This is a genomic window from Clostridium drakei, assembly GCF_000633595.2.
Lineage (GTDB): Bacteria > Bacillota > Clostridia > Clostridiales > Clostridiaceae > Clostridium_AM > Clostridium_AM drakei.
On record NZ_JIBU02000039.1, the window covers coordinates 57672 to 109008 of the forward strand.

Sequence of the window (51337 nt, forward strand, 5' to 3'; positions counted from 1 at the left end):
TACCTCTGTAAGCTTCCACCTCTACTATTTTACCTGATACTTTCTTTCCATCAATTTTATGTACTAAAACTTTTCCCAAAAGTTCCTTTGCAACTAACAGAGTATCTCTATTATAAAAATCTCTATCTAATTTTTTCATTTTATATCACCCTAACACTCAAATTAAAATTTTATTTGATAGTTATATTATATATTAAATTAGTTTTTTTATTTAGTAATATTTTATTGTAAAAAAAGAGTCCATAATTTCAACATTATGGACTTCTTTACTTATTTTGTTAATAATTTAACCTTATTCTGCAACAGGTTTTGCTTTCATTGCAGATTTAAACATTAGAACTGATGTATAAAGAATAACTACTATTACTAACCATTTTAAAACATTTAGCGGAAGTGTTTTAACTATATACGCTGCTATAAAAACTCCTACAGATCCAAATATAGTTATTGCCATAGATGCTTTTCTATCATATGCATCTTCCTTAATAAATTTAGCTGCTGCAGCTGGCATTAAGAATGCACAAGATCCCATCATTATTGGGAATGCTATCTTAGGACTCATTCCAAGTGCAAATACTAGTGCCATACATGGAGCATAAAGTCCTATTCCTAATGTCATAAGGGCTCCTAATATAAAATTAGCAACTACTGCTATCACAAGTTTTATGCCTGTAAGTCCAATAGCTTCTCCGCCTGAAGGCATTAAATTTAATTGCTGTGCAAGCATTATTATTACAACTACAATTAATGCTGTACCCATTGCAAGTTGAATTTTCTTTTCATCAAGTTTTGATACAATTCCAGCTCCTACTACTGCACCTATAGTTGCTGCAGCTAACATGGAGAAAAGTGTTATTGGTTCTACTTGTATAACTGTTATAAAAATAAGTGCTTCTATTCCTACAGGAATAGTACACGCTACATTAAGCGTTCCTGGCATAGTTCTATCCTTTGAAAGTTTAAATCCTTTCAATAGTGCAGTTGTTGGTGAAAAGCTTCCTATACCTAACGTATCAAAAAAGTTTGTAATAAATCCTACTACTCCAAGTGCTAAGAAATTTGTTTTTTCAATTCTTCCTTCTTTTGCAGCCTTAGCATAGTCTGTAAAAAATACGAATGCAAAGTATAATATTAAAAGTATTAATATACCAAATACTATTTTTACCATTTCACAGCCTCCTCATTTTTATTAAATATTTTATAGTTGAATTATAACGTACCTAATTAATATACCAGTGTATTGTGATTCTTTCAATATAACTTTATACTTTCTAGGTTTTATTTCAAAATGAATCCATGTTTAACTGGATCTTCTGGATCTATGAAAAATTGATTGTGTCCTGTTATGAATGCACTTCCTGTAATTTCAGGAATTATAGCATCAAAATCTCCAACTTTAGTTTCTTCTAATACTCTTCCTCTAAATTTTGTCTCTAAGATACTTTCATATATAAAATCTTCATTTATTTTTAGTTCACCTTTTGCATAAAGTGTTGCTAATTTAGCACTAGTTCCAGTTCCACATGGTGATCTATCAAGCTGTCCCTGTCCAAATACAACTGCATTTTGTAAAGTTGCATCAGCACTCTTAGCAGGTCCATATATTTCACATAAATCTACAGTTTTTATATGTGGAAGTGTTGGATGCTGTATTTCAACTTGTTCATTAACAGCTTTTATAACTTTCATTCCTATTTCTATTATTTTTTGTGCATTTGATGGACATATGTCTATTCCTAAGTTTTCAGCTTTAACTATAGCAAAGAAACTTCCGCCAAAAGATATATCCATTTCTACTTTACCTATTTCAGGTACATCTACTTCTACAGCTCTTTTATAAAGGAATGCTGGTACATTAACTATAGAAACTTCTTTTGCTTTTCCGTTTTCTACTTTAACATTTGCTTTAACTAATCCTGCTGGAGCTTCTAAAGTAATTTTTGTTACTGGTTCTTTTACTTCGACCATACCTTCTTCTACAGCTACAGTTGCAGCTCCTATAGAACCATGTCCACACATATTTAAATATCCGCCGCCATCCATGAATATTATTCCAAGATCAGCTTCTTCAGTTGTTGGCTGTGTTATTATTGAACCAAACATATCATTATGTCCTCTTGGTTCAAGCATTATAGCTGTTCTTACATAATCTAAATTTTCTTCAAGATAAGCTTTCTTTTCTGGCATTGTTTTTCCAGGGATATTGGGTACTCCACCTACCACTATTCTTGTTGGTTCTCCCATAGTATGTGAGTCTATTGCAAATATTGTTTTTGTTGTTTTCATTTTTGTGCCTCCTTATTTTTCATTTTTAATTTTAAAAATGCTAAAGCTTTTTTAGCATCAAGCTCTACTACATTGTTTTCCCCCACAACTTCTGTTTCGATTCCATCTTTTGATTTATTGAAATCTACTATAGTATCCATATATTGATTAGTAACTACAAATTGTGCCTGAGTTCCTACAAAGCTCATCCCAACTACTGGAATATCCCTTTTTCCTATCTCCTCTAAGGCAGTAGCAAAATCAATATTACTGTTCCCCCAACCATCAATAGATACTATGACTCCATCTGCCCTCATAGCCTCAACCCAAGATGCTGCTCTTTGTGCAACAAACACCTTATCTTCATTTTCTTGTGGTGTTCCTGCTACTATAATTCCTAAAAGATCCACATCATCATCATTTGAAACTATATTAAGCAATGGATCTCTAAAATGATGTAATGTTGTTTCTTTTGTAGATGGTCCTATTCCCATAGTAAATATCCTCCTATTTCATTTAGTTCATGGCTCTTAATGCACCATCTCTGTATTCATTAGGACTTAATACTATAGGCATATTACCCATATCTATAATAGATCTGCATCCTACAAATCCACCTGGTTCTTTACTTAAAAGTCCCGTATCATACATAGCGCCTTGGCCAGCAACTTGCTTTATAATAACTACTTTCTTCTTTCCAGGCTTTATCTTATCAAAATATTCATACTTTTCGTCGCACACTCTTCCACTTAATTGCTTTAATCTACTTCTTATTTCACTAATTATCTTATCCGAAACTTCATGTGCTGACATAGGGCCTGGTCTGCTTGTTCCTTTACCAGCCTTCAGAATAACATTTATATGAATTAATATGTCATTCTTAGCTGGAGTACCAGCTCTTTCAAATACAACTTGCTCATTTAGTATACCTTCAGAAGAACCAAATTCTGCAACTTGTATTCCCTCTTCATCTACCCCTGTAAGCATCACATTTACTCCTGTAAGTATATGAGTTATACCTTCTCCTATTTTTCCTAATACCTTTACAGCTATTGGAGAAAAGTCCATTATTGAATTCACAAATATATTGTGTTCATCAGGATTTATGATTTTAACTTCTACATGTTTTATAAGTTTTTCATCTACTGATATTCCATTTTGTATATCACTTTTTAAATACAATACATCATTTTCTATATAAGTTCTTTCAGCAAACTTCACTTTTGTTATGTGAAAAGTCTTTATAACTAATCTTCTGATTTCTATTTGCTTCTCCATATATATCACCACGTTTATTTTAATAAAAAATATTAATATATAGGAACTAGAAACTAGTTTTTAGTTCCTAGTTCCTATATTATAGTTACTATTTTCTAACTTCTGATTAAACTTTTGCTATATATTCATATGGAAGTGGAACTATTGTTCCTGCAGTAGTTATCTTAGTTAATTCTACTAGTGAATCTTTAACTATAGCTGTTTGCATATCAATATCATGTGGTGCTCCTGCATTAGCTCCCATTGGTACTCTTGGAGCAACTGCTCTTGGAGTTCCTGTTTGTTTAACTACTGGTGGTAAAGCAGCGATACATATTGTAGGTATTCCTGCTTCTTCGATTGCTCTCTGCACCAAAACTGCAGAGCGGTGGCAAGTTCCTCATCCAGCTGTCATTAGAACTGCATCTACGCCTTCTTCTTTAAGGATTCTAGCGATTTCTGGACCAGTTTCATTCTTGAATTTTTCCTGGTTTCCACCACCACCCATGAATCCTATGTGAGTTGGTGCTATTTCTTTTATAAATCCTTCTTCTGCAAGCTCTTTTAATCTATCAATTGGGAACATGCAGTTGATGTCTTTATTAACATCTCCGTTATCATATCCACCATGTGATACCATAAGTTCGCTTGATGGCGCATCTCCTGGTATTTTTCTAAATGTAAAATCTCCTGCTAAATTAAATCTCTTATCAGATTTTAAATGTACTCCAGCAGCTGTAGCTATAGCTACTTTCATATCTTTAAGCTCTTTTGTTACAGGAGCCCAAACTGGTGGTGGAGTTATAGGAACAAATATTTCTGATTGTAATCCTTTAACCATTGTTAAATCCATTATAATTTTCCTTCCTTTCTATTTCTTATATCTATATTGCTAACATATTTTTCATTAGCTTCCTCTGATAAAACTTCTATAAAACTCATCTTAAAGCCAACTTCTTGACCTATCTTTAAAGGATAGTCTGTTATAAGCATTCTCATTGGTATTTTTAAATATCCCAGTCTTCCTTTAAGATCTACTGCAATACATCCATCATGTATTTCTACAATTATGCCTTGCATTTCAATGATTTTATCACCATATTTTAAATCCATATTAAGCGCCTACTTTGTTGAATATTTTTCAAGTCTCTTTTGGCTTACTGGAACAGCAGTTTCATTTTCAACTCTTGTTATTGAACTTCCTGTAGTCTTTTCAACTAATTCTAAATTGTTTTCTTTAACATTTGCATTCCATTTTCTTTCTGAAGCTTTAACTTCTTCTCCGCCCATAGCTGATTTAAGCATTGATATTCCTCTTATAGCATCTTCTTGGCATAATGTATTACAGCTTAAAACTTCATTTTCAATTCCAGCTTCTGACTTGTTATTATCAACCATGTACTTCATATACTTGTTACCAACAACTAAAGCTCCTTGTACTGCGCAGAATGAGAATCCTACACATGGAATATTTCTCATACCAATTTGTTCAATATGGCTTGCAAAGTCAATGTGATTGTTTCCAAATCCTTCTGTTGTAACAAAAGCTCCATCAACATCTAAAGCTTCTACTATCATTCCCATTCTTTCTGATACATAGAATTTTTCATTATTGATTTGTGGACTTCCTACAAATAATACTCCGCAAAGATCTAATTCTGGATCATTTAAAGCTTCATGAACAAGTGGTTCTCTCCAATAATGTCTTGAACATTCCTTTGATGCAGGTCCTATACAAGTTAATGCATGAATTCCTCCATCAGCAACTTCAAGTGGTGATAACATTACAGGAACATTTCCTAAATCAACATTTGGTTTTGCTCCAAGTACTCCTACTGGTTCAACTGGTAATATTAGGTTATCATGCATAGCACCTTGACCCATTATTTCTTTAACAATAATAACTTTTTTCTTTCCTGGTCTTCTCTTTTGCTCAAATACTTCTGTATTTGTTACTAAAGATTCGTCAATTTTCTTTAATGCATCTCTGATTTCTTGTGTTATAAAATCTGTAGCTGTGTGAGCAGCTAGAGGACCTGGTCTTTCCATGTTAGTTCCTGCAGCTATTGTTACTTGAGTTTTTATGAAGATTTCTCCCTTATCAGGTGCTCCTGGTCTTCCAAATTGGATGTTTTCTTCAAGTATACCTTCTGATGAACCAAATTCTCCTATTTGAACTCCATTTTCATCTGTTCCAGTAACCATCACTATAACACCATCAATTACTCTAGTTACACCTGAACCTAACTTGTTATCTCCTTCTTTAGTAGCTATTGGTTGAACGTCCATTATTGTTTCACTATAAGTGTTATACTTATCTGGAGTTATTATATCAACTTTTATTTCTTTAACTAATTTGTTTATTTTTACAGCATCATCACAAACATTTTCTCTGATGTAAAGAGTTGTTCCTTCAATTTTTGTTTCTGGTCCAAACTCTACTTTATCAATTTTAAAATGTTTTCTTGTAAGAGTTCTTATAACCTTTTCTTCAAGTTTAACTTCCTGAGTTGCTACAGTTTTTTCTTCTTTAGCAATACTTTGATTTTTTACTGCTACTGGTGCTTTTGCCACTGGAGCTGCCATTGAACCTACACCTAAAGGTACTTCAATGTCAATTCCTTTTCCTTCTGCTATTTTGATCTTTAAAACTCCACCAGCTACAGATGCTACTGGCTGTGGTGCTTCTACTACTACTTCTTCTTCAAATCCTTCTAGCATACTAGCTGTTACAGCAGTTAATGCTGGTGCTTCTACTTTTAAAGTCTTTCCAATTACTTCTTCTCTTGATAAAACTTTTTCATCAAGTTTTAATAATAATGAATCTTCAAGTTTTTCAAAATTAATTGGGTTTTCAAAATCTTCAGCTGATATAATGTCCCCTGCTTTTTTGTTATACTTCAAAACAGCCTTTACATCTCCTTGAGTTAATTCAGCTGCTTTTTTCTCTTCCTTTGCTTCTGAAACCATTGTCTTAGCTCCTTCTAATAAATCAGGAGTTAATGGAGTAAGTGAATCTATAGTTTTTAGTAATTTAGCTCCTATAGCTTCACCTATTTTAAAGCTATTTTCTGGTATAGTTAAAAGTCCTGAATCCACCATATCAGGGAATATAGCTGGATCCTCTAGATTGCTTGCTGAAATTATTGTTCCTTCTTCTGTTCTACAACATACAACAGCAACTTCATTTTTTAGCTGTTCTGCGTGTTCTGCACTCATTGACATTTATCGTATCCTCCTCTTTTTTATTTATCAATTGAAAGTCTTCTAGTTAATTTATAATCAACTGTTCTAAACACATGATCTGTATGATGATATACTCCTAGTCCAGTCTTTGGAGCACAACACATTACAGTGTTTGAACAATCGCTGCAATTGGAAATTAGTACTCTTTTTGCACCAAGTCTCTTTAAATACATAATACCAGCCACTTGTCCAGGACAAGTACCTGGAGTTTTGCATTTGTTCGCACCTTTTATTTCTTCCACATTTTTGCACTTTGTGACACCAACTACTTCTGATTTCATTTTAGATGCTATATCTCTAAGTCTTTCTTCATTAGCACCACAGGCACAAACAAGAAGTCCTAATTTATCTTTATATTCTGGGAATGGAATAGTAACAATAGCTCCACCTGAAATCTTAGTAACTTCAGCTTTTTCCAAATCTTGTGCTTTTCCTGTGTATGGTCCTCCTATTAGGATTTCACCATATTCTCCATCTATACCACCACATTTTTCTATGAGGCTTTTTATTGAAGTTCCAACAGGTACTTGGGAAAATACATTTGATTCTTTTCCACTGTTTAATTTACCAGCTATTGTAATATCTTTGTCTATGACAGGCTTTCTATCATCTACTGCTCTAGTTATATTAGCCAAAGTTTCTGTATTTAAAACAACACATTTTGCTTCTAATGGAAGTTGTGTTGGTTCAAGCCATTTGTCAAATATAGCATGGATAAGGGCTCTTTCTTCTCCCATAGGATAGATATCTTTAAGTTCCTTAACTTCTATATTACTTTCACCCTTTAGTGCTGCTTTTACAGAAGATATAGCTTTTGTGTTTTTAGCTTTTATTCCCATATATGCTTTTGGAGCTCCTGTAGCTTCCATTGCATATTTTATACCCTTAATTACAATTTCAGGGTTTTGTTCTAATAAAGTTATATTATGATTCAATACTGGTTCACACTCAACACAATTAGCAATGATATATCCATCTGGAATTTCAGCTTTTAATTTTATGTGAGTTGGGAAGCCAGCTCCACCAGCTCCAACTATTCCTGCTTCATATACTGTATCGATTATGCTATCAGTTTCTTTGATTTTTACATAATCTTCTGTTTGAGCATCATTTGCTTCAACGATTATTTCAGTATCTGTAACCTTAACTACTTTTCCTGAAACACTTGTGTGTATTTTCGCTCCCAATCCATTGGGTTCTGCAATACATTCGCCTCTTTTTACTTCCTTACCTTCCTTTACTACTGGAACATCAGGCGCACCAACGTGCATTTTAAGAGGAAAATTAAATAAATTCACCATAACGTACTGTCGTCTTAAATCTACTACACTTAGTTTAGCAGAATGCAACATTCCCTCCTTTCAACATTTTATTAATTTATATAATGTTTGCTATTATATAAATTAATAGTATATATTGTACTAAATAAGTTTTTCTTATACACAATAATACTCAAGCAATTTCCATGCCAATGATTTATTTTGCGCTACTTTGTTATAAAATATGCAAATACAACGATTTTTTTATATTATATTTTTTTATGTTAAAGGTTTTCTTATGGCAAAGTGTATTATTTTCTGACAAATAGTGTATTGTTTTTTGACACCATTCGTTAATTTTTAGTTAAAGTCATACAATATGCGAAAATATATATAAATTCAGTGTCAATAATTTGACACTGGAAATTAAAATAAAAATAGCCATATACAAGAGAATCTATCTTGTATATGGCTATTTATTAAATAATTACGCTTGTGCTCCTAAATCCTTTGATTTACTAGCAGATCTAAACATAGCTATAGATGTATATATGATAACACATATTACCAGCCAAGTTAAAACATTCAAAGGAAGACTCTTAACTATATAAGCTGCTATTAGAACTCCAACTGATCCAAATAAAGTTATTGCCATAGAAGCTTTTCTATCATAAGCTCCTTCTTTAACAAATTTAGCTGATGCTACTGGCATCAAGAATGCACAAGAACCCATCATTATAGGAAATGCTACCTTGGGACTCATTCCAAGTGCAAATACTAATGCCATACAAGGTGCATATAAACCTATTCCAAGTGTCATAAGAGCTCCTAGTATAAAGTTAGCAATTACAGCTATAATAAGTTTTATTCCTGTAAGTCCTATAGCGTCTCCACCTACAGGCATTAATTTTAATTGTGATGCTAACATTACTAGTGCAACTATAAGTAATGCTATTCCCATTCCAAGTTGAACTTTTTTTTCATCAAGTTTTGAAACTATACCAGCTCCTATAAAAGCACCTATAGTAGCAGAAATAAGCATTGCGAATAAAGTTATAGGTTCAACTTTTATAACTGTTATAAATATTAGAGCTTCTACTGTTACTGGAATCGTACAAGATGCATTAAGTGTTCCTGGTATTGTTCTATCAGGTGTGAGTTTAAAAAATTTTAATAATGCTGTAAGAGGAGCAAAACTTCCTATACCCAGTGTGTCAAAAAAGTTTGTTATAAATCCAACACCACCTAATGCCAAAAAGTTTGAACTTTCTAAGTTACCCTCTTTAGATGCTTTAAGATAATCTCTTAAAAATACTATTGTAAAATAACCTGTTAAGAGTATGAGTAAACTGGACACTACTTTAACTAACATAATACCTTCCCCCTCTTTCTATTATATTTTTTAATATTACATGTATATTGTAATATATATTATGGCCTCACTGCAATAATTTTCTTAATATTTTTTATATTTTTATTTTTGAATTTTTTGCATATTTTTACTTTAATATAAAACCATGTTTAACTGGATCATCTGGATCTACTAAATACTGGCTAAACCCTGTAACATATGCACTTCCTGTTATTTCTGGGATTATACCATCAAATTCTCCTACTTTAGCTTTACTTAAAATTTTTCCTATGAATTTAGTACAAATTATACTTTCATTTACTATTTGTCCACCAACTTCTATTTCTCCTCTAGCATATAAATCAGCTAACTTGGCACTTGTTCCAGTTCCACATGGAGATCTATCAACCTGCCCTTGACCAAATACTACTACATTTTGAACATCTGCATCTTCACTTTTTGCAGGAGCATAGAATTCGCAAAGATCAACTGTTTTAATATGCTTTAATATAGGATGTTGGATCTCTACCTGTTCATTAACTGCATGAATAATTTTCATTCCAAGATCATTAAGTTGTTGTGCATTTTTAGGAATTAAATCAATTCCTACATCTGAAGCTTTTACCATTGCAAAGAAACTTCCTCCAAAAGAAATATCTAAAGTTAGCTTTCCAAAGTCAGGTACATTTACTTCTATATCTTTCTTATAAAGAAATGCTGCTACATTAACTATTGAGACTTCTTTTGCTTTACCATTTTCAACTTTTACTCTAGCTTTAATAATTCCAGCTGGAGCTTCTAAAACTATATCTGTATATGGCTCTGTAACTGGTACCATTCCCATCTCAACAGCGCAAGTTGCTGATCCAATAGATCCATGACCACACATATTTAAATATCCACCGCCATCCATGAATATAACCCCAATATCTGCTTCATCTACACATGGTTCAGTAAAAATAGCACCAAACATGTCATTATGACCTCTCTGTTCAAGCATTAACATAGTTCTTAAATAATCCATGTTCTTTTCCATATATTCCATTTTCTCAGCCATAGTTTTTCCTGGAATCTTAGGCACTCCACCTGTTACAATTCTAGTTGGTTCACCCATAGTATGAGATTCTACTGTATTAATAACTTTTGTTGCTTTCATTTTCTATTCCTCCCTATTTTTCATTTTTAATTTTAAGAACGCTAAAGCTTTTTTAGCATCTAATTCCACAATATTGTTTTCACCCACAACTTCTGTTTCTATCCCCTCTGTGGATTTATTAAAATCAACTATAGTATCCATGTATTTGTTTGTAACTACAAACTGTGCTTGAGTTCCAACAAAGCTCATTCCTACAACTGGAATTCCCCTTTTACCTATTTCCTCCACAGCAGTAGCAAAATCGATATTGCTGTTCCCCCATCCATCTATAGACACAATAACACCATCTGCTCTCATAGCTTCAACCCAAGCTGCTGCTCTCTGAGCAACAAATACCTTATCTTCATTTTCCTGAGGCGTTCCTGCTACTATAATTCCAAGAAGATCCACATCTCCATCATTATCTACAATTTCTACCAATGGATCTCTAAAATGATGTAATGTAGTCTCTTTAGTAGATGGTCCAATTCCCATAGTATCACCTCAATTCATGGCTCTTAAAGCACCATCTCTATATTCATTAGGACTTAATACCATTGGCATATTTCCCATATCTATAATAGATCTACATCCAATAAATCCTCCAGGCTCTTTACCTAAGACACCTGTATCATACATACAGCCTTGTCCTGCAACTTGTTTTATGATAACTACTTTTTTCTTATTAGGTTTTATCTTGTCAAAATACTCATATTTTTCATCACAGAATCTTCCATTCATCTTTTTTAGATACTCTCTTATCTCCATGATTATCTTATCGCATACTCTGTGCGCAGCCATAGGTCCTGGCCTATTTGTACCTTGTCCATCTTTCAATGTTACATCTATATTTATTATTATATCATCCTCTGAAGGAGTTCCTCTTCTACCAAACTTAACTTGTTCTTTTAATATACCCTCTGAAGAACCAAATTCTGCAACTTGTATTCCTTTTTCATCTACTCCTGTAAGCATAACAGTTATTCCTGTTAAAACATGAGTTATTCCTTCTCCTAAATTACCTAAAACCTTAGTTGCTATAGGAGAAAAATCCATTATAGAATTCACAAAAATATCATGTTCATTACTTTGTATAATTTTTAACTTTAAACTATGCACTAACTCTTCATTGTCTATTACATCAGCTTCTATATTGTTTCTTATATATAAAACTCCATCTTTTACATATGTTTTTTCTGCAAATTCTACCTTTTGTATATGAAAAGTTTTTATAACAAGCCTTCTAATTTCTCTCTCCAAATTAACACACCCTTATCTTAATTAACAGGTTATTATAAACCAGAAACTAAAAAATAGTTTCTGGTTTATGATTACTATTTAAACTTTTGCTGTATATTCATAAGGTAATGGTACTATCTTACCAGCTGATTGAAGAACTTCAAGCTGAGCTAATGTATCCTTAACTATACCTGTCTGCATTTCAATATTATGTGGTTGACCTGCATTAGCTCCCATTGGAACTCTTGGAGCAACTGCTCTTGGAGTTCCTGTCTGTTTAACTACTGGAGGCAATGCTGCTATAATTATAGTAGGAATTCCAGCCTCTTCGATTGCTCTCTGCACCAAAACTGCAGAGCGGTGACAAGTTCCTCATCCAGCGGTCATTAGAACTGCATCCACACCTTCATCTTTTAAAATTTTAGCAATTTCTGGACCTGTTTCTTCTGTGAAAACTTTTACGTTTCCACCACCACCCATAAATCCGATATGAGTTGGTGCAACTCCCTTAACATAACCTTCCTCGGCTAACTCTCTTAATCTATCAATAGGAAACATACAGTTTATATCTTTATTAACATCAGAGTTATCATATCCACCATGTGATACCATTAAATCATCGGAATTAACGTCTCCTGGTATTCTTCTAAATCCTGTATCTCCTGCTAAATTAAATCTTTTATCGGTTTTAACATGAACTCCAGCTGCTGTTGCAAGTGCAATAACCATATCTTTTAATGGTTTTTCTACAGGTGCCCAAACTGGTTTTGGTGTTATAGGAACAAATACTTCTGATTGTAAGCCTTTAACAACAGATTTACTCATTGCTATTACCTTCCTTTCTCTTTTCTATATTACTTATATACTTCTCATTAACTTTATCAGAAAGAACTTCTACATAAGTCATGTATAATCCCACTTCTTGTCCTACTTTCATAGGATAGTCTGATATTATCATTCTATTAGGTATTTTTAAATAACCAAGTCTACCCTTGAAGTCTATTGCAACAGAACCATCAGTTACTTCTACAATGACTCCCTGCATTTCTCTTACCTGATCACCGTACTTTAAGTCCATATATCTTACCTACTTTTATGAATATTTTTCTTTTCTTTTTTCACTCATTGGTAATGCTTGTTCATTAAGCGCTCTCTCTATTTTTATTCCTTTTTCCTTTTCAACTAATTCTAGATTGCTCTCAAGAACATTTCTATTATACTTTCTTTCTGCAACTTTTACTTCTTCTCCAGCCATAGCAGCTTTAAGCATTTCAGCTCCTCTGATTGCATCTTCTGGACATAATGTGTTGCATCCAAGAATTTCATTTTCTATTCCAGCTTCTGATTTATTATTGTCTATAATATATTTCATATATTTGTTTCCAACAACTAATTGACCTTGAACTGCACAGAATGAGAATGCTACACAAGGTATTCCTCTCATACCTATTTGTTCAACATGACTAGCAAAGTCTATATGATTGTTTCCAAATCCTTCTGTAGTAACAAAAGCGCCATCAACATCTAATGCTTCTACTATCATACCCATTCTTTCAGATACATAGAATTTTTCAGTATTAATTTGAGGACTTCCTACAAATAATACACCACATAAATCCAAATCTGGGTCAGCTAATACCTGATGAACTAATGGTTCTCTCCAGTAATGTCTTGAACATTCTTTTGATGCTGGTCCTATACAAGTTAATGCATGTATTCCACCATCAGCAACTTCAAGTGGTGATAACATTACAGGAACATTACCAAGATCAACGTTTGGTTTTCCACCAAGGAATCCAACTGGTTCAACTGGTAGAATTAAGTTATCATGCATTGCTCCTTGTCCCATTATTTCTTTAACTATTATAACTTTTTTCTTTCCAGGTCTTCTTACATGTTTAAATTCTTCTACATTAACTACTAAAGAATCATCATCAATTTTCTTTATAGCTTCTCTTATTTCTTGAGTAATTACATCTGCTGCCTTATGAGCTGCTATAGGTCCTCTTCTTTCCATGTTTGTCTTAGCTTGAATTGTAATTTGTGCTTTTATGAATATTTCTCCCTTATCAGGACAGCTTGGTCTACCCCATTGAATATTTTCATCAAGGTAACCTTCTGATGAGCCAAATTCACCTATTTGAACACCATTTTCATCTGTACCAGTAAGCATCATTATAACACCGTCAAGTACTCTAGTTACGCCAGAACCAAGTTTTGAATCTCCTTCTTTTGTAGCTATTGGCTGAACATCCATTATTGTTTCACTGTATGTGTGATACTTATCTGGTGTAATAATATCAAATTTTACAGCTTTAACAAGATCTCCAGTTGCTTCTGCATCTTTACATACGTCTTCTCTAATATATAAAGTTGTACCTTCAATTTTAGTTTCTTTGCCTAATTTTACTTCATTTATTTTGTAATGTTTTCTTGTAAGAGTTCTTAGTACTTTTTCTTCAAGTACTACTTCCTTTTTGTCTTCAGCTTTTGCTGCTACAACTGCTTTTTCAGCCTTTACTACTGGCACATTTCCGGATTTTACTGAACTAGTACTTATACCATTCAATGGCACTTCGATGTCAACGCCTTTGCCTTCGGCAATTTTAATTCTTAGGACTCCACCGGATACACTTGATGTTACTTTTGGCGATTCTCCCATATCAACTTCCTCCTTAAATCCTTCTAACATTTCAGGTGTTATAGGAGTTAAAGCTGGTACATCAGACACTAATTTCTGTCCAACAACTTTTTCTCTTGTAAGAACCCTTTCATCTAATTTGAATAGTAATGAGTCTTCAAGTTTTTCAAAATGCATAGGATTCTCCAAATCTTTAGCCCCTATTACATCACCTGTTTTTTTGTTATATTTTAAGACTGCCTTTTCATTTCCTTCAGTTAGCTCCTCTTGAACTTTTTCTTCAGAAGCCATTTCTTTAACGCCTTCTAAAAGATCTGGAGTTAATGGAGTTAGTGAATCAACAGTTTTAATCAATTTTGCTCCAATTACTTGTGCTACTTTCAAGCAATTGTCTGGAATAGTCAATAAACCAGCATCTACCATGTCAGGAAATATTGCTGGATCTTCTAAATTGGAAGCTTGAATTATTGTTCCTGCTTCTGTTCTACAACATACAATCCCAAGTTCATTTTTAACTTCTTCTGCATGTTCTGCACTCATTGACATAACATTAATCCCTCCTTTTCGTTATTTCATCACAAATTTTATATATTAAAATGGTAACTCTATATCGATTCCTTTTCCTTCTTCTATTCTAATTTTTAAAACTCTACCTTCAACACTATCAACTGTTTCTTCTGATACTACTTGTTCTTCTACAACTTCTTCCACTTGTTCTTCAACTTTTGAATCATTTTCTACCTTATCTTCTACTTCCTTAACACCCTCTAAAATATCTGGAGTTAATGGAGTTAGTGAATCAATAGTTTTAAGTAATTTTGTACCTATAACTTGACCTACTTTTAAACAATCTTTTGGTATAGTAAGCAATCCTGAATCAACCATGTCTGGAAATATATCTGGATCTTCAAGATTTGATGCTTGTATAATAGTTCCTTCTTCAGTTCTACAGCATACAACAGCAACTTCATTTTTAAGTGCTTCTGCATGTTCAACACTCATTGACATTATTTAACCCCTCCTCTTATTACTTTTGTTCTTCCATAGGAAGTCTTCTAGTTAATGGATAATCCACTGTTCTAAATACATGATCTGTATGATGATATACAGGTAATCCTACTTTAGGTGCACAGCACATTACAGTATTAGAACAATCACTACAATTTGATATTAAAATTCTCTTAGCACCTTGTTTCTTCAAATACATAATACCAGCAGCTTGCCCTGGGCAATCTCCTGGAGTTTTGCACTTATTAGATCCTTTAATTTCTTCTACATTTTTACATTTAGTAACTGCTACAACTTCTGATTTCATTTTAGAGGCTACATCTCTAAGTCTTTCCTCATTTGCTCCACAAGCACAAACAAGAAGTCCTATTGGCCCTTTGTACTCTGGTAAAGGAATTGTTACTATAGCACCACCTGAAATTTTTGTAATAGAAGCTTTCTCTAAATCTTCAGCTTTTCCTGTATAAGGCCCTCCTATAATAATTTCACCATATTCTCCATCTATGCCACCACATTTTTCTATAAGGCTCTTTATTGAAGTTCCTACAGGTACTTGTGAAAATACATTAGGTTCCTTTCCTGATTTAAGCTTACCTATAACAGTTATATCCTTATCAATAACTGGTTTTCTGTCTTCTACAGCTCTTGTTATATTCGCTAAAGTTTCTGCATTTAAAACCACACATTTAGCTTCTAATGGAAGTTGTGTAGGCTCAAGCCATGTTCCAAATATTTCATGAATTACAGCTCTTTCTTCACCCATTGGATACATATCTTTTAGCTTCTTTATTTCTATATCATTAGATCCATTTAAACATTTTTCTAAAGATTGTATTGCTTCTGGATGTTTTGCTTTTATAGCTATATAAGCTTTCTTAGCTCCTGTTGCTTTCATAGCATATCTCATACCATTTACAACTAATTCAGGTTTTTCTTCTATCATTTTTATATTGTGATGAAGTACAGGTTCACACTCAACACAATTCGCAATTATGTATCCATCTGGAATTTCTGCTTTTAATTTAACATTGGTTGGAAATCCTGCTCCACCTGAACCAACTATACCTGCTTCATATACAGTATCAATTATGCTTTCGCACTCTTTAATTTTTACATAGTGCTCTGTTTGTATCTCATCTGCTAATATAACTATATTGTTATCAGTAATTTTAGATACTTCTCCTGACACACTAGTATGGATTCTTGCTCCAAGGCCTTTTGGTTCTGCTATACATTCTCCTCTTTTTACCTTTTGACCTTCTTTAACAGCAGGAACATCTGGCGCCCCTACATGCATTTTTAGAGGAAAACTATATAATTCTTTCATATCATCCCTCCTAATTTTCATAGTCATGAATATATTGCAGCATTTATTGTGCCAAATATTTGATTATTTAATATATTTTTTACCATTTACCTATAATTGTTGCAAATACTACTTTGTGGACGTATAACCTTTTTTTATAGCAATTATAACTTTTATTGATGAGTTCATTTTTTTGACACATAATATTTTGAAAATTTTGACAAACACTTATATGGTTAGGGTTACACGCAAAAAACATCTATGTCAATAATTAGACATAGATGTCAGTAATCTGAACTTATATATTGTACTTTCCTAATTTGTAATATAATGTACTTCTCTTTATATTTAATACTTTGGCTGCATGCTGCTTATTTCCTTTTACCATTTTCATAACTTCTTTTATAGTTCTTTTTTCAACATTCTCTACTATTCTTTCTAAATCAAATTCATTTTCTCCTAAATCTTCCTCTGGAGATACACTCTCCAAAATGTATTCAGGAATAGAATCTGTATTTATTTTACCATTATTAGATAGAACGACCATCCTTTGAACTACATTTTTTAGTTCCCTTATATTACCATCCCACTTATAATTAGTCAATATCTTATATACTTTATCTTCAATATCAGTTATTTTTATGCCTTCCTGGTGAGAAACCTGTTCAAAAAATAGATTTGCTAAATCTTTTACATCTTCCTTTCTATCTTTAAGCGGTGGCAGCTGTATCTGAACTACTGCTAACCTATAAAACAAATCTTCCCTAAATTTATCTTCAAGTATTAATTTCTTTAAATCTTTATTGGTAGCTGCAATAATCCTAGCATCAGTATTTATAGCCTTCTCGCTGCCAAGCCTATGTATTACTCCATCTTGAAGTACCCTTAACATCTTAACCTGCATCTCTAATGGCATATCCCCTATTTCATCTAAAAATAATGTACCTCCATTGGCAAATTCAAACTTACCTATCTTTCCCTTTTTTATAGCTCCTGTAAATGCACCTTCTACATATCCAAACAATTCACTTTCTAGTAAATTTCCTGGTATAGCACTACAATTTATAGCTACAAAATTTCCAGTTCTTCCACTAGCTTCATGTATAGCTTTAGCAAAGACCTCTTTACCTGTTCCACTTTTTCCTGTTACAAGGACACTAGTAGATGTATGTGCTACTTTTTGTGCTATAGCTATAGCATCTATTATTTTTTTATTTTTTCCCACTATGGATGAAAAGTTATATTTTGAAGATATCTCATTTTTATATGCTTTTTCTAAAAATTCAACTTTCTTTTTCTCATATTCCAACTGTTTTGTTAAATTCATAGCATCAGTAATATCCCTATCTGTTGATACAGATGCAATTATACGTCCTTTTGAATTATAAATTGGTACAGCACTTAATATTACCAACTTTCCTTCTACAGGTTCATGGAATACATTATCTATTCTCTTTCCAGTATTTAATACTTTTAAATTTAAAGCCTTAGGAAAAAATTCTCCTAAGTACCTATTCATTATTTTTTCTGCAGATACATTATATAACTTTTCCGAACTCCTATTCCAATACTTTACTATTCCCTTCTCATCACATATACACACACCTTCATGTAAATTGTCAAATACATTATTTAGAAGATTGAACATTTCATCCATCTTTAAATAAAAAGTATCCCTTATATTATTACTAGTAACTATACCTATAACTTTTCCATCTTCTAATACAGGCAACCTTCCTATACGATTATCAATCATTATGTCTCTCGCCAATCTTGCTGAGTCATTAGATCCTATAGTATGTAAATTAGTGTTACCAAACTCTATAATAGGCGCATCAAAGGACACACCTCTCTTTTTTATTTTTGCAACATCATTCATGGTAAATATTGCTTTTAATTCTCCATTTTTGTCCTCAATTAAAACTTCATCTCTATATGACTCTATCATTCTATTGAGAGCATTTCTTATAGTCTCGTCTTCTCTTACTTTTATAAAATCCTTTAACATTATGTCTCTTACTTTATATATAATTTCAGATATACTCATTAATTTCACCTACCATTTATACTCTACTTTAATTATAGGAATATATTCTACTCATTACAATGAAAACTTTTATTGTAATTTTTTATATAAAAATAACACTTACCTTAATTGTAAATTTAGTAAGTGTTATTTTTAAAATTTGTTATACTACTCTAAGAGTTTCTTTAGATTTTTTTTCTCTATTATAATTTTCTACACCTATTTTCTTCAACCTACTCCATAGCTTTTCCATAGTTTTTTCTGGATTATAGTAAAACTCACTTCCCCTTATTCTCAGAAAGTACCAACCTATTCTTTCTAAGTTTAATCGTGCTTCCATATTCTTTTTTACATCATCTCCATTATCTATTATTCCCTCATCACAAATAATAGCAGCCCTATTCCTGTTACCTTCTATTATAAAATCTACTTTATAACCTCCCACTTTGATTTGGGGAATTATGTCATAACCTTTATCTTTTATCATGTTATATACATCCTTTTGAAATTTAGATTGAAAAACATATTCGAAATTTATATATTTCTTATTATATTTTTCATAATTCAAACAATAATTAATAAGAGAATATCTTACACATGACTTATTTAAATCTTTTAATTCTACAGAATAAAATAGCCACATTTGATTTCTTGCTCTACTTGCTGCCACATTGAACCTTCTTATATCTGATTCCCTAGTCAATGGTGCAAACTTAACATTATTTGCAATAACCATTGACAGGAACATTACATCTCTTTCGTCTCCTTGAAAAGAATAAGCATCCCCACATATAATTTTTCTTCTTATCATCTCCTCTTCTCCTATTTTTTCCCTTATCATATTTTCAATTGCCTCACTTTGAACATCACCTAATAAAGATATAACCCCCATAGTCGCATCTTTATATTTTTTATCTTTACAGCAGTCAACTAATTTACTTACTAAAAGCTCTGCTTCTGGAATATTTACAGCTTTATTCTGTTCTCTATATCCATCTTCCGCTTTTACAGCTACAACAGGTGGATATAATATTTCTGAAAACTTAGGATATCTCAATGGTTTTATCTCATTTGAGTAACAAAGCATATTACTAAATCCAATAATTTCTGGTACACACCTAAAATGTTCTTTAAGAATTAATCTATTTGGGAAAACTCTAAGTGCAGTATCATAAAGGCTAGTCTGTAAATCAAACCATTCATTTTGAGGAATATCCTTCAAATATTTGTTTATCAAACCTTGTATAACACCCTGATCAACTCCTACAACTTCTGGGCTTATCTGTTTATCGTCACCAACTATAACCGCCTTCTTAGCTCTCATTAAAGCACATATAGAAAATATATCACTTTGGCTGCTTTCATCATAAATAATAACATCAAATAACTTTCTTGATAACTTTATATTTTCAATCACTCTATTCAATGGCATAATCCAAACAGGTATAGTATCCTTACATTTCTCCATTTCGTCTTGAGCTATTTTTCTATACTCTGATACCATTTTTCCTGTACCTTTTCCTATTCTTTTAATAGCCTGCATCCAAGCAAAAAGGCTTCTTTTTTCAGATTCAGTAGTTTTAAGTATTTGATTATGCCAAGTTTTTTTAGCTACTATATCTTTTATAATTATTTTTTCTTTCTTTTTATTCTGCTCTATTGATTCTTCTATGAATTCTAAATTTAGCTTATAGATATCCTTAAGTAAACTATTCCACTGGCACCATTTCCACGCACTACAAAAGTCTTCAAAGTTTCTTGTGCTATTTCTCCAACTCTCAATTAATTTTTTTCCTGTAGTCGGACATACTTTTGATATTTTATTTATAAGTTCATCTAACTTAATTAAATCATTCTTTATTACTTTAAAATGTTCTATCTTCTTCAACTGCTCTTTTGCTTTTTCTACATCAAGAAACTCTATTGCATTATACAATTCATCTAACTTATCTGTAGATAAAATCAATTTTTTCATCACTTCAATATAAGCTTTTAGCTCATTATACTCATTTACTTTTTTGATAGCTTGTACGCATTTTATTAGATATCTATAAGTTTCAGATCTATGCCATTCTATACTTTGCGGTATAGAAATTCTACCTAATAATGATATTATTTTACTTTTATACTTTACATCCCAATCAATTATATTATTTAATTTTTTTACACTTTGTTCTATTTCTATTATGTCTATTTCATCTTCTCTATTACAATTATCTGATAAATTACCATACTTTTTTACCATACTACTCCATAAAGACTTTAATTCCTTAATTATTTTTTCCTGTTGGATGTAAAGCTTTAATGCTGATGCTTGTCCAAAATTTTCTACTTCAAGGAAATCAACTTTGCATCCTTTAAAAATGTAATTATATTCTGAATGAATAATTTTAAAGGTTTTGCTCAATCTTCCTCTTGAATTAAACTTGCTATATACAATATCAAAGTCTCTACTTAATTTATCTATATTTATATTATTGGGAATTTCTATATTGTAATTTTTTAATTTGCTTTTTAACCTATCAAGCATCAAAAAACAATTATTACATCTAAACGCTACATTCATAAACAAATCATGTGCTATTTTACTGCTATAATAAAGCCCTAGTATATTTTTAAAGCTACTATTTTCTATAAATTCCATTTCAGTTTTACATTTATTCAACATACTTAAAAGAGCTTCATAATCACATCTATTATTATCTGGTATACGCCAGTTACTTAATAAATTTTTATTAACTTCAATATCTTCTTTTAATTTTTTAAACCTATACATCTTATCACAAATTTCAATATCCATAGGTATTTTATCTATCAAATTTTTTATACTATCAAAATTGTACTTTTCTTTTTTATCTATAGTTTTTAATAATTTTAATAACCTTAAAAATTCATCTTTATTTAAAGGCATAGATTGTTCATATTTAATGTTATCCTCTATCCATGAATGTTGTTTTCTATTTTCCCTTACCCATTTTGCAACATCTGCAATTTTATAATACTGTCCTCCATATTCTATACTCTTATTTTCAGTATTTTGAATTTCCGCTAATCTATTATACAAGTGTTCTTGTTTTTTTCTGCAATTTTTTAACTCTTCTCTTAATAATTTAATCTCTTTTCCTAATGCTTCAGGATCTACAGACAAGTTATCTGTTATTTTTCTTACAGCTTCATTAAGTTCTTTTAGCGAACCAGAATCATTTCCAATAACGCTCATACACAATGGTCTGATATGTTCTGGTATCATGTCCACCAATACTTTTAAAGCTTTATCTGTTTGACTTGTCACAAGAACACTTTTACCATGTGCAAGAAGATGACATATTAAATTAACTATTGTATGACTTTTACCTGTTCCCGGTGGCCCTTGTACTACAACTCCATAGTTTTCACATAACCTTTTCACAACTTGCTTTTGCTCAAAGTTCGTATCTAGCGGGAAGAGTATGTCCTCTCCAACTTCCTGCCATTCTTTCATATCTTCCTCACTTTGTTCTACTTTCTTATCTCGTACCAAAGCCTTTATTGTTTCTGGTATGACATAACCATTATCTATTTGATTATTTATATTAATAATCTCTTTTTGCCATAATCGCATATTGTTTTTTCTTATTAAAATTACAGGACTATCACAAATAAAAGGATTTTTAGTTGGTTTTATTTTATCCATACCAACTGTACAGTTTATTATTTCACCATTAGATCCTAAATAAGAAACTATATCTTTTAGTATATTCTCAATATTACCTATATTTCTAGGATCTATATTAGCACTATTTATTTCATTTTCTATTTGAACTATACTATGTAAATTTGCTATATCCAATTCTTCAAATATTCCCATTTCTAAGCATGTACTACTTATTGGCGTCAAATGAAATATACCCTTTTTAACATCAAAATTTAGTTTCATTCTGGTTGTAACAACAGGATGAATTATTTTTTCATTACCAACTTTCCAAACAAGAAGACCATGTCCCCATACTATTTCTATTCCCTCTGATCTTTTCTGTATTTCCAAAAATAGCTTAAACAATTGATCATATATACATTTACACTTTTTTGTTACCTCTAACCACCATTCAACTTCTGGAATCTTATTTACACTACAACCATCCATAGACATCAGGTCATTTTCCCAATATGATTTTTCATATTCTGAAACATTTCTTATTATTTTTTCATTTAAATTTTTTACGCTTAGCAAATATGAAAATATTTTTTTGACCTTATTCCTATAATCCATTTTTTCACCCCACAACGTACTTATAAATATATTTACTTTTATGTTAAATTATACCATTTTATTTTTTATTGTCCATTTGTTTCGTTAAACATATTTCGTAATAAAAATAGTTATTTGTTCAACTTTCGCACATACAAAATTTTTATTTAATATAAGCAAATTGTGGGGTTAGCTATCTAAAATTTGAAAAACTTGAAATAAGCAGTCTATTGTAACAATGAATAAATAATATGTTCATATAATTCTGGCACTACATTTAAAGTATAAGGAACATTTAATCTTTCGCTATATTTATGAAAATCCTTTCCTTCACCACCAAATACTATTGCAGGAATATTTAGTTTGCTTAAAGTTTCTAATGGCAAATTATAACTTATACCATATCCAACAATATTCGAAGATAAACCAGATATATTTTTATTATTCTCCATCCCAGTATAACTTAAATCAGAAATTCCCATAAAAAAGTCTTCTTTAATAATTTTTTCGTTAAACTTTTCATACGCATACTCTATTGTTTTATCTATAGCATTTATAAATTTTTTGTCATTAGCCGTTTCACCTCTCAAATATTTATGAGGATAATACGGAGGAATAAAAGAAACTATTATCATAGGTTTCTTATTATCATATTTTTCATAAGTTTCTTTAACTATATTTATAGCTATAGTTTGGTTGTCTTTATTTTCTTTTTTCCAAAGTTCAACTTTTTGTTTCATATAATCTTCAAAATTTTCATTCTTACTTTTGACTTGCAAAAGTAATTCTTCATAAGTCATAACACATGGCTGTACTTTAATATATTCAAATTTTTTACCACTCTTTTTTATAAATCTTTCTCTTTTACATTTAATATCTTCCAAAACATTATTAAATGCCTTAAATGCTAAGTCTTTTAAATTACCCATCAGCTTTTCTTCAGACATACTAAGAGTAAGTAAATTATAATATGCTGCTGCATATAAAGGACTTTGTACAGAATATAACTCTTTTAAATCCATTTGTTTTAGACACATAGGTGGTGGAGTTATGACGTTATTAAATTGATCAGAAAAGTCAGGATTATTTTCTAAAATTCTATTTATTTCTGAAACTAATGCATTGGGATTTAGTCCTTTTAATGGTTCTCCTACATGAGTTTCTTTACCTACACATAAAAACAATGGCATTATTTTTCCTACACTTCCCATATATAATCTTTTAAATTCTTCATCTACATTTTGAGGTATACTGCATTCCGATATTATTGCCCCACAATAATTATATTTCATTTTATCTTGAAGCTTTAAAAGAAAAGGTGCTGCAGCCACCATACCTTCTGAATTACTTTCTTCACCCGGCACTGCTAAGAACAACAAATTCCCCTTGAAATTTTGATCTTCACTAAACTTTCTAATTAATTCTATATCTATTGCAATGCCACATTTCATATCTGCTGTTCCTCTTCCAAAAATCCACTTACCTGATTTAAGGTCTTTTAAAGCATCTTCATCTAAATTCAACTCACTAATCCGTTTTGTACATTCTTCCATATCAAAAGCAACAGATTTTAAATGTCCAAATTCTTCTACTCCCACTACATCAAAATGTCCTGTTAAAATCAAAGTATCATTTGATTTTTCTTTTCCATTTACTACTGCCCATACAAATTTTCTTTCTAAGTTATCCCCTTCTACTGCTTCCATACCAAAGTTATTTTTATTTTTCTTAAAATAAGTCATACCTGACAGCATATTATATATCTTTTCAGATGCAATACTTTCATCTTTTGTACCTGAGACACTTGGAAGAGAAACTAATTCATCTAATGTTTCATAAATCTTATCACTCAAATTCATTTTTCTTTTCCTCTTTTCTTATTTATTACTTTTAAATATATGACACATCATAACTTTAAACTTTATATACATTATAATTAATTAACAATTTTTAAATCAAGAATTTTATTTAACTTTCTTTCATAAAATGTAACTTTACATAAAAAAATAAAGGAGCATTTTTACATACTCCTTTACTATTGCAACAAGTTTCAAATACTATTTAATTTTATTCTGACTAAGTAAATCTCCATATTGAATAGAATTTTGACTATTTACTTCTGGAAATTTTATCTCTACATTTTTATTTATATTAAAAGTATTTGTATTAAAATCAATGCCTAATTTATATACGCCTGTAATTTTTACTGTATCGCTATTTTTTGTATTACTTAAGCTTTGGACTGCTGATATAAATTTTGGTGCATCAAATACTAAATCTATATTACCTCTTTCTCCAACAACATATCCATTACTATCTACTGCAAAGTCAATTACAATTCCTTTGTCTCCAACAAGAGTTACTCCATCAAAAGCATCTAATACTTTATTCATGCTAGTTGTAAACTGTGGTAATCCTTTTTCAAAATCCGAAAATGCTTTATCTATTTCTGCTTGAGTAACTGATGCTTTTTGTTTGTCTGAAGAAACTTTTAAAACTGTAGTTAAATAATTCTTTAAGAAATCTCTAGCATCTTTATTGTTTACTACACTGTTTGAAGTGTATTTTATTAAATCTTTGAAGTTTTTATCATTTAATTTAACTTCATAAACATGAACATTTCTTGCTCCATCTGTAAGATCCCAATATTGAGTTCCTTCATCTGTAATAAGTTTAAATTTTGGATCAAAGCTTGTCATATTTTTTGCTACCATTTGTGAAAACTGTTTTTGCATATCCTGACTAACTTTTGTAATATCAGCATTCATTGCTCCATTTTCAGTCATATTCGAACTATCTAGCACAATATATTGTTTTCCATTCATTTTTGATGACTGTATATCTGGAACTTTTAAAATTTCTTTAAAATTAACTTTATCATTCGATGTATTTGCATCTACCCAAATTCCCATATTCATTGGCATATTTCCTACTTGCAATAGCATATCTGCTTGCATTTTTGCATTTTTACCATCATTACTTTGGTTCATCTTCCCATTTAAAGTCAATTTTGAACCATTTATCATAGGAATAACTTTTCCCATTTCCTGTTGTTCTTCAGCTGAAAGATTTTCTCCACTGAATCGTAAGCCAATTTGTGTTTTAAATTCTGAACTAGTAACTTTTTGTGTTTTTGAATAAGCATCAGAAAGTGACTTACCTTCATAGCTACAACCTGTAAAAATAGAAGAAACCATTGTCATAGAAATTGCCAATACAACCAATTTTTTTAAATTTTTCATTATTGAGCCCCCCCATCTAAATTATGTATTAATTATATCATTGTACACAATACTGGTCAATAAGTTTTTTTATACCTTTTAATAATGTTTTTTGAAATTAATATCTTTATATTATAATTTACTTTCACTTCTCTACTATTTCCTCTATTTTCTTAAATTTTCCTATACCATATTTTATTTGTTCTATTTCTCATATATTCTTATATTCTTAAATTACCAAATAAAAAAAGCTTACCTGAAAATAACACTACTTTTTATATAAAGTGTTTATTTTCAGGTAAGTTACTTATTAATTTTCTAAATTCACCTTTTTGCGTCTTACTACTAATCTATATATTACAAATCCAACTATGCAAACTACTACAGCTATATCAGCTATATGAAACCAAGAACGAATCATGATCCAATTTTCACCCATTTTATATCCAATATAACCTAGCAAAACACTCCATATTAACGATCCCAAAAAAGTATATATGGTAAATTTTTTAAATTCCATTTTGCTTATGCCTGCTGGAAGCGATATGAATGTCCTTATTATAGGTAAAAGCCTTGAGAAAAAAACTATTTTTTCTCCATACTTATTAAAATATTCATCACTTTTTTCTATTTTACTTTTAGAAATTTTTAGTTTATCCGCATACTTTTCCACTAAGGGCCTTCCTCCAAGCTTACCCAAATAGTAAGCTCCTATTGAACCCACAGTTCCACCAATAGTTCCAATTAGTATCATAGCTATCAAATTTAATCTTCCTGTAAAACTTAAATAACCTCCAAAAGGTAATATTGCCTCACTAGGAATAGGTATACATGCACTTTCTAATGCCATTCCAAAAAAAATCCCTACATATCCGAGTTTATCCAGCACAAAAATAACTGCATTTATTAAACTTTCTATCATAAAATTTTCCTTTCTTCAATTAACACATCATATACTTAATAAGTTTTTACACCTCTCCTCAATTATAAGGCATTTAACAAAACTTTTTGTTAACTTTATATTAAAAAAATGTGCACAATTTGTGTATACCTTGTCACTTTTTATCTTTTACAAGAATCTCTCTCTATTAACTCATGATCAAGAACATAATTCTCTTTATCTACTTCTTTTTTATTTATGATTTTTATAAGCATTCTCATTCCTACAGATCCCATATCATACATAGGTAATCCTATAGTTGTAAGCTTTGGATAAAATACAGAAGCAGAATAAATATTATCAAATCCTATTACGTCTACCTGCTCAGGAACCTTTATGTTACTGTCTCTCAATGCATTTATAGCACCCATAGCAATTTCGTCACTGGAGCAAAATACTGAATCAATACTTTCTTTCTCCAAAATAGCATTTATTCCATTATAGCCATCTGATACTTTTAATCCTCCAAAATGTACAATTTTTTCATCTAATTTTATTTTGTTTTGTTTTAATGCAGTTTTATACCCTGTATACCTCAATGCACTGGCATTCGCTGCATCCTCATGTGTCCCAATGTAAGCTATTTTTTTATTGCCCTTCTTAATTAAATAATTTACAGCATCAAAAGCCGCTTGTTCATTGTCTATAGTTACACTTGGTATATTTCCGTCTTTACTAGTAGTTTCTACTAAAACCATAGGAATCTGTAATTGTTTTATAAGATTTACTATGCTGTCTTCTAAAGAATTGCTCATGTAGAGAACTCCATCTACCATTTTTTCTTTTAATACTTTTAGATATTCCATTTCCTTTTCAGTATCTAAGTCTGTATTACATAACATTATATTGTAATTATATATATTAGCTACATCTTCAGCTCCTCTTACTATTTCCGGATAAAACTGACTTGATATATCCGGTATTATTATTCCTATTGTACTTGTTTTCTGTGTTTTTAAACTTCTTGCTACTATATTAGGTCTATATCCTAACTTATTTATTGCTTCTAAAACTTTCTTTTTTGTTTCTTCATTTACAACGTCTACATCATTTAATACCCTAGAAACTGTAGCTATAGAAACTCCTGCTTCCTTTGCTACATCTTTTATTGATGCTGCCATTTTATCAACTCCCGTTATATTTTCTTTTAATAATTATACTTATAAAACCCTTTTATTACAAGTTCCTTTGCAATATTTCTTTAATTTACACTGTTAAAAGTAAAAATGTGTATAAGACTTTTGGGTTATCTTATACACATTTAAATTCAAAACATGTAGATACTTATTTTACAACTTCTACAAACATATCAAAATCTTCACCATTGATTTTACATCTGTTGTACTCTTTATTTGCATTATATACAACTTCAACTGATAATGTTTCTTTCTTTATTTCTTCTTCAAATTTCTTAACTATTGCTTCAAGCATTGAATTTGATGAAACATAAAGTTTTATTTTATCAGCTACTTCAAATCCACTTTCTTTTCTCATATTCTGTACTTTACTCAAAATTTCTCTAAGATTTCCAGCTTCTCTTAATTCTTCAGTAATATTTGTATCTAATACTACTCCTATGGTACCTTCCCCTGCAAATGCAAAACCTTCAAGTCCCTGCATTGTAACAAGTAAGTTTTCTTCATTTAATTCTATCTCATTGTCATCAATATAGATTATTACAGTTTTTCCTTCTCTCATTTTCTGTGCAAGTTCCATTTGGTTAATTGCTGAAATTTCTTTTCTTATTTGAGGTATTAATTTTCCATATTTCTTTCCTATTACAGGTAAGTTTGGTTTTATGTCAAAATTAACATATTTAGATAAATCAGCACCAAATATTACTTCATTTACATTTAGCTCATCCTTTATAATATCTCCATAATATTCTGGAAGAGATTTTGAGCTTATAAGCATTTCTGAAAGAGGCTGTCTGTTCTTAATATTAGCTGAGTTTCTAGCACTTCTTCCTAATCTAACTACCTTATACGCTTCTTCCATATCTTCTTCTAACTTTTTATCTACAAAGTTTTCATTATACTCAGGCCACTTGCATAAATGTAAACTCTCTACTGCATTTTTATCAATATTAACTACAAGATTTTGATATATTTCTTCTGTCATAAATGGTACAAATGGAGCTGCTATCTTTATCAATGTAGTGATAACTTTATATAAAGTTACATATGCTCCTATTTTATCATCAACTAAGCTTTCACTCCAAAATCTTGCTCTATTTCTTCTAACATACCAATTAGAAAGTTCATCTACAAAGTCTCCAATATTAGTAGCTGCTTGAGTAATTCTATAGTTATCAAGGTGATCTTCTGTTTCCTTAATCAAGGAATTTAATCTTGATATAACCCATTTATCCATTACATTATCGCTTACAAAGTCTTTATAATCTAAAGGATTAAACTTATCTATATCTGCATATAACACATAGAATGAATATACATTCCATAATGTTCCTAAGAACTTTCTTTGACTTTCTTGTACAGCTTCTTCGTAGAATCTTGATGGAAGCCATGGTGCACTTGCAGTATAGAAATACCATCTAGTTGCATCAGCACCCTCATTTTCAATCACTGTAGTAGGACTCAATACATTTCCCTTATGCTTTGACATTTTCAGACCATGCTTATCAAGTACATGACCTAATACCACACAATTTTCAAATGGGCTCTTATCAAATATTACTGTAGATATAGCCATTAATGTATAAAACCATCCTCTAGTTTGATCTACAGCTTCTGAAATAAATTGTGCTGGGAAATTTTGCTCAAATAGTTCCTTATTTTCAAATGGATAGTGATGCTGAGCAAAAGGCATTGATCCTGAATCAAACCAACAATCAATTACTTCTGTGACTCTTGTCATTTCTTTTCCACAGTGTGGACATTTCAATTTTACATTATCTATATATGGTTTATGAAGTTCTATATTTTCTGGTACATTTATTCCTTTTTTCTTAAGTTCTTCTATACTTCCTATACATTCTTTATGACCACAGTCACATTCCCATATTGGAAGTGGAGTACCCCAATATCTTTCTCTACTTAAACCCCAATCTATAACATTTTCAACAAAGTTTCCAAATCTTCCTGTTCTAATATTATCTGGATACCAATTTGTATTATTTGTATTCTTAACTAATTTATCTCTTAAAGATGACATTTTTATAAACCAAGTTTGTCTTGGATAATATAATAATGGCGTATCACATCTCCAGCAGAATGGGTATGAGTGAGTAAATTTCTCTGCTTTGTATAATATATTTTTTTCTTTTAAGTATTCTATAATTTTAGGATCTGCATCTTTTACAAACATACCCTTCCATAGTGTAACTTCATCTACAAATTTTCCTTGTGTATCTACAAGATTAATAAGTGGTATGTTATTTTGTTTACATACTATGTTATCATCTTCACCAAATGCAGGCGCAATATGAACTATTCCTGTACCATCTGTTAATGTTACATAATCTCCATGAATTACATAATGAGCTTTTCCTTCAAAAGTTCCAAAATTAAACATAGGTTCATATTCTACACCTAATAATTCTTCACCATTAAACTTTCTTAAAACTTCATACTCACCTTCAAGTTTTCCCAAAAGTGATTCAGCTAAAATTAAGTGTTCATCATTATTTAAAACTTCTACATATTCATATTTTTTATTTATTGCTAATGCCATATTACTTGGAAGTGTCCAAGGTGTAGTTGTCCAAGCTAAAATATATTTATCTTCATTTTTAACTTTAAACTTAACAAAAACTGATGTTTCTTTTACATCCTTATATCCTTGCGAAACTTCATGTGAAGAAAGGGCTGTTCCGCATCTTGGGCAATATGGTACTATTTTATGGCCTTTATATAAAAGATCTTTATCCCATATGCTCTTTAATGCCCACCAAACTGATTCTATATAATTATTATCATAAGTTATATAAGGTTTTTCCATGTCAACCCAATAACCCACACTTTTAGTCATTTCTTCCCATTGGCTCACATATGTAAAAACACTGCCTTTACATTTTTTTATGAAGTCTTCTACTCCATATTCTTCAATCTGAGGTTTTCCTGAAATACCAAGAGTTTTTTCAACTTCAAGTTCAACTGGAAGTCCATGAGTATCCCAACCAGCTTTTCTTAATACTTTGTAACCTTTCATAACCTTATACCTAGGAATTAAATCCTTCATTACTCTTGTTAATACATGCCCTACATGAGGCTTTCCATTAGCTGTTGGTGGTCCATCATAAAAAGTAAAATATTCTCCGTCCTCATTTAAATCAAAGTTTTTCTTAATTATATTCCTAGCATCCCAGAATTTCATTATATCTTTTTCCATATCCACAAAACTTCTAGAATTATCAATTTTTTTGTACATATTTTTAGCCCCTTTCTACCTTATTATGTAATTTTTTACTATTATATTTTTTTTATACTTATTTATAAACATTTACAATATAAAAAAAACTTCATCCAAAATAGGACGAAGTTTATATTCGTTATACCACCTATGGGTAAAAATTTTAAGCACAATCATACTCTATCCTTTAACGCAGGATAACGAAAAAACTTACTAAAGCACTAAAACTTATTCTGCTTTTCAACTCCCAGGGGATTTTCTTTAAACTTTTTCTGTGAATTTCCACCATTTTTCACTCTCTGTAAGTAACTTGGTTTAAATACTTTTCCTGTTCAACATCTTTAATGTAATACATTTTAAATTTTTATTACAATTTCTTTTTATTATATTATAAGGCTTTTTAGTTGTCAATTATTTAATAAAAATTTTGCTATTTCCCAACACATTGCAATATTCCATCGGCAATAGCTTGTGCAATTTTTTGTCTATATTCATCACTACTTAATTTCGCAGCATCTGAAGGATTTGTTAAAAATCCTAACTCGGTTAATACTGCTGGTGCCTTTGTATTTTTTACAACATAAAGCCAATTACCATCCTTTAACCCTCTATTATATGTACCTATTTCATTTACAATACTAGTTTGTATAGCTTGTGCTAACCTAGTTGCCTCCGGGTTATCTTGATTTACCAAAGTCTCTGTTCCTGATGCTGATGCTGAATCAAAAGAATTGCAATGAATGCACACAAAATACTTGGCATTTGCATTATTTGATACATCACAACGCTGTTGTAAACTAGTTGTAACATCTGTAGGGATTGATCTTTCATCCTGTGTTCTTGTGTATACTACTTTTATTCCATGATTTTCAAGTATCTTTCCTACTCTTAATCCCACTGATAAAGTAACATCATCCTCTTGTAATCCATTTATACCACTAGCTCCTGTATCACTTCCTCTGCCATGTCCTGGATCAATACATATTATTGTATTTGACTCTGGCGTTGGTACTGGAGTTGTTCCTACTACTGTTAAAATAAGCTTAACAGTACTACTATACCCTGCTACTGTTCCTTCATAAGTATAAGTTCCTATACTAGATGTATCTACTTTTTTGCTATTCCAAATTACAGGAAGCTTTTTACTGCTACCATCACTCATAGACGCTGTAATATTTAAAGGAAGATCATATGTCACACCTTGATTAACAGATGCAGTAATATCTGGAATTGATTTTATAGTAACATTCTTATTGACTAAACTTAAAGATTTTAAAATTCCATTTGCTATATCATTAGCACTTTTATTTTGAAAATCACTTGTAGATAAAATTGAACTTTCTTCTGAATTACTCATAAATCCTAGCTCAACCATTATAGCACTTCCATTGGTTCCCCTTAATATTTCATGCTGTGATAAACCTACTTTTATTCCTCTATTATTAGATCCAGTATTACTAATAAGTTCACCTTGAACCGCTTGTGCTAACTGTTTTGCCACGTTATCCGAATCCCTATAATAAGTTTCTATACCTTTTGTTAATGGATTCTCTGGATAAGTATTGCAACGTATACTTATAAAATAGTCAGCTTTTGCATTATTAGCTATAGTAAAACGTGATTTTAAATCATTGTCATTATTCCAAGATATATTATCACTTGTTCTTGTATAAACTACCTTTACTCCATTATTCTCTAGTATTTTTCCTACTTTTAATGCAACTGCTAAATTTATATCTTTTTCCTTTACCCCTGAAGCTGAAACATGTCCTGCATCATTGCCACCATGTGCTGCATCAATGCAAACAGTATATGCACTATTTGTGTTATTGGCACTCTTAGTTGAAAATTGCATTTTCTCGGCTTGTGCTAATTTCTTACCTGATGAAGATTTTACATTATTTATAGATAAACTATATTTTACTCCATATTGAAATTGTACTTTGGGAGAAACTGTCACTGACTTGTTATCACTACCTATCGTTAGGTTTATTGGAACTGTTTGTCCACTTTCATCCTTTACTATAAAATTAGATTCACTTATAGTACTTTTATCTATCTCCTTATTAAATTTTATTGTCCATGTCTTATTTATATCTACCCCATTTCTTGTTCCACTACTAACAGAATCATCTGCCTTTACATGTGTAAATGTACCAAACATACATAAAACTAAAAAAAAGCTAAAAACTACAAGTATGCTTGATCTTTTGAATTTCAAAAAACCACCTCCAAATTAATACTACATTATTCGCGTTTTTTATCATACATTACCATTATTATAATATAAAAAAGTCGGTTGTACACTTAAAAACTTTTTTTATAGTTAATTTTGATGTATAAATATAATGAACGAAAAAATGCTATAATATAAGTAATACATTCACTTTCATAAAATAAGCATTGAGGAGTAAATCTTCATAATATTTTTATAATCAGAAAGTATGTATTAATAATTTTTTAAAAGAGGTGCTATTTTATGATAATAACTTGGCTTGGTCACTCATCCTTCTTAATAGAAGATTCTCATGGAAGAAAAGTTTTAACAGACCCTTTTGATAAAAGTGTTGGCTACAAATTATTTGAAGGAGATGTGGACTTAGTTACAGTAAGTCATCATCACTTTGATCATGACTACACTGAGAAAATAAACTATGATAATTTAATAGATAAATCGGGCTTTTTTAACTTATCTGATATTCCAGTGACAGGTATTCCTTCTTATCATGATAAAGTTAAAGGTGCCAAAAGAGGTGAAAACATAATTTTTATTTTAAATATAGATGGTTATAAGGTTTGTCATCTCGGTGATTTAGGATATATTTTATCTCCAGAGGAGATTCAAAGTTTAGGACACATAGATGTACTCTTTATACCTATAGGTGGTAATTACACTATAGACGGTAAAGAAGCATCTCAAGTAGCCAAATCTATAAATAGTCCTATTGTTATCCCTATGCACTATAAAACTCCTTTACTTTCTTTTGAATTAGAAGGTTTAGAAAACTTCCTAACTTATATGAAGAATGGTGAAAAAGTAGGAAGTAATAAACTAATCATAGAAGGTTCATTAGAAAATAAAAGTATTGTTAAGATTTTAAATTTTAATTAGAGATTATGCATATCTCTAATTAAAATTCTAAGATTATTATTTGTTTCATTTTTAAAGTTTTTTTAACATCTATAATCCTTTGATTACTAGACCCTCTGTACTTCAATTTATTACTTTTCTTATCTTCTTCAAACTTCCCATCAACTAGTACATCTATATTATTTAATAGTTGTTCCCAACCCTCATGCTCATTTCTATGTTCAAATATATACTCAAAAGTATATCCTGTATAACACCATATATTTAAATTAGTTTCTTTTATTTTTTTAGCCATATATGCAAATTTACTTGCTTGCTCAAAAGGATCTCCTCCTGAAAAAGTTATACCTTTTAACATAGGATTCTTTCTTATATCATCTAATAATTCATCCATATTCTTAAGTTCACCACCATCATAACAATGAGTGCTTGGATTAAAACAACCTTTGCAATTATGTTCACATCCTTGTGAAAATAATACACGTCTTAGCCCAGGACCATTAACTAGGCTCTCATAAATCATTCCTGATAGTCTTATACTTTTATTTAAACTCATCTCAATCCCTCCAAATATGATTTTTAGTTTAAAAGACAGAGATATAACCTCTCTGTCTTTGTATAAATATCATTTAATAAATATGCTTATTACTGCCTTGAGATAACCTATCTGATCTTTCTGCTACCTTTCCTGATCCAAACCTTTCATCTAAAGAAAGATATCCTGTTACTCTTGATATACCCTGTATATTATCACTTCCACATTTAGGACAACTATCTTCATCATGAAGATATGTTCCACAACATCTACAATATCTTATATGAAAGTTAATGCCCATATAACTTATATTTGTATTATCATAAGCATAATTTAATATATCCATTATAGTTTCTGCTGTAGGATAATCATCTAATTCTATATAGCTTATATGTCCAGCATTGCATAGTTTATGATAAGGTGCTTCTATATCAATTTTATCTTTTATGGAGATAGGGAACCCTACTGGTATATGATAAGAATTAGTATAATAATCTTTATCAGTTACGCCTTTTATATTCCCAAATATTTTTTGATCTTGAACTATAAACTTACCACTTAAACCTTCTGCCGGAGTAGCATAGCAGCTCCAATTTAAATGAGTTTCTTCTATTAATTTATCCATGTAATTTCTAATGTAAGAAACTATCTCTACACCTAATTTTCTAGAATTTTCATCCTCACCATGATGTTTACCTGTTAAGGCTATTAAAGTTTCAGCTAACCCTATAAATCCCACAGACCATGTTCCTTGCTTTAATATTGGTTCTATAGAATCATCAGGTCCTAAATTTTCAGATCCTTTCATAAGTCCTTGACCAGCTACAAAAGGTAAATCTTTAACTCTCAATCGCTTAAGCACACTGTATCTATGCATTAGAGCTTCTTTTGCAAGTTCCAATTTGCTATCCAAAAGTTTAAAGAACTTACTTATATCTTTTTTTGCTACAATTCCAAGTCTAGGTAAATTTATGGTAGTTGGTGCTATATTTCCTCTACCTTTTGTTCCTGGTTCTCCATTTACATTAGCACATACATAGGTTCTACATCCCATTGTAGCAGGAACTACACCTTGGTCATAATAAAATTTATTAAAATCCGCATCTAAATTCATAAAAGTAGGATTCATTCTTTTTGCAGCTACTCTACAAGCTAACTTAAACAAGTAGTAATAAGGATCTCCTGGTTCTTTATTTACACCTTTCTTTACCCTAAATATTATATTAGGGAAAATAGGCTGTTCTCCCATTCCTAAACCTTTTTCATATTCTGTCAAAAATACTTCGCAAACTAATGCAGAATCATTACAATTAGGTATACCAATATTTATAGAACTAAAAGGTACTTGTGAACCAGCTCTTGAATGCATGGTGTTTAAATTATAAACAATCCCCTGCATTGACTGTTCTACAGCCCTTCTAAGCTTTTTTTCTATAAGTTTATTTACTTTTTCTTCATCTACACCTAATCCTGTAAGTTCATTCCTTATTTCTTTTCTTGTAGGTTCTATAAACACACCCATGTCATTGTCAAAATCTGGATGTGACTGTCCTCCAAACATATCATTTTGAGTTGACTGCAAAAGTATACATGAAAGTTCTGCTGCTGACTCTATTCTTCTAGGAGGTCTTATATTCCCATATCCTGTATTAAAACCTCTTGTTAGTATTTCTCTTGTAGGTATATGTAAACAGTTGGTAGTTAAATTATAACTATCTAAATCATGATAATATATATCACCATTTTCATGTGCCTTAGCTAAATATTTAGGCATAATAGATAAGTTATGCCATTTATTTGATTCACTGGCTATTCTAAGCAACTTTGAACTAAAATTATTACCTACATTTGCATTATCCCTATCGGTTTCCACTCCTATTTTTTCAATAGCTTTCATTAAATCAGATTTTATCTCTCTAATTTTATTTCTTTCTTTTCTATAATTAGAATAAGCTGTTCCAATTTCTCTGTAGTCATTTTCTAAAAGTGTCTTTTCAACAAAGTTTTGTATTCGTTCCACATTTATTTCATTAGCATCAAGTTCTTCTAGTTGTTTTATAACTTTTTGCGTTAGTTCTATAAATTCACTTTCCTTTAAATCATAACCTATTTCTTCTGAAGAGCCCTTTATGGCATTAGTTATTTTCATAGAGTCAAACTCTACTTCTCTGCCATCTCTCTTCACAACATGTAGCATACATCATTCCTCCAAACTACAATATATTGTGTTAAGCACGTTGATATTATACTATGGGAAAATTTTTTAGGCAATTTTTTAATTAGGGTTAAGACTATATTAAAACAATTTAGTTTTATCTACCTCTAAATTCTTTTGTTTTTTATTAAACATTATGATTTGATATTTAAATTTTATCAGATATTTTTTTATTTTATTGAATAATTAACTAATAAATGCAAAAAATATCATAGAGGTGACCTTTATGATTGGAAAAATTATTGATATAAATTTTACAGATGCTTTTATAAATTTCGAAGATGGAACAACACTAGATATTGGGATTTCTCACTTACCACCTAATTCCAAAATAGGGGATTCTATAAATGTTAATCCTAATTCTATTAAAACAAAAAATGATAAACTCATAGATTTATTTTAATCCATTGAAATATTTGGAAATATGTATTATAATAATTTTATTAAGATAGTGCTAGGGGTGCCTCTTTGAGGCTGAGAGATAAAATATTTTATTAACCCTTGTACCTGATCTGGATAATACCAGCGTAGGAAAGCGATAACATGTGTAACTTTCTAATGTATAATAAATTTTATGCATTCTTCTTATTTTCAGCATTCAGGTATCTCTTAGCACAAAGGAGGTATTTCATGTCACTTAGTAAAAACTTTTTAGAAATCGTCTCACACCCAACATCCTTATTTGCTCTTTTAGCTCTGATATTATTTATACTTTTCATTGCAAAAGTAAAAAATGTAAAATTTAATACTCATCTTATTACTCAAATAGGAATTGCTTTAGCTTTAGCAACAATACTTAAAATCTTTAGAATTTACCATCTTCCTCAAGGCGGAAGTGTAACATTAGGTAGTATGATTCCTATCATTTTAATGGCTTTATTTTATGGTCCTGAAGTAGGATTTATTACAGGCTTTCTGTATGGTATAATAACGCTTATTCTAGATCCATATATTCTTCAGCCAGTTCAAGTTTTATTTGATTATCCTTTGCCATTTATGGCTTTAGGACTAGCTGGATACTTTAAAAATAATAAGCTCCTAGCTACCTTTGTCGCGGTGTTTGGGCGTTTCATATGTCACTTTATATCAGGTGTAGTGTTCTTTGGAAGTTTTGCTCCGAAAGGCATGTCTCCTGCAGTGTATTCACTTATGTCAAATGGTATTTTCTTAAGTATGGAAGGTGCTATATGTCTAGTAATTATTGCAGCATTACCGATAAAACAGCTATCTGCAGCAGCAACTAGAAAAATCCCTCAAAATTAAAAATAAGAAAGCTTTAAGCTTTCTTATTTTTTACATTATCCTATTTTTTAAGTTATTTATCAACTCTTCATATTCATCTGATCTTGCTAAAAATTCTTCTACTGTACCATTCTCCATACTTTCAACTAAATCTAAATTTATAGGCATTTCTGCAAGAAGTGGTACTCCTAAATGTTCAGCATGTTCTTGAGCAGATTTTTTACTAAATACATTTATTTTTTCTCCACACTTTCCACATTTAATATAGGACATATTTTCTACTACTCCAATTACATTTATATCCATTTTTTGAGCCATTATAATTACTTTCTTAACTATCATTGATACCATATCTTGAGGTGTAGAAACTACAACCATTCCTTCTAGTGGTAACTCCTGCATTATAGTTAATGCAATATCTCCTGTTCCTGGTGGCATATCTATAAGAAGGTAGTCTAATTCATCCCATTCAGTATCTGTGTACATTTGTTTTAATACTCCTGTAATTACTGGTCCTCTCCATATAACTGGTTGTTCTTCTTCCTCTGTTAAAAGATTTAAGGATATAACCTTAATTCCATTTGAAGTTTCTACAGGTCTAAACTTTATTTCCTCACTTTCTCCTACCTGAAGCATATCTGCTCTCTTATCATTTATGCCAAAAAATCTAGGCATTGAAGGACCCGTTATATCACCATCTAGTACTCCAACTTTATGTCCTTCTTTACTTAACTTGGTTGCCAATATACCTGTAACAGTTGACTTACCAACTCCACCTTTTCCACTTATAACACCTATTATATGCTTTATCTTACCATATTTAGGCTCTAATTTATTATTACATCCTACTCCTGCACTATCGCAGTTTCCTTTGCTTGAACAACTATCACAATTACTCATTGCTGTTTCCTCCCTGTGATATAAAAATTTATTTATAAATTTTATAAACATACTTAAAAATTTAAAATTTATCGGGCTTAGTATCTGTAATATTGTAATTCCAACTATTCTTATATTCATCAACTATATAATACTTTTTTTCAATTTTTGTTTTTTTATCCCATAAACTCACAATACCTTTATACATTGTAGATTTATATCCTTCAGTACTTATTGTTAACCATATATCGTAATTTTCCTTATCTTTATCTGCTACTGATACATTTTTAAACTTACTACTTAAATCACTGTTAAAATCTTGCAAATCTGTAGATAATATAAATTTAGCCGAATTTATATCACTTTTTAAGTTTATACCGACACTTTTATCTTTATTTTCACCTTTTAAATATTGATCTAAAACGTTAGTTATAGATTTATAATAAACCTCTTTAAAATTCTTTGGTTTTCTTATATTCCAATAATTGTTTATTATATCACTATCTATTCTCTTAGATACAATATATGTTTTTCCATCACCATAAAAATTACCTGAATCCTTTTTATCCAAGCCTGTAATATAGTTAAACTTATGTACCTTATTATTTCCTTCATCCATTTCAAATGTATAATCAGGTTCCAGTGAGGTTTTTTGACTTGCACCTTTTGCAGTAGATAACACATCATATATTTCGTTGATAACCTTCTTATCTGTAACTGTAAATCTAAATCCTTGATCCCTTGTATTTTGTATTACTATTTTCTCTATCTTACCCTGTTTTATGTACTCAAAATCATTGTTTTTAAGTCCAACTTTAACCTCAAGATCATTAATTTTACTACATCCAGATACAGTAAAACAAAATAATAAAACCATAACTATAATTATGATTTTGCTATTTCTCATTTTTCTAATTCTCATTTTCACACAATTACCTCCTGAACCCTAAGAACTTCTAAATATCCATATTTTTTAATTTACTTATATTATAAAGAAACTACTTTTCCTTTCTTTACTTCCTTTCTACCATAATACAATAAAAAAAATCCAAGTGCAAAACATATTACAACAATTTCAAAAAAAATTGGTTTCATAGCCCTATATTAACCTCCCACAAAGTTAAATATTTAATATATTGATTATTTAAAAAATCTCAACAATATTATAACATATTAAAAAACTGCGATGCAGTTTTTTAATTCGCAGTTTATTTATTATTCTTTATAATCAAAAGTTTGTACTATAGTTTTAAATATTGTTGGCATATTTTCTCTAAAATTATCTTCTGATACAAAAAAAGAAAATCTTATAAATTTATTCTTGTCTTTTATAAAGTATTCATATCCTCTATAAGCCTTATTATTAGATGTAATTATAGTATATTCTAGTAAATACCCATCTCTATTGTTTATTTTAACTGGTTTTATTTCATAACTCTTATATAAATTTTGCTCACTAGATATTTTCTTACTTTCTTTAAGAAAAGCTTTTAAGTCCATATTTAGATTCCATACTTCTACAAATCCATGAATCTTTGAATCTTTAGTATTAAAATCATTATGATATATAATTTCATTGCCGGGAAATTTTTGTTCTTTAGCAGTCCATTCTGCAGGCAACTTATAAGTAAATTTTTTATCTAATACTTCATATTGTACTAAAGAATTTATATTATTCTGTATTAATGCAGTAAACTTAAGCCTTGCATCAAAGTTCCTTTCTAAACTAAATAAAACAAGCATTAGACCAATTATAATTATAGTTACCCCTAACCTTTTCCTATTTATTATTATTACCTTCATCTTAATACCACCTTACATTTTAAATAAGAGTTTTTATTTAATTATATGAAAATAGTACTGGAAATATTAAATATTCCCAGTACTATACTTTCTCCATATTATTTTTTTACTGGTATCATGATAGTAGATGTTTTAAAATCATAGAACATAAGCCAGTATCCCATAGCCTCTTCTCTCTCATCATCAACATTTAAAGGCATCCATGTAACAAATCCAGATCTACCACCATAGGGTTGGTCCATCTTAGATTTAGTTCCTGCTATACCATATACAAGATATTTCATTTCTCCATCTTTATTAAGCTTATATCCTATAATATAATGCTTTTGTTTTAGTATATACTGATAATAATTCATCATAGGATAATATATCATTGAGTACCTATTGTAATCAGACATATCGTACATAGATTTTGGTGAAGTCACAGGTATCTTATACCACTTACATCTTTTTATTTCAGAAGAAATTTCTCCCATGAATTCAAACCCTTGTACTAAATTTCTAAAAAAGCTCTTTTCATCCATTTGAGGATAATTTTCATCTACTTTTGGATTTATGTTCGCATCTTTTTTACTTTGTTTTTTTAATGTGCATTCACGTTCTCCTTTTCCATAGTTATCTTTTTCCATATCATATTTTTTATTTACATTTTCTTTATTATTCATATTATTTTTATCACTTATATTAATTTTTTTATTTATATTTTCTTCTACTTTTGCGTTATCTTTTTTATTTACAATAGATCCTTCTTTTACATTATCTTTTTTAATTATGTCCACTTTTTCTTTTGTATTATCTTTTTTTGTTACTTTTATTTCTTCTTTTATATTATTCTTTTTTGCCGTATTTGCCTCTTCTTTTATAATATTCTTCTTAAAATTATTTTCTTTATTTATATATTGTTCCTTTTTAGAATTATCTTCTTTAGGTAGAATTTTAACATTTTCTATCTGTTTAGTTTTATTTTCTCCCTTTAAAGATTCTATGTTTTCTTCATATTTGTCAAACATACTGTTCGGAGTATTCGCTACTTTTTCTTTCTCAACCTTTAAGTCAACCATAACAAATGTTTTCCAATCAGGTATTTCAGTACTTGCAAATCCACTCATAACAGGTATTATATTTGAATCTAAAAATTTAACTATAGCAGCACCAGAAATCTTATCCATAGATATACCAGTACCAGCTATATTATCTGCTAAATATTCATGACAAATATCTGCTCTGCCATAATCATCTATGTTTATCTGTGATATTTTTATTACCTTCCTTATATCCTTCTTATTACAAATTAAAAGCATATAATAAGGAGCACTTTCTTTTTTTAAGTTTTGTACATAATATGATATTTTGCACTTATCATTTTTCAGCTCCAATTTTGCGTACCCAGAAGCTACTTTGTCGGAAGATATTGAATACCCTTTTTCATCTTCTTGTAATATTATAAAATACCTACTATAACTCTTTTTTTGAGCCAACTTCCTATACCTCCATATATTTTATTCATTATAATATATGAAGTAAAATTAAAAAAGTGAACAACTAGTTATATAATATTGTAAAAAGATTATTGTAAGTCATATATACAATCTGATAATTTTGCAAATTCTTCTAGAGATAAAGTCTCTCCTCTTCTTTTAAGATCAATGTTTGCATCAATAAATGCCTTTTCTAAGCTTTCCTTTTTCATTCCCAAACTTTTAAGTCCATTCCAAAGAGTTTTTCTTCTCATGTTAAAAGAACTTCTTACTATTTTGAAAAATAATTCTTTACTTTTAGCTTTTACTCTAGGCTCTAAAAGTTTAGTTAATTTTATAACTATAGAATCTACTTTAGGTCTAGGTACAAAGGAATCGCAGCTTACTTTTCTAACTATTTCTACATCACAATAATATTGTACAAGTATGGAGAGCGCTCCATATTCTTTTGTACTAGGTTTTGCAGCAATTCTTTCGCCTACTTCTTTTTGAATCATTATAGTTAAAGATTCAAATTTATAATTTTCTTTCAACAATTTTGATATTATTGGAGTCGTAACATAATAAGGCAAATTAGCTACTACCTTAGTGCTTTTTTCTTCTCCTATAAGTTCATTAAAATCTACCTTTAGTGCATCCTTATGTACCAGTTCAAAATTATTAAATTCCTTAAGTTCTTCATTTAAAATAGGTATTAAATCAGAATCTAATTCAATAGCATAAACTTTTTTTGCTTTTTTTAAAAGCTCTTTTGTTAAGGTTCCCACTCCAGGACCTATTTCTATTACCAAATCATCTTTACTAATATTAGAATTATAAACTATATCCTGCAAGACAGAATCATCTATTAAAAAATTCTGCCCTAAACTTTTTGAAAATTTAAATCCATATTTTTTTACTATATCCTTTGTAGACAAGCCTTCCATATTATTTCTCCTTATTTATCTTTTTTATTGCCTGTATAAATTCTTCTCTGCTAATTCCATAATTATTAAGCCTTGTTAAAAACTGAGCTGAATTACAATAACCTATTCCAAGTTCTTTCCCAAGAATTTCTCTTTTTTCTTTTGATTTATTGTTTCCTGTAAGTTCAAAAAAAATCATATCATTTATATCAAAGTTAGATACTTTTTCTTTAACTTCACATTTAGCATTCTCTAAAGCTCTTATAATTACTTTTGGTTCAGCATTTTCTACACCTATATCCCCATTTTTCATTCCATCCTTTTGAGCTATATAAGCATGCTTTATTCCCTTAACTCTTTTAGATATAATTCTTCTTATTTTTTCTCCTGCAAAATCAGGATCAGTAAAAACTATTACGCCTTGTCGTCTTTGTGCTTCTTTTATTCTTTCTATAACTTTAGCATTAATACCAAATCCACCTACTGCTATAATTTCTGCATCTACAGCTCTTTTTACTGCAGTAATGTCATCTCTTCCTTCAACAACAATAACTTCTTTAATCATATGCTCTCATTGACCTAAAATACTAAGTCAACATCCTCCTTTTCCATTTTATTATATTCATTTAATATACAGAAAAAAATAGGAGCTTTTGCTCCTATTTAACTAAATACACATTAACCCATCTTACACCCCAATTGTTTGCTTCTGAATTGGAGTCAAAGAATAAATCAACTCTGTCACCTTTTATAGCTCCCCCTGTATCTTCGGCAATAGCATATCCATATCCTTCAATATAAAGTTTAGTACCCAGAGGTATAACTCTTGGATCAACTGCTACAGAGCTATAACTACCTACACTTCTTTTAGCTACAGTACCTGTAGCTGTAATCCCAAAATAAGGATCTCCAGGACTTTTGCCTGTACTCTCATAATCTGAAGTATATCCAGTAGCTCTCATTCTCATAGCTGTTGTATAAGGAATCCTAGTACCACGTGAAGGAGTATAAACATTTAAAGCACCCATAGCTATAATCTTTTGGACTGGTTGCTTTTTTACAGTTTCACTTATTACTTTTCTTGAAATTTCTTTACCATTTTCATAAACAACTCTAGTTAATGTTTCTTTTTCTCCAGCTTTTCCTTCTTGTACTACTTTATTATTACCTTGCTCTATATCTTCATCTTTTTTTACAACTGTATTATAATCTAGTGGTTTAACTTCCTTAATATCTTTTGTCTCAACTCTTGTTACCACTATCATTAGCCCTTCCTTTACAGTTGAATCCTTCTTTGGATATATTTTATCAGATTGATGAATTGTTATTTTTTCTGCTTGCAACATTTTTTCAATGTTGTCTTCTGCAGACTTTATATCCAACTTCTTTCCATCTACAGCAACTTGAACATTTACTGCTCTCTTTATGGATATTTTTGAGTCATTTTCAACTTTATTGTCAAGACTAACCGTGGTCTTATCCTTTGGTCCTACAGTTATCCCATTATTACTCAAAGCACTTCTATAAGTACTACTTAAAGTCATTATTTTCTTATCTTTACCGTCTATAGAAACTGTGATTGTCTTTCTTGCACTGCTAATCAATACTACACAAACTATTAAAACTATTAAAGTCAAGTAGATATACATAGCTTTAGGACCATTGGAAAAATACTTTTTTAAATAGCCTTTTAATTTTTCCACCATAAAAATACCTCCTCCTGGTAAGAACGACATTCCTATTATAAGGGCAATGACGAATTCTGTCAAATATCGCCTTAACATTTTAGACCATGTAATGCAAATTTTTGCATAAAACTTAATAATAAAATATTTATGATAGCACTTTTTTACTAATGGTCTATATTAAATATTTTTGGTGGAATTTTTATAAAACTTATTATATTATATGAGACAAATTAACATATAATACTTAAATATAAAATTAATAAAAAGTTAATAAATCGCAATTTAATTTTACACTATTATCCTATATTTAGCAACCTTTTGATATTTAAGATAGTTTTACAACTCAGTTCCTCACTGTTTATACCTTTAATTTCCGCTATTTTATTTATTATGCTAGCTATATATTCTGATCTATTTCTTTTACCTCTAAAAGGAACAGGTGCCATATAAGGACAATCAGTCTCCACTAATATTCTATCAAGTGGAACTTCTTTTACCACATCTAAAACCTTTTTAGCATTTTTAAATGTCACTACTCCGGTAAATCCTATGTAATATCCAAGCTTTAAACATTCTCTTGCAAATTCTACACTACCAGAAAAACAATGTATTTCACCTTTAACCTCTGGAAACATTTTTATAATATCTAACGTATCTCCATGAGCATCTCTATCATGTATAATTACAGGTAAATTTAATTCTTTTGCAAGTTCCATCTGTTTTATAAAAGCTTTTTTTTGAATCTCTCTTGCAGGATTTTCCTCATAATAGTAATCAAGTCCTATTTCCCCTATTGCTTTAACTTTAATATTTTTACTTAACTCTTTTAATTCAGAAACAACTTCATTTGTTAATTGATCAGCATGCTCAGGATGAATTCCAACTGCTGCATAAAAAAAATCATGCTTATTTGCCAGTTCTACTGAAGCTCTAGTTCCTTCTATAGATGCTCCACAATTTAATACTCCTTTTATTCCATTTTGTCTTAACTCATTTATTATGGATTGTCTATCCTCATCAAATTGTTCATCATCATAATGTGCATGAGCATCAAATATATTTATTTTACCATAAGTTAATTTTATATTATCATCCATTGTATCTCTCCATTCATAAACTTAAACATATTTTTTCTTATGGATATATTTTAACCTCCCATTCATAAAGTAAATAAATTTTAATCATGATATTAAAAAGATGTAATCCGGATTTATCTGGAGTTTAAACTCCCTTTAAATCAAGCTTCACTTGATTAATTGCATTTTAAATACTAGATGATTAAAATTTTGCAATTGCATATTTCCATTTTATTACATTTATTTTTATAGTCAACTTTTTTTTATTATAATATAAGCGATTTTTTTAACAAAATCCAATATTTGCTCAATCATAATTAGTTTTATAGCATCGATGATAAATTATTATAAAAAAAACCAAAAATGACTATTTATTCGAAATTTCCTTAGAACAAATAATCATTTTTAGTACTAAATTTAAACTTTTTAATGAACTGTATTTATACCTATCTTACAATACTTCCTGTAGGAAGTTCTGATTCAATAGTAGCTGTAAATAACTTACTATCATCATCTGTAGATGCTGCTAATATCATTCCCTGAGAAAGTTCTCCTCTTAACTTTACAGGTTTTAAATTTGCAACTAATATCACATTTTTACCTACTAATTCTTCTGGTTTATAGAATTTAGCTATTCCTGAAACCACTTGTCTCTCCTCGCCACCTAAATCTATCTTCAACTTAAGAAGTTTTTTAGCACCCTTTACTGGTTCACATGCTAATACCTTAACTATTCTTAAATCTATCTTTTCAAAATCATCAATTGTTATTTCTTCTTTCAATGGTTGCATTTTAGGTCTATTAGCTGCAACTTGTTGTTCCTTAAGCTTATTTAATTCCTCAATTTTTTCATCTACATCTATTCTTGGAAATAAAAGTTCTCCCTTATTTATCTTTGATCCTGCTTTAGTTCCATTAAAAGATATTAAGCTATCCCAAGTTATAACTTCAGTATTTAATTGTTTGTTTATCTTCTCACTAGTATCAGGTAAGAATGCTGATAAACATACTGAAACTATTCTTAATGATTCCAACAAATTATAAAGTACAGTTCCTAATCTTTCCTTTTTACTTTCATCTTTTGCAAGTATCCAAGGAGTAGTCTCATCTATATATTTATTTGCTCTTCCAATAAGTTCCCATATACAATCTAATGCTTCTGGAATTCTCAAATTATCTATACACTGCTCTGCAATTTTAGGAGTATTTAATGCAACTTTTATAAGATCATCATCTATTACTTCCTTAGCTGTTGGAGCTGGAATTGTTCCTTCAAAATACTTTTCTACCATTGCACAAGTTCTTGATAATAAATTTCCTAAATCATTAGCTAAATCTGAATTTATCTTCTTTATAAATATTTCATTATTAAATAATCCATCTGCTCCAAATGGTATTTCTCTTAATAGATAATATCTTACAGGATCTGCGCCAAAATGATTTACCAAAAGTACAGGGTCTACCACATTTCCTTTAGATTTTGACATTTTTCCTCCATCTACTAGAAGCCAACCATGACCAAATACCTGCTTTGGTAGTGGAAGACCTAATGCCATAAGCATAATCGGCCAATAAATTGTATGGAATCTTAATATGTCTTTACCTACTAAATGAACGTCTGCTGGCCAATATTTATTATATAAATCTGAATTGCTGCTTCCGTATCCAAGAGCTGTTATATAGTTTGCTAAAGCATCTACCCATACGTATACAACATGCTTCTCATCAAAAGTTACTGGTATTCCCCAGTCAAAAGAAGTTCTTGAAACACAAAGATCTTGTAGCCCTGGTTTTAAGAAATTATTTATCATTTCATTTTTTCTTGATTCTGGTTGAATAAATTCTGGATGACTTTCTATATACTCTATAAGTTTTGGGGCATATTTTGACATTTTAAAAAAGTATGCTTCTTCTTTAGCTTTTTCAACTGGCCTTCCACAATCAGGACATTTTCCATCTACGGCCTGAGTTTCTGTCCAGAAAGATTCACAAGGTGTACAGTACCATCCCTCATAAGAATCTTTATATATGTCGCCTTGATCATATAGCTTTTTAAATATATCTTGAACTGATTTTACATGATAATCATCTGTAGTTCTTATAAACTTATCGTAGCTTATATTCATTATTTCCCATAGATCTTTTATTCCTGCAACTATTTCATCAACATAAGCTTTAGGAGTTACACCTTTTGCTTCTGCCAATCTTTGAATTTTTTGTCCATGCTCATCTGTACCTGTTAAAAACATTACATCATATCCTGTAAGTCTTTTAAATCTTGCTAATGAATCAGCAGCAACTGTAGTGTATGTGTTTCCTATATGAAGTTTAGCTGATGGATAATAAATTGGTGTTGTAATATAATATGGTTTTTTACACATTTTCTATTCCTCCTTAAAACTTATAAATTTCTAATAAAAAAACCTCTATATGAAGTAACTTCTTCATATAGAGGTGTATATAACACTTTACCACTCTAATTCATCTTTATTTCACAATAAAGACCTCGATAAGTAACTCAAGCCATAGTAAAAAAGACCTTTTATTACTCTGCACTATAACGGTTGCTTCCGTGTTATCCTAATACAATTTCAAATAACCTGCTCTGGAGCCATGTTCATAAACTATTTTATTATCGGCTTTCACCTAATCCGATTCTCTTTAAATACTTTCATTTACTACTCTTTCCTTCACAGCATTTCAATTTTTATAATATTCCATATGTTTAGTTCTGTCAATAGCATTTTATCTAATTTTTAAATAATTTTATCATCTTTAATTTCATCATATTTTTTCTTTATAGATTTTAAGTCTTCCCAAAGCAATACTTTTTTATTCTCATCTCTAAATAAAGCTGCTGGATGAAACGTAGCCATAATATAGCATCCTTTCCTTTCAATCCACTTTCCTCTATCTCTTGTTATCCTAAAATCGTTTCCTAAAATATACTTCATAGCAGTTGCTCCTAGGCAAACTATAATTTGGGGTTTAATTAAAGCTACTTGATTTCTTAAATAAGGCAAACATGCTACAGCCTCATCTTCATATGGCACTCTATTATTATCTGGTCTGCATTTGCATACATTACATATATAATAATCATTTTCTCTTATTAAATTCAATGCTGTAAGTCCTTTAGTTAAAAGTTGCCCTGCTCTACCAACAAAAGGTAACCCAATTCTATCCTCGTCAGCTCCTGGAGCTTCTCCTACAAAAACTATTTTTCCTCTACAATTTCCATCCCCAAACACCATATTAGTTCTTTTATTTCCCAGATTACATTTATTACATTGTAAACATTCTTCATATAATTCTCGCCATTTTAACAACTTAACCACCTCTTTACTCATAATCATCGCTTAGAATGTGCTTAAATTTTATAATATTTCGTATTTCTAAGTACATTTTTCTTAGTATTGTTTTATTTTATAAAATGAAGTACCATTTATATTATACTACATTATTTTTTAATATGTCTCATGGAGGTACTAAATGTTATATCGCAATACTATAAAAGATGTATTAAATCTTGCACTTCCTGCAGTAGGTGAAATGATTCTCTATATGATGATATGGGTATTTGATACTATGATGGTAGGCCAATATGGAGGTAACATAGCTGTTAGTTCTGTTGGATTAAGCTCTGAAATAATCTATACATTTTCAAATATATTTATAGCTATGGGTTTATCCGTAGGTATTACTTCATTAGTTGCCAGACAAATAGGATCTAAAAGATTTGAGCTAGCCGAGGAATATTCATCTATAGGATTCTTAGTAGCTTTTATCATAGCTTTTATTGTATCCTTATTAATATTTTCCTTTTGTGGCAATATGTTAGAAATGGCAGGTGCAACAAAAGAAGTAATGTATAATGGTAAAATATTCATGAGAATAGTTTGCATAGGAATTATTTTTTATATGCTTATGAATGTATTAAATGCAATTTTAAGGGGCTGCGGAAATACAAAAACTCCTTTAATAGCTTCTATACTAGTTAATATAATAACAGTAACCTTGGACTGGCTATTGATTTTTGGTCACTATGGTTTTCCAGAACTAGGTATAAAGGGAGCTGCAATAGCTACTGCTTCAGCTCAAATATCAGGATTTATATTTATACTTTTCTATATAATGAAAAAATCTAAAATTAGACCTAGACTAAAATATATATTAAACCTCAATTTTAAAAATGTAAAAGAATTATTAAAATTAAGTATTCCAGCTTCATTTCAAGAAGCAGCTTTTTCTACAAGCAGATTATTATGTGTATTCATAATAATGCATCTTGGAAACATAGCTTTTGCTGCTAATCAAATAGTAACAACTATAGAATCGGTTTCATATATGCCTGGATGGGGATTTGCCATAGCTGCAACTACTTTATCAGGTCACAAATTTGGAGAAAAAAACTTTAAAAAATCTAAGGAATATGCCTATACTTGTATGGTATTAGGTGTTATATTGATGGGCTTTTGTTCTATTTTATATTTAATCTTTCCTAGCTTTTTAATAAAACTTTTCATAAATTCAAAAGAGCAGGAAGTTATTAGACTAGGAAGTCTATGCCTTATGGTAGCTGCTGCAGAACAAGTTCCTATGGCAGTTTCCATGATACTTGGAGGTGCTCTTAAAGGCATAGGAGATACTAAAACACCTTTTATAATTTCACTTATTTCTAGTTGGTTAATACGACTTCCTTTAATGTTTTATTTTATATTTATATTAAAGGTTTCTGTAGTATATGTATGGTGGATTACTGCCATTCAATGGGCATTTGAAGGCATCACTATGTTCATTTTATTTAAAAAGAAATTTAGGTCACTTTCAAAACAAGCAGAAGCTTAAACTTCATAATCTGAGCACATTGCAACGTAATGGTGCAGTGGAAGTTTGAGTTTCAACTTTTATTCCATGGTATATCTAATTTAA

41 protein-coding genes, 1 pseudogene, 1 riboswitch and 2 other annotated features (1 of these 45 running past the window's edge) are annotated in these 51337 nt (G+C 30.2%); of the genes and pseudogenes, 4 read left to right on the forward strand and 38 right to left on the reverse strand.

All coding sequences use genetic code 11. From position 1 onward, the window contains the following. The 26 genes and pseudogenes from EG57_RS0218445 to EG57_RS0218580 form a co-directional block, all read right to left on the reverse strand. Nucleotides 1–139, reverse strand: partial view of a DNA-3-methyladenine glycosylase gene (locus EG57_RS0218445; RefSeq protein ID WP_032078616.1) — the 5' portion only. 473 nt of this gene lie to the left of the window's left edge; the window shows 139 of its 612 coding nt (coding positions 1–139); its start codon is at nt 137–139; its stop codon lies beyond the left edge, outside the window. Nucleotides 140–292: 153 nt separating this feature from the next. Continuing rightward, a complete protein-coding gene (locus EG57_RS0218450; protein WP_032078617.1) occupies nt 293–1168 on the reverse strand; it encodes a sulfite exporter TauE/SafE family protein in 876 nt (291 codons plus the stop codon). A gap of 110 nt (nt 1169–1278) precedes the next feature. Continuing rightward, nucleotides 1279–2286 (reverse strand): proline racemase, encoded by a 1008-nt coding sequence (locus EG57_RS0218455; RefSeq protein ID WP_032078618.1) that lies wholly within the window; start codon nt 2284–2286, stop codon nt 1279–1281. Then, nucleotides 2283–2759: a glycine/sarcosine/betaine reductase component B subunit gene (locus EG57_RS0218460; protein ID WP_032078619.1), complete on the reverse strand. Its 477-nt coding sequence runs from the start codon at nt 2757–2759 to the stop codon at nt 2283–2285. Before EG57_RS0218460 ends, EG57_RS0218455 begins: the two co-directional genes overlap by 4 nt. Before the next feature lie 22 nt (nt 2760–2781). Further along, complete coding sequence (gene prdD / locus EG57_RS0218465; protein WP_032078620.1) at nt 2782–3543, reverse strand: proline reductase cluster protein PrdD; 762 nt, start codon at nt 3541–3543, stop codon at nt 2782–2784. A gap of 106 nt (nt 3544–3649) precedes the next feature. Beyond that, nucleotides 3650–4375 (reverse strand): D-proline reductase (dithiol) protein PrdB, encoded by a 726-nt coding sequence (prdB, locus tag EG57_RS25950; protein ID WP_084572266.1) that lies wholly within the window; start codon nt 4373–4375, stop codon nt 3650–3652. Next, the gene (locus EG57_RS0218480) at nt 4375–4635 is read right to left on the reverse strand and encodes a CBO2463/CBO2479 domain-containing protein (protein ID WP_032078623.1); all 261 of its coding nucleotides are present in this window, start codon (nt 4633–4635) and stop codon (nt 4375–4377) included. The genes prdB (EG57_RS25950) and EG57_RS0218480 overlap by 1 nt, the downstream gene beginning before the upstream one ends. 9 nt (nt 4636–4644) lie before the next feature. After that, nucleotides 4645–6747 carry a D-proline reductase (dithiol) proprotein PrdA gene (prdA, locus tag EG57_RS0218485; RefSeq protein WP_032078624.1) on the reverse strand — a complete coding sequence of 701 codons (2103 nt, stop codon included), beginning with the start codon at nt 6745–6747 and terminating at the stop codon, nt 4645–4647. Nucleotides 6748–6767: 20 nt separating this feature from the next. After that, the gene (gene prdC, locus EG57_RS0218490) at nt 6768–8069 is read right to left on the reverse strand and encodes a proline reductase-associated electron transfer protein PrdC (protein ID WP_032078657.1); all 1302 of its coding nucleotides are present in this window, start codon (nt 8067–8069) and stop codon (nt 6768–6770) included. Nucleotides 8070–8514: 445 nt separating this feature from the next. Then, a complete protein-coding gene (locus EG57_RS0218495; RefSeq protein ID WP_032078625.1) occupies nt 8515–9399 on the reverse strand; it encodes a TSUP family transporter in 885 nt (294 codons plus the stop codon). 127 nt (nt 9400–9526) lie between these two features. Then, entirely contained in the window at nt 9527–10534 is a 1008-nt protein-coding gene (locus EG57_RS0218500) for a proline racemase (protein ID WP_032078626.1), read from the reverse strand. Nucleotides 10535–10537: 3 nt separating this feature from the next. Then, entirely contained in the window at nt 10538–11008 is a 471-nt protein-coding gene (locus tag EG57_RS0218505) for a glycine/sarcosine/betaine reductase component B subunit (RefSeq protein ID WP_032078627.1), read from the reverse strand. Nucleotides 11009–11017: 9 nt separating this feature from the next. Continuing rightward, entirely contained in the window at nt 11018–11773 is a 756-nt protein-coding gene (gene prdD / locus EG57_RS0218510; RefSeq protein WP_032078628.1) for a proline reductase cluster protein PrdD, read from the reverse strand. Between the two features lie 78 nt (nt 11774–11851). Continuing rightward, nucleotides 11852–12577 carry a D-proline reductase (dithiol) protein PrdB gene (prdB, locus tag EG57_RS25955; RefSeq protein ID WP_084572267.1) on the reverse strand — a complete coding sequence of 242 codons (726 nt, stop codon included), beginning with the start codon at nt 12575–12577 and terminating at the stop codon, nt 11852–11854. After that, nucleotides 12570–12830 (reverse strand): CBO2463/CBO2479 domain-containing protein, encoded by a 261-nt coding sequence (locus tag EG57_RS0218525; protein WP_007062687.1) that lies wholly within the window; start codon nt 12828–12830, stop codon nt 12570–12572. Before EG57_RS0218525 ends, prdB (EG57_RS25955) begins: the two co-directional genes overlap by 8 nt. A 15-nt stretch (nt 12831–12845) precedes the next feature. Next, entirely contained in the window at nt 12846–14939 is a 2094-nt protein-coding gene (gene prdA, locus EG57_RS0218530; RefSeq protein ID WP_032078630.1) for a D-proline reductase (dithiol) proprotein PrdA, read from the reverse strand. A gap of 51 nt (nt 14940–14990) precedes the next feature. After that, nucleotides 14991–15401 (reverse strand): annotated as a pseudogene (locus EG57_RS27490) (sugar transporter); the annotation flags it as partial. 19 nt (nt 15402–15420) lie between these two features. After that, nucleotides 15421–16749, reverse strand: a complete 1329-nt coding sequence (prdC, locus tag EG57_RS0218540) for a proline reductase-associated electron transfer protein PrdC (RefSeq protein ID WP_084572268.1) — start codon at nt 16747–16749, stop codon at nt 15421–15423. A 256-nt stretch (nt 16750–17005) separates the two neighbouring features. Continuing rightward, nucleotides 17006–18754 (reverse strand): sigma-54 dependent transcriptional regulator PrdR, encoded by a 1749-nt coding sequence (prdR, locus tag EG57_RS0218545; protein WP_032078633.1) that lies wholly within the window; start codon nt 18752–18754, stop codon nt 17006–17008. Between the two features lie 142 nt (nt 18755–18896). Next, complete coding sequence (locus EG57_RS0218550; protein WP_032078634.1) at nt 18897–22982, reverse strand: AAA domain-containing protein; 4086 nt, start codon at nt 22980–22982, stop codon at nt 18897–18899. Nucleotides 22983–23188: 206 nt separating this feature from the next. Next, nucleotides 23189–24820, reverse strand: a complete 1632-nt coding sequence (locus EG57_RS0218555; RefSeq protein ID WP_032078635.1) for a M20/M25/M40 family metallo-hydrolase — start codon at nt 24818–24820, stop codon at nt 23189–23191. A 198-nt stretch (nt 24821–25018) separates the two neighbouring features. After that, nucleotides 25019–26203 (reverse strand): hypothetical protein, encoded by a 1185-nt coding sequence (locus tag EG57_RS0218560; RefSeq protein WP_032078636.1) that lies wholly within the window; start codon nt 26201–26203, stop codon nt 25019–25021. 289 nt (nt 26204–26492) lie between these two features. Next, nucleotides 26493–27104, reverse strand: coding sequence for a DedA family protein (locus EG57_RS0218565; protein ID WP_032078637.1), 612 nt, complete (start codon nt 27102–27104; stop codon nt 26493–26495). Nucleotides 27105–27244: 140 nt separating this feature from the next. Next, a complete protein-coding gene (locus EG57_RS0218570) occupies nt 27245–28243 on the reverse strand; it encodes a LacI family DNA-binding transcriptional regulator (protein ID WP_032078638.1) in 999 nt (332 codons plus the stop codon). 163 nt (nt 28244–28406) lie between these two features. Next, nucleotides 28407–31511, reverse strand: coding sequence for an isoleucine--tRNA ligase (gene ileS / locus EG57_RS0218575; protein WP_032078639.1), 3105 nt, complete (start codon nt 31509–31511; stop codon nt 28407–28409). 98 nt (nt 31512–31609) lie between these two features. Next, nucleotides 31610–31838, reverse strand: a binding site (T-box leader). 85 nt (nt 31839–31923) lie between these two features. Next, entirely contained in the window at nt 31924–33714 is a 1791-nt protein-coding gene (locus EG57_RS0218580; RefSeq protein ID WP_032078640.1) for an N-acetylmuramoyl-L-alanine amidase, read from the reverse strand. A 258-nt stretch (nt 33715–33972) separates the two neighbouring features. On the opposite strand from EG57_RS0218580, the gene EG57_RS0218585 reads away from it, so the two are divergent. Beyond that, nucleotides 33973–34605, forward strand: a complete 633-nt coding sequence (locus tag EG57_RS0218585; RefSeq protein WP_032078641.1) for an MBL fold metallo-hydrolase — start codon at nt 33973–33975, stop codon at nt 34603–34605. Between the two features lie 19 nt (nt 34606–34624). On the opposite strand, the gene nrdG is transcribed toward EG57_RS0218585, so the two are convergent. Both nrdG and EG57_RS0218595 read right to left on the reverse strand, forming a co-directional pair. After that, nucleotides 34625–35140 (reverse strand): anaerobic ribonucleoside-triphosphate reductase activating protein, encoded by a 516-nt coding sequence (gene nrdG, locus EG57_RS0218590; protein ID WP_032078642.1) that lies wholly within the window; start codon nt 35138–35140, stop codon nt 34625–34627. A gap of 73 nt (nt 35141–35213) precedes the next feature. Then, nucleotides 35214–37316, reverse strand: coding sequence for an anaerobic ribonucleoside triphosphate reductase (locus EG57_RS0218595; RefSeq protein WP_032078643.1), 2103 nt, complete (start codon nt 37314–37316; stop codon nt 35214–35216). A 244-nt stretch (nt 37317–37560) separates the two neighbouring features. On the opposite strand from EG57_RS0218595, the gene EG57_RS26760 reads away from it, so the two are divergent. Together EG57_RS26760 and thiT are read left to right on the forward strand one after the other, a co-directional pair. Continuing rightward, nucleotides 37561–37737, forward strand: a complete 177-nt coding sequence (locus EG57_RS26760) for a hypothetical protein (protein WP_169748489.1) — start codon at nt 37561–37563, stop codon at nt 37735–37737. Between the two features lie 43 nt (nt 37738–37780). Then, nucleotides 37781–37885, forward strand: a riboswitch (TPP riboswitch). 79 nt (nt 37886–37964) lie between these two features. Continuing rightward, nucleotides 37965–38597, forward strand: coding sequence for an energy-coupled thiamine transporter ThiT (gene thiT, locus EG57_RS0218600; protein WP_032078644.1), 633 nt, complete (start codon nt 37965–37967; stop codon nt 38595–38597). A 30-nt stretch (nt 38598–38627) separates the two neighbouring features. Here thiT and EG57_RS0218605 read toward each other — a convergent pair whose 3' ends face one another. The 10 genes from EG57_RS0218605 to EG57_RS0218650 all read right to left on the reverse strand — a co-directional run bounded on the left by EG57_RS0218605 (nt 38628) and on the right by EG57_RS0218650 (nt 49734). Beyond that, the gene (locus EG57_RS0218605) at nt 38628–39476 is read right to left on the reverse strand and encodes an Mrp/NBP35 family ATP-binding protein (RefSeq protein ID WP_032078645.1); all 849 of its coding nucleotides are present in this window, start codon (nt 39474–39476) and stop codon (nt 38628–38630) included. 61 nt (nt 39477–39537) lie between these two features. Then, nucleotides 39538–40377 carry a YhfM domain-containing protein gene (locus tag EG57_RS0218610; RefSeq protein ID WP_242859881.1) on the reverse strand — a complete coding sequence of 280 codons (840 nt, stop codon included), beginning with the start codon at nt 40375–40377 and terminating at the stop codon, nt 39538–39540. A gap of 293 nt (nt 40378–40670) precedes the next feature. Beyond that, complete coding sequence (locus EG57_RS0218615; protein ID WP_032078646.1) at nt 40671–41258, reverse strand: PsbP-related protein; 588 nt, start codon at nt 41256–41258, stop codon at nt 40671–40673. Between the two features lie 98 nt (nt 41259–41356). Further along, the gene (locus EG57_RS0218620; protein ID WP_032078647.1) at nt 41357–42736 is read right to left on the reverse strand and encodes a hypothetical protein; all 1380 of its coding nucleotides are present in this window, start codon (nt 42734–42736) and stop codon (nt 41357–41359) included. Between the two features lie 89 nt (nt 42737–42825). Next, a complete protein-coding gene (gene rsmA / locus EG57_RS0218625) occupies nt 42826–43653 on the reverse strand; it encodes a 16S rRNA (adenine(1518)-N(6)/adenine(1519)-N(6))-dimethyltransferase RsmA (RefSeq protein ID WP_278246487.1) in 828 nt (275 codons plus the stop codon). 10 nt (nt 43654–43663) lie between these two features. After that, nucleotides 43664–44206, reverse strand: coding sequence for a ribonuclease M5 (gene rnmV / locus EG57_RS0218630; protein WP_032078649.1), 543 nt, complete (start codon nt 44204–44206; stop codon nt 43664–43666). A 94-nt stretch (nt 44207–44300) separates the two neighbouring features. Then, entirely contained in the window at nt 44301–45347 is a 1047-nt protein-coding gene (locus EG57_RS0218635; protein ID WP_032078650.1) for a 3D domain-containing protein, read from the reverse strand. 278 nt (nt 45348–45625) lie between these two features. Beyond that, nucleotides 45626–46426: a TatD family hydrolase gene (locus tag EG57_RS0218640; protein ID WP_052038007.1), complete on the reverse strand. Its 801-nt coding sequence runs from the start codon at nt 46424–46426 to the stop codon at nt 45626–45628. A gap of 425 nt (nt 46427–46851) precedes the next feature. Next, nucleotides 46852–48786: a methionine--tRNA ligase gene (gene metG, locus EG57_RS0218645; RefSeq protein ID WP_032078651.1), complete on the reverse strand. Its 1935-nt coding sequence runs from the start codon at nt 48784–48786 to the stop codon at nt 46852–46854. 66 nt (nt 48787–48852) lie between these two features. Further along, nucleotides 48853–49108 (reverse strand) — a binding site (T-box leader). Between the two features lie 53 nt (nt 49109–49161). After that, on the reverse strand, nt 49162–49734 hold the full coding sequence (locus EG57_RS0218650) for a uracil-DNA glycosylase (protein WP_032078652.1): 573 nt from the start codon (nt 49732–49734) through the stop codon (nt 49162–49164). 163 nt (nt 49735–49897) lie between these two features. On the opposite strand from EG57_RS0218650, the gene EG57_RS0218655 reads away from it, so the two are divergent. Next, the gene (locus tag EG57_RS0218655; protein ID WP_032078653.1) at nt 49898–51253 is read left to right on the forward strand and encodes an MATE family efflux transporter; all 1356 of its coding nucleotides are present in this window, start codon (nt 49898–49900) and stop codon (nt 51251–51253) included. Nucleotides 51254–51337 lie beyond the last annotated feature (84 nt).

Bases quoted from the DNA above. Each gene is read 5' to 3' on its own strand.
- EG57_RS0218450 (WP_032078617.1), bottom strand. From the start codon at position 1,168: ATGGTAAAAATAGTATTTGGTATATTAATACTTTTAATATTATACTTT.
- EG57_RS0218455 (WP_032078618.1), bottom strand. From the start codon at position 2,286: ATGAAAACAACAAAAACAATATTTGCAATAGACTCACATACTATGGGA.
- EG57_RS0218460 (WP_032078619.1), bottom strand. From the start codon at position 2,759: ATGGGAATAGGACCATCTACAAAAGAAACAACATTACATCATTTTAGA.
- prdD (WP_032078620.1), bottom strand. From the start codon at position 3,543: ATGGAGAAGCAAATAGAAATCAGAAGATTAGTTATAAAGACTTTTCAC.
- EG57_RS0218480 (WP_032078623.1), bottom strand. From the start codon at position 4,635: ATGGATTTAAAATATGGTGATAAAATCATTGAAATGCAAGGCATAATT.
- prdA (WP_032078624.1), bottom strand. From the start codon at position 6,747: ATGTCAATGAGTGCAGAACACGCAGAACAGCTAAAAAATGAAGTTGCT.
- prdC (WP_032078657.1), bottom strand. From the start codon at position 8,069: ATGGTGAATTTATTTAATTTTCCTCTTAAAATGCACGTTGGTGCGCCT.
- EG57_RS0218495 (WP_032078625.1), bottom strand. From the start codon at position 9,399: ATGTTAGTTAAAGTAGTGTCCAGTTTACTCATACTCTTAACAGGTTAT.
- EG57_RS0218500 (WP_032078626.1), bottom strand. From the start codon at position 10,534: ATGAAAGCAACAAAAGTTATTAATACAGTAGAATCTCATACTATGGGT.
- EG57_RS0218505 (WP_032078627.1), bottom strand. From the start codon at position 11,008: ATGGGAATTGGACCATCTACTAAAGAGACTACATTACATCATTTTAGA.
- EG57_RS0218525 (WP_007062687.1), bottom strand. From the start codon at position 12,830: ATGGACTTAAAGTACGGTGATCAGGTAAGAGAAATGCAGGGAGTCATT.
- prdA (WP_032078630.1), bottom strand. From the start codon at position 14,939: ATGTCAATGAGTGCAGAACATGCAGAAGAAGTTAAAAATGAACTTGGG.
- prdC (WP_084572268.1), bottom strand. From the start codon at position 16,749: ATGAAAATTAGGAGGGATGATATGAAAGAATTATATAGTTTTCCTCTA.
- prdR (WP_032078633.1), bottom strand. From the start codon at position 18,754: ATGAGTATATCTGAAATTATATATAAAGTAAGAGACATAATGTTAAAG.
- EG57_RS0218550 (WP_032078634.1), bottom strand. From the start codon at position 22,982: ATGGATTATAGGAATAAGGTCAAAAAAATATTTTCATATTTGCTAAGC.
- EG57_RS0218555 (WP_032078635.1), bottom strand. From the start codon at position 24,820: ATGAATTTGAGTGATAAGATTTATGAAACATTAGATGAATTAGTTTCT.
- EG57_RS0218560 (WP_032078636.1), bottom strand. From the start codon at position 26,203: ATGAAAAATTTAAAAAAATTGGTTGTATTGGCAATTTCTATGACAATG.
- EG57_RS0218565 (WP_032078637.1), bottom strand. From the start codon at position 27,104: ATGATAGAAAGTTTAATAAATGCAGTTATTTTTGTGCTGGATAAACTC.
- EG57_RS0218570 (WP_032078638.1), bottom strand. From the start codon at position 28,243: ATGGCAGCATCAATAAAAGATGTAGCAAAGGAAGCAGGAGTTTCTATA.
- ileS (WP_032078639.1), bottom strand. From the start codon at position 31,511: ATGTACAAAAAAATTGATAATTCTAGAAGTTTTGTGGATATGGAAAAA.
- EG57_RS0218585 (WP_032078641.1), top strand. From the start codon at position 33,973: ATGATAATAACTTGGCTTGGTCACTCATCCTTCTTAATAGAAGATTCT.
- nrdG (WP_032078642.1), bottom strand. From the start codon at position 35,140: ATGAGTTTAAATAAAAGTATAAGACTATCAGGAATGATTTATGAGAGC.
- EG57_RS0218595 (WP_032078643.1), bottom strand. From the start codon at position 37,316: ATGCTACATGTTGTGAAGAGAGATGGCAGAGAAGTAGAGTTTGACTCT.
- EG57_RS26760 (WP_169748489.1), top strand. From the start codon at position 37,561: ATGATTGGAAAAATTATTGATATAAATTTTACAGATGCTTTTATAAAT.
- thiT (WP_032078644.1), top strand. From the start codon at position 37,965: ATGTCACTTAGTAAAAACTTTTTAGAAATCGTCTCACACCCAACATCC.
- EG57_RS0218605 (WP_032078645.1), bottom strand. From the start codon at position 39,476: ATGAGTAATTGTGATAGTTGTTCAAGCAAAGGAAACTGCGATAGTGCA.
- EG57_RS0218610 (WP_242859881.1), bottom strand. From the start codon at position 40,377: ATGAGAATTAGAAAAATGAGAAATAGCAAAATCATAATTATAGTTATG.
- EG57_RS0218615 (WP_032078646.1), bottom strand. From the start codon at position 41,258: ATGAAGGTAATAATAATAAATAGGAAAAGGTTAGGGGTAACTATAATT.
- rnmV (WP_032078649.1), bottom strand. From the start codon at position 44,206: ATGATTAAAGAAGTTATTGTTGTTGAAGGAAGAGATGACATTACTGCA.
- EG57_RS0218635 (WP_032078650.1), bottom strand. From the start codon at position 45,347: ATGGTGGAAAAATTAAAAGGCTATTTAAAAAAGTATTTTTCCAATGGT.
- EG57_RS0218640 (WP_052038007.1), bottom strand. From the start codon at position 46,426: ATGGATGATAATATAAAATTAACTTATGGTAAAATAAATATATTTGAT.
- metG (WP_032078651.1), bottom strand. From the start codon at position 48,786: ATGTGTAAAAAACCATATTATATTACAACACCAATTTATTATCCATCA.
- EG57_RS0218655 (WP_032078653.1), top strand. From the start codon at position 49,898: ATGTTATATCGCAATACTATAAAAGATGTATTAAATCTTGCACTTCCT.